This window comes from Psychrobacter okhotskensis (assembly GCF_013248965.1).
Lineage (GTDB): Bacteria > Pseudomonadota > Gammaproteobacteria > Pseudomonadales > Moraxellaceae > Psychrobacter > Psychrobacter okhotskensis.
The window spans coordinates 1-57,671 of sequence record NZ_JABRVQ010000014.1 but is presented as its reverse complement, the minus strand read 5'-3'; the positions used below and the strand labels follow the sequence as shown (position 1 = coordinate 57,671).

Here is a 57,671-nt window from a genome sequence, read left to right as displayed (position 1 = left end):
TGATCAGCTGTTGGTGGCAATATAGGATCATTTTTGCGTTGTAATACCCAATAGTCAAATAGCGCGCGACCAATAGGTGCTGCCACGGCACTACCGCCGCCACCGTTTTCGACCAACACGGCAAGGGCGATTTGTGGGTCTTCTACTGGCGCAAAACCGTTGAACCACGCATGATCCCAGTGGCGCTTGTCTATCGCAGACTTATCATAACGTTTGCCTTGAGCGATGGATTTTACCTGTGCCGTACCAGTCTTACCCGCGATACGATAGCGCGGCGTATAGATACCACGTCCCGTGCCACCTTTCACCACACTTTCCATCGCATCATGCATGCGTAGCCAATCAGAGGGTTTGCCGTTATAGTCGATTTTGCCATCGGGTTTGGTGATGACCTTGACCTCTGCTGCCCCATCGCTGCTTTTCAACAGATGCGGGGTAATGTGATAGCCCTTGTTGGCAGTCATCGCTGTCGCATTGGCGATCTGTAGCGGCGTGGCTAAGAAATACCCTTGACCGATGCTGACTGAGATCGTCTCACCCGGTAGCCAGCCTTTATCGTACGTGTCTTTTTTCCATTTTGGCGATGGCATAATGCCTGACTTTTCATTGGGCAAGTCAATGCCAGTCTCCTCGCCAAAGCCAAAACGTACCATCCAATCATGCAGACGCTGAATGCCCATCTCATAGGCCAGCTTATAATAGTAGGTATCAACCGACATCACGATAGACTTTTTGAGATCGACTGTGCCGTGACCACCACGTTTCCAATCGCGAAAACGGTGGGTATCTCCGGGCAGACTGAAATAACCAGGATCATAAATAGTGGTGTCCCAATCACGCAGACCGTAATGAATCCCGCCCAAACCTTCAAAAGGCTTGATAGTAGAGCCGGGCGGGTAAGTGCCCTGTAATGCCCGATTATATAGTGGCTGATCCAGATCGTCCCGTAGTGAGCCATAGTCTCTAAACGAGATGCCAGAGATAAAAGGGTTGGGGTCATAGCTTGGATTACTGACAAAGGCCAGTACGTCACCGTTTTGCGGGTCTATCGCCACAATAGCGCCGCGACGACCATCGAGCTGCTGCTGAGCGACGGTTTGTAAACCGTAATCTAAGCTCAGGGTAATATCATTACCTGCAATCGGCGGTTTGGTGTCTAGTTGGCGAATAATATTGCCGTGAGCGTCTGTCTCTACCGATTGGTAGCCCGGTTGTCCAAGTAAAATATCTTCATAAAAATCTTCAATACCGATTTTGCCAATGAGATCCGTGCCCGCATAGCGATCTTTGTCAATGCGCTTGCTTTCTTTGTCGTTGATACGGCCGACGTAACCAATGACGTGGGCGAACAGCTCGTCGTAAGGGTATGAGCGTGTCAACTTGCTCTGGATAGTAACACCGCGAAAGAAAGGCTTGCGCTCGCTGAACTGCGCCAATTGTGCTTCGGTTAAATCGATTTTAATGGTCACTGGATCGTTTTTACTTTTGCTCAGACGTGCCAAAATATCCGTGATGTCTTTATCGGTAAGCTCAAAGATGGGCGCGAGCAAATTTAAGGTACGTTCTGGGTTTTCGACCTCATCAGGGCTGAGCATCGCCGTAAATACAGGCTGATTGTCCGCCAGTATCACCCCATTACGATCATAAATATAACCACGGCTTGGCGGTGCAGATATCAGCTTAATGCGATTGTTGTCTGCCTGTGTCGTATATTTATCATGAGCATAGACTTGCAAATAACCATAGCGTAGTAGCAAACCACTCAGACCCAAAAATATTAGTAGCCCAAAGATAATGATCCGGTGCGCAAAAATACGGTTGACCTGTTCGGTGTCGGAAGCTAGCGGTTTATTCATATAAAATCAGTACTCAGGCGGTCGGCGAAACATCAGAAGCGGGATAAAACGGTGGGATAGTCAGTCTAAGCGCGATGAATATAAAGGATAAGATTAATGATTTCAATCAGATACAGTGCTATGCGCAATCATTAACTTGCAATGACTGGTGTGTTGAATTTCGCTGCAAATTAATCACAAATTATAACAGAACAAATGCGAGGGCGCAGTACTCTGCGATTTATTTTATCGTTGGCATCATGAGTGATTGAGATAAATGGGTTTGAGATATTTACGATTATGAGGATGATTCTTTTACGATTACTTTCACAATACCAGTGAGGCAACAGAACTTGTCATCTCTAGTCACAACTTGGCTAGGGTCGACGTGTGCTAATGAATAGCAAGTATGCTAAAATCAGGCGATTTATTTTATATCGTCAATTCTATATAGCATTGACGCGCTGTCAGAGTCGCGCAGGCTATTATAGAGTATTACTTGCATTGATAGGACTTGCACTTATCTGTCTTATATTCAAAAATATTAAATCAATTAAAAATATTTTAAACCAATTAAAGGTACCTTGAACGAATTAACAGGGTCTTGAACCGGTTGGTTATTAGTAGTTATTTTGGGGGAACGTCTTTTGAGCGTTCTTAATTTGCTAAGCATATTTTATTAGCAACGACAATCATCATGTCAGGGACAAACAAAGTCATGGACGCAACTTCATTGTGGCAAACGATAGCTGAGCACCCAGAGTTTTTTGCCATGCTAACCATCCCACCCGTGACGGCATTCGTCACTTGGATACACGTGTGGATGGCGCTCAAAATGCTGTTTTATCCTGTTAAGTTTTGGGGTATTCGTATTCCGAACTTTCCGTTTTTTGGCCTACCGGGTATCGGCTGGCAAGGTATCGTGCCGCGAAAAGCGGGCAAGATATCTGGGGTAATTGTAGATCAAACGCTCTCTAAGCTCGGTTCGCTTGATGAGTTTTTTAAGGCGATGGAGCCGGATCAAATGGCAGTTTTTATCACTGATACCGTGGATAAAAACCTTGAGCCACTGATTGATGAGATTATGCTCGACCATTCGCCAGCCCTCTGGGGCAACTTGCCCTATGCCTTAAAGCGTCGCGTCTACGCCCAAGCACACAAAGAGTTGCCCAGTATCATGCAGTCGCTGGTGACGGATTTGACTTATCATGTCGAAGACTTGGTCGATATGCGTAAAATGATTGTTAATACCATGGAAAACGATCGGCGCTTAATGGTCGATATGTTTTTGAAGGTAGGCCAAAAAGAGATTAACTTTATTTGGCATATCAGTGCGCTGATTGGATTGGTTTTCGGTATTGTGCAAATGTTCATTTTTTTGGTGGTGCCGCAGCATTGGACCGTACCTTTCTTTGCCGCTATTTGGGGGTTTCTCACCAACTGGATCGCCATTTGGATGGTGTTTAATCCAATAGAGCCGCACTTTATACCGTATGTGAAGTTTTTTGCGCTACAAAGTCGCTTCCCGTTCATTAGGCCGCAGCTGCCGCATATTGGCCAGTATCGTTTTCAGGGCGGCTTTATGAAGCGTCAAGAGGAAGTCTCTGAGGTTTTCGCTGAGATTGTGGTAAAAGATTTGGTGACGCTTGAGAACATCATGAATGAGATGATGTATGGTGACCGTGCTGCACAAACGCGTGAGCTCATGAAGTCGCACTTATATAAAGTGTTAGAATCGCCGGTCATTAGTACGACGTTAAGAGTAGGGCTGGGTCGCCGTGAGTATGGGCAGTTAAAAAATACTATTATTGATAAATCCATCGTCGCGACCATGGTGCCACTACGTGATCCTGAGTTGAATGAAAGCCGTGCCAGTAAGATATTTGGGCTGTTCCGAGATCGTATTCGCGCATTATCGCCAGATGAGTTTCAGAACTTATTACGTCCGGCGTTTCGGGAAGATGAGATGACGCTTATCGTCTTGGGTGGACTGACTGGGTTTTTGGCAGGTTGGTTGCATCTGGTGTTGGTGTTTTTCCCAGCGATGCAGTAGGGCAGTAGGGCAGTAAGTAACTTTTTTTACAGACTTAATAAAAGCACAACCAGTGTAAGACAGCTTCTTTGTATTAATAAATCGTATTAGTACATCACGATAATAGTAGCGGGTTTTATGGGCTTCTATAGCGATTAAAACCTCTGTTTGTAACCGTAAACTATGACCGCATTAAGGACTATATAGCGTTCGCCAGTGGCTAATAAATGCCATCGGCGACTCTTAGATAGTATCCAAGGTAAACAAGGTTAGACCATATGTTAATCACAGAATTGGGTTATTTTGCCTTGCTGGCCGCCTTTATATTGGCGATTTTGCAAGTGGTGTTGCCAACTATTGGCGTCATGCGTGATCACGTTGCTTGGCAGCGTTTGGCACCAAGTTTGGCATGGGCACAGTTTGCTGCCATGATTACCTCATTTGGCGCTTTGATGGCCGGCTTTTATTACAATGACTTTAGCTTGGTCTACGTCACCCAGCATTCTAATACCTTGTTGCCTTGGTACTATAAGCTATCAGCAACGTGGGGCGGGCATGAAGGTTCGTTGTTGTTATGGATGACCATCATGGCCACTTGGTGTGCCTTGGTGTCATACTTTAGCCGTGGTCTGCCGCTGTCGATGCGTGCGCGGGTATTGGTGATATTGGCTGGCGTACAGATGATGATGCTGGCGATGTTAATCTTTACCTCGTCGCCGTTTGATCGTACTTTGCCAAACCTGCCTGTCGATGGCGCGGATCTGAACCCTGTTCTACAAGATTTCGGTCTGATTATTCATCCGCCGATGCTATATATGGGCTATGTGGGCATGGTCGTGCCGTTTGCGTTTTGTATGGCAGCATTATGGGAAGGGCGCTTGGATGCCGTTTGGACGCGTTGGTCGCGTCCATGGGCACTCGCTGCTTGGGGTTTCTTAACCATTGGTATCGCGCTGGGTTCTTGGTGGGCCTATTACGAGCTTGGCTGGGGCGGTTGGTGGTTTTGGGATCCAGTAGAGAACGCGTCACTGATGCCATGGCTTGCCGGTTTGGCATTACTACATTCGTTGGCAGTGACCGAAAAGCGTGGTGTCTTTAAGGCATGGACGATTATGCTGGCGATTTTTGCCTTTGCGCTGAGCTTACTTGGCACGTTCCTAGTACGCTCTGGCGTTATCACTTCGGTGCATTCGTTCGCCGCTGATCCAACTCGTGGCTTAGTCATCTTAGCTATCTTAGGGGTTATTATTGGTGGCGGCCTGTTGATGTTCGCAGTGCGCGGTTGGCGTTTGACGGTCGAGAGTCAGTACCAGCTTATCTCGCGTGAGTCATTCTTAGTCATCAATAACGTCATTATTCTGATTGCTACCTTAGTGGTCTTGCTGGGTACGCTATATCCTATCATTGCTGATTCCTTTAATTTGGGTCAAGTATCGGTAGGCCCTCCTTACTTTAATGCGCTATTTGTCCCCTTAACGTGGTTGTTATTGATTGCGATGGGTATGGGCTCTAATATCCGCTGGAAAAAAGACAAGCGCCCATTACTTGGCGTTGGTATGGTCATAGCTGTTAGCAGCTTAGTATTGGCAGCGATTATTGCTTACTTTGTCCACCCGTCTTCTATGCTCAATATTGGTGTCACTTTGGCCGTTAGTTTTTGGGTATTGTTCTGGATGGTCGTCGACTTTAAAGACAAAACCAAAAATGCACCGAGTTTCTTTAAAGGCTTGGGTCAATTGCGTTTGAGCTACTGGGGTCAGCAAACGGCACATATTGGTGTGTTGATAGCGGTTATCGGCATCGCCTTCACTAGTAGCCTAAGCATCGAGCGTGATGTGGCATTGGGCGAAAATGATAGCGTGCATGTGCAAGGTTATGACTTTACTGTAAAGGATTTTCATGAAGTCAGAGGCAGTAACTTCGATGGTATGCAAGCGGAAGTGGAGGTGACCAAAGACGGTCGCGCAGTGACTACCTTGTATCCTGAAAAGCGTACTTACGTGGTGAGTATGATGCCGATGACTGAGGCGGCAATTGATGCCAGTCTCATGCGTGATGTCTATGTCGCACTTGGCGAACCAATTGCTGAAGACAGCAACCAATGGGCGGTACGTATCTATGTGAAGCCGTTGATTCGTTGGATATGGCTTGGTGCTATTATCATGGCTCTAGGTGGATTGCTAAGTATGCTAGACAAGCGTTATCGCATCAAAAAGCCTAAGACTGTCAGCCAAAATGCGATGGATTCAGCAGGCTTTGTGACTGTAGCAGATGTGGAAGCACCGGCAGTAAAGATGGGGGACAATTAGTATGAGTACGTCAAACAACACCTCTAACCAAAATGCTAATAAGACCATCAATAAAAAGCAGCTAAAGATATGGTTTCTGATTCCGCTCATCGTTTTTGCAGGCTTTGTGGTTATGCTCTATATGCGTTTGGGCCAGCCGACTGAAATCGTCACCAATACTGCTCTTGAGCGTCCGGTACCTGCATTTGAGCTGCCGTTATTGTCAGATACCAGTCGTATTATGACCAACGACAATCTGCCTGATCAGCCGTTTTTGATGAATATTTGGGGCTCTTGGTGTCCCACTTGTATTATCGAGCATCCTTTTTTAATGCAGTTAGAAGAGCGCGGCGTCAATTTGGTTGGCGTCAATTACAAAGATGACATCGGGGATGCGCTAGGATATCTTAACCGCGGCGGCGATCCCTTCTCGATGTCTATTCAGGATTTGTCGGGTCAGTTTGCGTTAGATTTAGGTTTGACGGGAGCACCTGAGACTTTCGTGGTCGATGGTGAAGGGGTTATTCGTCAGCATATTATCGGTGAGATTAATGAGAGTAATTGGCAAAGTCGTATCACGCCTTGTCTCATGGTACTCAACGAAGCCAATAAACGCAATGTCAGTCCCGACCCCAATCAGGTCAAGGAGGCGTGCAAATGATAACGATGCCTATAATGACTATGAAGACAATGACTATGCCGACAAAGCACATGAAAACTCTGACCACAGCATTGGCTAGCTTCATATTTGCGTGTTTGCTAAGTATAAGCCTTGGTATAACTATAAACATGGGCATAAGTATGAGCGCTTATGCCGCCATCGATGTTTACGACTTTGACTCTATACAACAAGAAGCTCAGTATCGAGGTCTCATTGAAGAGTTTCGTTGTCCAAAATGCCAAAATCAAAACCTTGCAGGTTCTGATGCGCCTATTGCCCAAGATTTAAAGCAAAAAACCTACAATATGGTCAAAGATGGTCGGAGTGATACCGAGATTCGCAGTTATATGCAGGAGCGTTATGGCGACTTCATCAGTTATAAACCGCCTGTCCGTCCCTCAACGTGGATACTATGGTTTTTTCCACCATTATTACTCGTGCTTTTAATAGTTGGTTGGTTTTGGCGAAGCAAGCGCCATCAGCGTGTTGCTAGTGGTCAAAGCGGCGTGACGGTAAATAATGGCGCTGCTGCATTGACGGTAGCAGAACAAGCTGAACTTGATCGCCTGTTATCACGTGCTGATAGCAAAGATAGCGTCAACAGAACAGATCATGACATCACCAGCATCGAGGACAAAAAATGACCCTATTTTCTACTGTTGGCTTATTTATTGCCCTAAGCTTACTTATCGCTTTAGTTCTTGGTTTTATCACCATAATGCCGTGGTTAAGAGCCTCACGCGCAACAGATAAGCCCGTGGACAATCAGCTACTCGATATTAATATCGCTGTCTTTCGCGCTCGTCTAGCAGAGCTAAAAACTGATAAGGATGCTGGCACGATTGATGATAGTCATTATCAATCCCAAAAGCTTGAGCTTGAACGTCAGCTTTTAGATGCGCAGCGCGTAGTGACGCCGATGATTGCGCCCGGTATCAAAAGCCGGTTAATCATTGTAGTCTGGGTGCCAGTGTTGGCAGCGATGGCGTATCTGATGGTCGGTGATCGCACGCCTGTATTTGAGCTGTGGGCGGCCGAGGATAAAGTCGGTCAAGTTGCTGATGATTTATTGGCAGGTAGGATTGACCAGCCGCCAGCTTGGGCCATCGAAGATGGTCAACAGTTGATTAGCGCTATGCAGACCAACGTCTATCGCCATGCTGATGATTATAATCGCTGGATGCGCTTGTCCGAGCTGTTCTTATCACTAGAAGCGACAGATTCTGCACTAGAGGCTTTGTCGCGTGCCTATCGCTTAGCGCCCGATAATGAAGAGATTGCGACGACCTATGCGCAGATTAGCTTTTTTGCTAATAAAGGGCAATTAGATGCTAATAGCCGCCGCGTTCTAGAAGGAGTGCTGGCCAAAAATCCACAGCATGAAGGCGCGCAAATGCTCATGGCAATGGGTGAGGCACGCAGTAGTAACTTTGATCAAGCACAAGGCTGGATTACGCGTCTGCGCGCTAGCATTGCAGCAAAGCCAGGGGATCATACGCAAGCGCTGGCCAGCTTGGATGAGCTGAGTGCCAATGTGAGCGCTCAGCAACAACAAGCGTCTGAAGGTATTGACGTTACAATAACCATCAATACTAGCTTGTTACCGTTGGTCAAAGCCGATGATGTCTTGTTTGTAGCGATACGCGATGTCAAAGGTGGTCCGCCGTTTGCTGCTAAGCGTTTGCCAATTAGCGTGATTAAGCAAGGTGAGGTTAATATCAGTCTAAGCGATCTCGATGCCATGATGCCGACACGGACACTAAAATCTGCCCGTGCGGACAAGGTACAGCTGGCCGTCATTGCCCGTATTAGTCACAGCGGTAATGCAGTCGCCGAGTCCGGCGATTTATCAGGTAATCCTGTGGTGATTAGCGCTGAGCAAAATCAGGTCAATGTCGACATTAATCAACAGGTTCCTTAATCTTTATTTCTATGTTTTTTACTTTTGATACCAGCGCTGTTGCCCATCCGAGCAGCGCGCAATAGCATTATTTGAACAGCTAAGTCATGGCAACTTATCGCTGTAATACTGAAAATACTTGAGCTTTGTAAAGCCACAAGGTAAGGTAGCTTTGCAATCAACCAATCTCTGAGTTTTATTTGTCCCAAAATCCCAATTATTAAGGAGAGTCGTGTAATGATGCGTATTATTTTGCTAGGTCCACCAGGCGCCGGTAAAGGTACCCAAGCCCAGTTTATCTCTAAAGAATATGATATTCCGCAGATCTCAACGGGTGATATGCTGCGTGCAGCAATCAAAGAAGGTAGTGAGCTTGGCAAACAAGCCAAAGACATTATGAATGCTGGTGGTTTGGTTTCTGACGATCTCATCATTAACCTAGTGAAAGAACGTATCGCTAAGCCTGATTGCGCGAATGGTTGTATCTTGGATGGTTTTCCACGTACGATTCCGCAAGCCCAAGCGCTTGCTGATGCAGACGTCGCGATTGATCATGTGATCGAAATCAGTGTCCCTGATGACGAAATCGTCAAGCGCCTATCTGGTCGCCGCCAACATCCAGGCTCAGGTCGCGTCTATCATGTCGATCACAATCCACCAAAGGTCGAGGGTATCGACGACGTGACTGGCGAAGCGCTTATCCAGCGTGAAGATGACAAAGAGTCGACCATTCGTGATCGCTTAGCGACTTATCATGAGCAAACGTCAACGCTGGTTGGTTTTTACCAAGCCAAAGCTAATGAAGGCGGCGATGTTGGTAGTGCGGCGCCTAACTATGACAAATTCGATGGCACCCAAGGCATTGATGACGTAAAGCAACAGATCTTATCTGCCTTAAAAGGCTAATTGAGCCTAACGCTTGCTTGCTAATTTTATAGAAATAACGTGATTGAAGACCCTGCTGATTGGCGGGGTTTTTTATGGCTAAAAATTAACAATGATAAAACTGGCTGAAAATAATCAAGACCAAGCCATAAAAAAAGCCGCTTACTCATGACGAGTAGACGGCTTTCTTATAACTCATTTTTGCTCAAATACTTACGCGTTACCTTGAGCATCTACTTGTGCTTGCTGTTGGCTCTGTGCGTAAGCTTGGTCAAAGTTGACAGGGGCTAGTAGCAATTGCGGGAAGCTACCACGTGTCACGATGTCACTGATGACTTCACGAGCATATGGGAATAGCACGTTCGGACAGTATGCACCTAGGATTTGACCGATTTGATCTTCTGGAATGTCTTTTAGCAAGAAAATACCCGCTTGATGCACCTCAGCGATAAATGCCGCTTCTTCTACATTTTTTGCAGTAACGCTAACGGTCAAAATCACTTGATAATGATCGTCGTCTAGCTTTTCAGCATTGCTTGATAGATTGATATCAAGCTCAGGGTTCCACTCTTTGGTGAATACGCCTGCGCCTGGTACTTCAAGTGACATGTCTTTGACATAGATGCGCTCTAGTGCCAATTGTGGTTGTGCTTGTTCTTCAGCCATGATAATTCCTCTAAAAGTTAATCAAATGAGTGGGCAAACAATAATTGTAATATAAATCGAGACTATGTTTCGAAGTTATTTTGAAGTTATTTCGATATGATCTCGATGTTTTTTACCAATATTTTTTATTTGCCATTGTCTCTCTTTATGCACGTTATACATGCGGTATTTGCACCTGCGATTCTGACACAGGTGGTTTTCACCAACGTAAAGATAGCACAGGTAAAGAGAGACCGTCAGCAAAGTTAGCAGATTAACCTGCTAATAGCTCGTCAAGTTTGCCCTGTTGATTCATTTGATTCAGCTCATCAAACCCACCGACGAAAGTGTCACCGACGAAAATCTGTGGCACAGTGCGGTAGTTATTGGTTTTTTTCATTAGCGCTTGGCGTTCTTCGCTGCTGATGTCATGCATGCCGACTTCTTCGTAATCAACGCCTTTAGATTTTAGTAGTTGTTTGGCGTTTGAGCAGTAAGGGCAGATAGGGGTGGTATAAACTTTAACAGATACAGTCATGGTAAATCCTTATTTATTGGTTTTTGGCGACAGTTTTATTATAAACACTCATGTTATAAAAAATATTATAATCCGTCACCAACGAGTAAATGGCAAATGTAATTGCGTATGCTCATTATAAAGTGGGGATGGGTAGGATAAATTCAAGCCAATCCAGTCCAAAAGCTGTGACAGTAGCGTAAATGCCACACAAAAAAAGACACCCAATAAAGAAGTGTCTTTTTTCGAATTTTGCGCTACTAGCAGTGAGAACGAGCGCGTAGGCTAAACAAGCTATTTAATTCAGTAATTTTAAGCAAGTTATGCAAACTACTTATGCAAGCTCGGTTTTGCCTTGCCTTTATTTTTAGACTTGGCATCTTTTACACCGACCAATGGCATGCCAGCACTTTGCCAACCGCCCACACCGCCTTCTAAGCGGTAAACACTGTCTTTGCCAATCATTTGGATGGCTGCGCCTGCTTGCACGCCCATATCGCAAATGATGATGACTGGCTGCTCAATTGCACGAATCTCTTCGATGCGGTCTTTGAGGTCAGTAAAAGGTATGTTGCGGCTGCCTTGGATATAACCGGTCTCAAACTTCTTTTTGGCGCGAATATCGATAAGCTGCGCGTTTTGCGAGTTCACCATCATCCCAAGGCTATTGGGCGATATTTTCTTACCGCTACGTTTGTTTTCGATGGCAAAGAACAGTACGGCAAGTACGGCCAATATGCCAAATAAAAACGGGTGGTTGCCCACAAATTCTAGCGCACGATCCAAAACATACCTCCAAAAATAAGTGTTCTATTAAGCTGAGAAGACAGCCTAACGATTGCGAACAAGGCGCTATTATACCGATAAGGCCATCTATAGTAAACGTGTGATGCTCAACCTAGGGTTCAGCGCTTAATAAGACAATGTATGAGTAAGACAATGCTTAATAAGGCTTAGTGTCCGCTTCTTCTCTTAACGTGACCAAGTTCTCAACGCGGCGCTGCAACACTTCACCATCAGCGACCGCTTGCCATAACGCGCAGCCTTTGCTGTTGTGAGTGTGCCGACAATCACGGAACTGGCAATCACCTGCCAGTGGCGCAAGCTCCACAAAGCCTGAAATGATATCATCTGGCGTCAAATGCCAAATGCCATATTCGCGAATACCTGGGGTATCAACGATTCCGCCTTGGGTTAAATCTTCGGGCTGGAAGGGTAACAAGCGGCTCGTAGTGGTGGTATGTTGACCAAGCTTTGAGTTCTCCGAGATGATATTGACGATTTGCCCAGAGGCTGGTAATAGCGCATTGATTAAGCTGCTTTTACCGACACCAGACTGACCCGCAAAAATCACCAATTTTTTATCGATGTAGCGCTTTAGCTCATCTAACCCTTCTTGCTCATCGCTATCAGCAATATTTTCTGGGCAGTCAACAGAGGTCAATACACTTTCATAACCAAGCGCCGCATATTGCGCCAATAATTCACTAGTATCGACGCCGTTTTCTTGCGCCAGTAAATCAGCTTTATTAAGGACGAGTAGAGGTCTTACACCCGCATGATGACAAACGACCAAATAGCGATCAATGAGGGTCGGTGCAGCAGCAGGTAGCGGCGCAAACACAATGGCGAGAATATCGACATTGGCAGCGACGGGTTTGAGCTTATGATAACGGTCAGGACGCGAAACCAGCGAGGTGCGCGGTTTGACGGATTCGATACGTCCAAAGCCAGTGTTAGGGTCGGCGTTCCAGCGTACTTGGTCACCAGCGGCCAACATCGGCAAGTTGGTACGTACGTGACAACGCCAAATATCGCCTAGCCCCAGCTCCTGCCAAAACGGCTCAGGGTCGTCAGGCGCAACCTCCGGCTGCACTGGAATGACAGCGGGCAAGCTGGTCACTTGTACTTCTAATTGCTTACCATAATGCGCCATGACCACGCCATCCATCAAACTGTCATCGATGCTGTCTTGACTGTCCAGCTGTTGTTTGTCGATGCGACGAATCTGTTGTTTAGTCAGCTTGCGTTGCCGGATTAATGCCATGGGAGTGTGACCTATTAAAAAAATATTGCTAAGTGTAGCGTGAAAATTTGCTAACATACAGCCTAAAGCGCTTGTGCCAGACAGTGGTTTTGTAATGTTTGAGTTTTTTTAGGCGTTACGAGCTAATAGGCGCATCGCCATGTCATTTGCACATTGCCAGCTATTGATGATTTATTTAAGTAACATTGCTACAAAATTGTCTCAGCTGCAAAACTGTCTCAAACTTTATTGACCATAGGATATTTTATGACTACCGGCGACCATCCCAATAAAATCAAAATCAAAAATCAAGGTAAAAAAGGGTTGGTATGGATTGACCTAGAAATGACCGGACTTGATACCATCAACGATGAAATCATCGAGATTGCTACCGTGGTGACGGATGAGGATCTCAATGTCCTTGCCGAAGGGCCTGTGTTTGCGATCAAGGTATCGGATCAAGTGTTAAATAAAATGGATGACTGGAATACCAAGCAACATGGCCAATCAGGCTTGGTTGACCGTGTACGCCGTAGTACCGTGACCTTGGCAGAAGCAGAAGCTGAAACCATTAAGTTCCTTAATAAATGGGTCGATAGTGGTAAGTCGCCCATGTGTGGTAACTCAATCTGCCAAGATCGCCGCTTTATGGCGCGTCAAATGCCAGAGCTTGAGCGATTTTTCCACTATCGCAACCTGGATGTCTCATCGATTAAAGAGCTGTGCTTTCGCTGGCGTCCTGATATTCTCAGAAATTTTGAAAAAGGTGGCAGTCATTTAGCCTTAGACGATATTCGCGATTCTATCCGTGAGCTAAAACATTATCGTCAGCATTTCTTTAAACTCATGCCTTAGGATAATGGTGAGCAGAATAACGGTTCGCAGAATGTGAAATGTGAAAAGCTATAAAAAAGGGTCTGTTACTTATGCAACAGACCCTTTTTCTTTTAAATGAAGGGTACTTGATGAGGCGAACTCTACACTGAATATTTAAATTCAAACAAGCCAAATTCAGTATTGTTACCTTTAGAATGGTTGCTTGCTGAATCTTCACCTTCTGTCGTAATTGCGCCAACGACCACCACGACTTTGGGTTGACGTTTGTCTTCGTCGAGCAAGCGCCAATCACCAAGAACGTAACGGATTTTGTCATTAGCCGTCTGATGAATATCTGGACGATGAGTATGTCCGTGTAATAGCGCATCGTGATTATTCACTGCGGCTGCCACTGATTTTTCATTAACGTCCATAATATGCGCCGCTTTATTGGCGTTATTTTTTTGACTTTTTTTACGCATGTTCTCTGCGATAGCCAGGCGTTTTTTTAGCGGTTTATTCAGCAAATACCACTGGATTAACGGGTTACGCATCACTTTGCGAAAAAACTGATATTTCTTATCATCAGTACATAGCGCGTCGCCATGCTCTAAGCGATAATTCTGCTGTCCAACCGCTACAGGGTAAGGCTCGTTAATCAGCTCACCGCCAAATAAATTGCAAAATGGCTGCCCTAATAAAAAGTCACGATTACCATGCATGACTAAAATCTCGCAACCTGCGATCCGTAGTTTTTTTAATTTGACAATTAATGGTGTGAGCCAATGGGTTTGACGCTCGTCTTCTGATAAGGACAAATAAACATCATCACCCAGCCAAACCTCAAACCAATCGCCTAAGATAAACAAACGTTTTAACGCAGGCAGAGCAAGGCAATCATCGAGCAGCGCCAAAAAAGCCTGCACTAAGGCAGGCTCTTCCGGTGATAAATGCAAATCGCTAATCAATACTTGCCGCACGCTATGAGGGCGGGTGGTAATTAGGTGGTCAAAACTTTGCATTTATCCTTGTCCTAATGTAGTAAACCAAATATAAACCTATTATGGCGTCAGACTCGCTTACTGTACTAGTCGTACAATTTTCGCTTGTCTTCCTTGTACTAGATTCATATTTGTTTCACTATAGATTATTAAAAATGTACTCGTTCAAGTTGCTTATTCAGAAACAACTTATTCAGAGACTATAGTCGCTGAATTGATAATGACTGGCTCTTTTGGTACGTCAGCATGCATGCCGAAACGACCCGTTGGTACGCCGCGCATTTTTTCGATGACGTCCATACCGCTGGTTACTTTACCAAATACCGTATAGCCCCAACCCTGCATGTTTTTGCCAGAGTGGTTTAGGAAGTCGTTGTCTTTGACGTTAACGAAAAACTGGCTGGTTGCTGAATGCGGATCTTGCGTACGCGCCATCGCAATCGTACCTTTGTCGTTTTTTAGACCATTGTCCGCTTCGTTTTCAACGGGTGCGTTGGTTGCTTTTTCATTCATTTCGGCGTCCATTCCGCCGCCTTGAATCATAAAGCCATCAATAATGCGATGAAAAATCGTGCCGTCATAATGACCAGACTTTACATAGTTTAAAAAGTTCTCTACCGTTTTTGGTGCTTTTTCTTCGTTGAGTTCGATAACGATCGCACCCATACTGGTGTCAAGTTCTACTACTGGTGGCATGTCTACCATGGGATAATCCTTTTTGATTGCAGCGCCTAAAATGACGCTGTTAAGTGGTGGATAAAAAGTTGGTGGTTAAAAGTTAGCGTTAGTCTAACGGCTTTTTTGTCGTCTGTCATGTATCAGGCTGTTAATGCATTTGCAAAAGCTGATAGAATAACGCAACTTTCCCTTTTTAATGGTTTTTGAACGCCAGTGTCAATACGTTAATTTTGACACCCCAATTTTAATAACTGAGTTTTTGACCATTTATTTTTAATACCTTAATGCTAACTATTTGATTTTATTGGTTAGTCTTAACAGCTTGGTTTAATTTTTCATGGGGCGTGATGGCACGCGGCATGAATGGACAATTTGCGTTAGGAGCAATGCCCGATGAGTGAGCACTCAAACAACAATGTACAGAAAGATGAACAAAAAAACGACTTTATTCGTAATATCATTCGTGACGATGTCAATGCGCAAAAATACCAGCAGATTGTAACCCGTTTTCCGCCTGAGCCAAACGGCTACTTGCACTTGGGTCACGTTAAATCTATCTGTCTAAACTTTGGCGTCGCTAAAGAGTTTGGTGGCATCTGTCATTTGCGCTACGACGACACCAATCCAACCGCAGAAAAACAAGATTACATCGACAATATCAAAAACGATGTGCAGTGGTTGGGCTTTGACTGGGCAGGCGAGGCGCTACATGCTTCTAGCTACTTTGACCAGTTGTATGCGTGGGCGGTACAATTGATTGAGCAGGGTGATGCGTATGTCGACTTACAAACTCCAGAGCAAATCCGCGATAATCGTGGCTCATTTAATGAAGCCGGCAAACCGTCACCACAGCGTGATGCCAGTGTCGCAGACAACTTAAAGTTGTTCGAAGACATGAAAAACGGTAAGTTCGAAGACGGCAAAGCGGTATTGCGTGCCAAAATTGACATGTCTGATGCCAATATGAACATGCGCGACCCCATTATCTATCGTGTGATGCATCAAGAACATCATCAGACCGGTGATAAATGGTGCATCTATCCTATGTATGATTTTGCCCATCCGTTGTCAGATGCGCTAGAAGGCATTACCCATTCGTTATGTACGCTAGAGTTTGAAGATCATCGTCCGTTTTATGATTGGATCGTCAATAAAATCGGCTTCGAGCAACCACCGCATCAGTATGAGTTCTCACGCCTCAATGTCGACCATACCTTGACCAGTAAGCGTAAGCTCAAGCAATTGGTCGATGAGGGTATTGTCGATGGCTGGGATGATCCGCGTATGCCGACCGTCGCTGGTATGCGTCGCCGTGGCTATACGCCTGAAGGCTTACGTGACTTTTGTGATCGAGTTGGTATCTCTAAAGCGGATGGTGTGACCGATATGCGTCTGCTAGAGTTTAGTATTCGTCAGTCGTTAGACAATACCACGGCACGTGGCATGGCAGTACTTAAGCCGTTAAAAGTCACAATTACAAACTTTAGCGATGCGGTCAGCCAGTGGGAAACGCTCAAAGCAGATAGCGTCAATGCGCGTTTTGACGCTGAGACGCAAACCTTATGGTTGACGCAGCCAAACCATCCTAATGTTGATATGGGTGAGCGTGAGATTCCGTTTACCGAGACGCTTTATATCGATCAAGGCGACTACGAGATTGAGCCGCCAGCAGGTTATAAGCGTCTATCACCGGAAAAACCAGAAATCCGTCTGCGTAATACCTATGTCTTGGCTGTGACTGAGCATGTGCTAGATGATGCAGGCAATGTCGTTGAGCTAAAAGCAACGATTGATCCGGCAACGCTAGGCAATAACCCTGAAGGTCGTAAGGTCAAAGGTGTGATTCATTGGGTATCGGCCAGCCAAGGGGTTCCAGCCACCGTGCGCTTATACGAGCAGCTATTCAGTGTCGAAGATCCGAGTAGCGTCGCTGACGTGCATCAAGCATTGAATCCTAACTCGTTGACCAAGCTAAATGCCGTGGTTGAGCCATCATTGGTCAATGCGGATGCTGGCACACGCTTTCAGTTTGAGCGTGAAGGCTATTTTATCTCTGATAGCGAAGAGCACAGCAGTGACCAGCCTGTCTTTAATCAAATCGTCAGCTTACGTGACAGCTATAAACCGGCTTAATTTATTGCGATTAGCGCTACTAGCGTTTATTTGAGACAATACTAAACAAAAGTAGTTTGCAAGCTGGCCCATTTCTAGTACGCTAGGGATGGGCTTTTTTGTGGATAATACCAAACCCAAAAAATACGATTAGTTTTGTCAAACTTGCTTAGTCTAATAAATATAGTACTGGCATGCGTTTTCCTTACTACTCAAGTTTTTGTGAATGGTATAAGTGTAAATTTTAATCGTAAGGTGTGAGGGTGCAATCATGGCAAAATTTTTAAATAGCAGCGGGACGACGTATCATCTAGAAGAATTGATTAAAAATGCGTCTGACAGATTGATTATTATTAGCCCCTACTTAAAGTTAAATGAGCGTATTAAAGAGCTGTTAGAAGACCGTAATCGTCTCAAAATCGATATCCGTATTGTCTATGGCAAAAATGATTTACATCCAGAAGAGATTAATTGGCTAAAAAACCTGACCTTTATTCGTACTAGCTTTTGCAAAAACTTGCATGCCAAATGCTACCTTAATGAAAATGAATGCATCATTACCAGCCTCAATCTCTATGAGTTTAGCCAAGTGAATAATAATGAGATGGGGGTGCTTATTTATCGTAATGAAGATGCCAAATTATATGCTGATACTTATGAGGAAGCGCAGCGCATTATTCGTATCAGTGATGAAGTGCGCATGTCACTTGAAAAAGTACATGATAGCGATAACAAGAGCGCCCTTAACAACGGCTCTAATAATGGCGCTAATAAAGATTCTAAGAATGGGTCGAGAAATACGTCCAGTATGCTATCTAGTGCTGGCAAGGTAAGCACAGACTCAGTTGCCAGTAACGCTACAGAAGCGGCAACGCCTAATTATTCTAAGCTGACGACGGCGAAGCTGGCGAAAGAGTTGGGCTTTAAGACGCAAGAGTTAAACGATAAGCTCCTTGCCGCAGGCTATCTAATAGAGCAAGAAGGCGAGTTGGTATTGACGGATACTGGCCGTGCGGCTGGTGGTACCAGCAAACGTGGTAAATTTGGCGAGTTTTGTTTATGGGACTCTGGGATGGTGGTATAGATGCAGGTTTCATCGGAGCTTATGCGTTTAGACCTAAATGGCATAAGCGCATTACAATCCGTCACAAGACATTCATAACCAGTTTGTTAAGATGAAATAGGATTTCCTGACGGGTACTCCGTTATTTTTATAGCGCTACACGTCAATGATAATAATAGAGCGCATGACCTTCTTTAGATGCTAACCTTTTAATATTAGCTTTTAGATACTAGCGCTCATCACTAACGATAGTTAAGGAATTAAGCATGGCACATTTACGTTTAGGTGACAGCGCACCGAATTTTGACGCCACAACCACAGAAGGCGATATCAATTTTTACGATTGGGCAGGCGACAGCTGGGTCGTTTTCTTTTCGCATCCTGCAGACTATACACCAGTATGTACCACTGAGCTTGGTCGTACTGCGGCATTAGGCGGCGAGTTTCAAAAGCGCAATGTAAAGGCGATCGCTTTATCAGTTGATGGCTTAGAAGATCACAAAGGCTGGGTTAGCGATATTGAAGAGACTCAAGGAACTGCTGTCAACTTTCCTATCATTGCAGACTCTGAGCGCACAGTAGCCAATCTTTATGACATGATTCACCCCAATGCGGATAATACAGCGACGGTTAGAAGTGTCTTTATCATCGACCCTAACAAAAAGGTACGCTTGACCTTAACCTATCCAGCCAGCTGTGGCCGTAACTTTGACGAGATTGTACGAGTCATTGACGCCATGCAGTTGTCTGATAAATATAACGTCGCTACGCCGGTCGATTGGAAGGACGGCGATGATGTTATCATTCCACCAAGCGTAAAGAATGAAGACATCGCAGCCAATTATCCTAAAGGTCATACAGAAATTAAGCCTTATTTGCGCACCACGCCAGCACCTAATAAATAAAGTGAGCGTTTTTGCAATTGCTTAAAAAATAAAAACCCTATAACTTACTGTTATGGGGTTTTTTACCATTCATATCACAAGCAGCGACAAGGTTTTGCTATGATAAAAACCAATAGTCACTGTGCTAAGCGAGCAATAACAAGCTTCTGCGCTTTGATGATACAACGATAGTCATAAAAATTTACCGTTATCGTTCTTTTCGGAAATAATACTTAAAAGGAATTTACCATGAAAAAACTATATATAACTCGTACTGCACCCAACCCTCGAAAAGCCCTTATATTACTTGCCTCAAAAGGTATCGATGTCGATGATATGGATGATATCGATGTGGTCGACATTGATTTTGCTGCCAAAGAACAGATGTCAGAGGCTTTTACTAAGATAAATCCCATGCAGACAGTGCCAGTTTTAACCCTAGATGATGGCACAGTGCTCAATGATTCGCAGGCGGTTTGTGAATACCTTGACCGCGTTTATGGTGAGCGCTCAGTGATGGGCAATGATGTGGTTCAGCGTGCACAAGTCTGTTCGATGCGCCGTATTGCGGAGTTTGAAGTGCTTTATAACTTGATGTTGGCCTTTCAACACAGCCATCCATCAAAGGCACAACGTGTTGAGCAAGTCCCTGAATTTGTAGCACCATCCATCGCTCGTGCGGTCAAAGCTTTGGCATACTTTGAAACCAGCCTAGAAGGTCATGACTATTTGGTCGGGGATCAACTGAGCTTTGCAGATATCGTGCTATATCTAGGCTTGGACTTTGGCAAAGCATTAAAAGTAGATCCTACTGCCCATGGCGAAAACCTTGCGCAGTTTTATGCGAGAATGCATGAGCGCTTTAGCATTAAAAAAATGGCAAAAGCGAAGCCTACGGAAGCTAATGAATAGTGAACATTTAATCCTTATCTGCTAAAGCCCTAAATATTTTGTGCTGTGTACTGAACGTCCAAATAGGGATGGTTAACAAAATCTGTTGATCATCCCTATTTTTTTTGGACTTACTATGTCCATTTAGAAGGCGGACTTAAAAAACAATTAATAAAACGAAACGTTTCATTACATAAGACAATAGGATCGAGGTTATAGTAGTTAAATTGTACCGGATTGCTGCTATTAGTTTTATCGATATAAATAAAGATAAAAATCTTTATAAGTTAATACAGTAAAAGTAGATATTAGATATAGTCGATCAATATATAGTTTGGAGACAAGGAAAGCGAGCCAAAGTACTACAGCTAGTAGGCTAAGCAAGGCGGACAGCGTATCCAATTTATATAAGATTGACTATAACCTTAGTAAGAGGGATGTAATATGGTAGGTATGAAGACACAACCCACCACAAAATTACTGTTATTGCCCAGTGTATTGGCAGTAATCCTGACATTGGGAGCGTGTCAGAAGAACGCGCCACCTGCCGAAAATGAGGCGTCAGACACTACGCAAAGTGCAGAGGTCATCGGTAGTGCAGCGGAGATTGAGAATGGCGCTGATATTAATGAGTCTGATATTGACGAGACAGTAGACGCGTCTAAGGTCGCCGAACTTAGCCCAGAACAACAAATGATTGCCAACCTCGCTCGCTATCGTTGGACACTCTTGACTGCCAAGGATGCGAGCGCTCAAGCATTAGCACCACTAATGAATATTAACGACCAGGTGACGCTATTATTCAATCAACATCAAGGTCAAAACACCTTAAGTTATAGCGTTGGTTGCAATACGATGAGTGCTGGCTACGAGTTACAAGCCCAGACACTGACGACCGAAGACAGTATGAGTACCAAGATGTCTTGTGGCGATCTTGATAGTGCAGAAAATCTGTTGAATACGTTGATGCAAGGTAATAGTGAGCTGTCTGTGTCTGCAGGTGAGCCTCCACTATTGACGCAAGTGACCAATGATTCGATGACTTTGGTTTGGACGGGTAGGCTTACGGCACAAGCAAAGTACAGTGGTAAAGGCAAGACCGTATTTTGGGCCGTGAATAGTGAAAAAGTGGCTTGTGGCGATGGTGATTCGAGTATGTGCCTGCAAGTCAAGCCTGTCACTTATGATGATCAAGGCCTGAAAACCAGCGAAGGTGAGTGGACGGCATTCAACGGTGATATTGATGGCTACCAGCACGACGGCATGCACGAAGAAGTACTACGCCTACAACGCTATCAAGTCAATGACATCGAAAATCCTGATAATGAGTCAACCGAAGCGTACGCCTATGTATTGGATGCGGTGATTGAAAGTTCTGTGGTAGAGTAAGTTGGTCAACAGCTTTATTTAGATGCTGGTTTTCAAAAACTATTAACAGCATTGGTTTAAACCAAAAACACGCATCATTTGATCGCGTGTTTTTTTATGGAGATTTTCTTTATTTTATTATATTTTGGCTTCTTATCTTATCGTAAGTTACCTAAGTCTTCTTCGGTTAAACGCCAGCGTCCTTTTTTCTTAGAGGCCCCGCGTCCACGCATGGCGCTATTTAGGAGCAATTTGTTCATTGAATGGCTTGAGTGCGCATGACAAATGGCGCAGGCAAGACCATCAGCGGCATCTTGTTGTGGCACGACATCTAAAGACAGTATGCGGCAGACCATCTCCTGTACTTGTTCTTTGGCTGCGGCACCATAACCGCAAACCGCCTGTTTAATCTGGCGTGCGGTATACTCTGATACTTCCAAATCCAGTGCCACCATCGCGGCGATGGCTGCGCCTCTTGCTTGCCCAAGTTTCAGCGCAGAGTCTGGGTTTTCTGCCATGAATACTTGTTCAATTGCCGTATAGATAGGCTCTTCTGCATATTTTAAATGGTGCTGAGTAATACGCGTCAAGCCATTAAAAATACGCTTTAGGCGTTCAGGCATCTCTTTGGTATCCGTACGAATAGTACCCGCATCAATATACGTCAGCTTATCGCCCGTTTGTTGCACGATACCATAACCCGTCATACGTGAGCCTGGGTCAATCCCGATAATAATTGCCATAATCTTCCGTCTTGCTCTCATTTTGTTTAATGGCTTAAAAATAGGCCTTAAGTTTGATAGTATAGCAATCAATCCCCATATACATCATATGTTAGCCATCTTAATTTGCATGGCGCTCAATTTATTGGTTTTTATTTTATAGGACGACACTTTATGGGTCAGATAGTTGGTATTGCCATCGTTTGGTTTATTATCGAGATGCTACTGTGGTATTTAATTGCTCAGTTTATGAGCGGTTGGTGGGTATTCATGTGGTTCATTATCGCCGCTGTCATCGGTATCACCTTTATTCGTAAAGGTATGGCAGCGCTAAATCCGATGGCTCAGCAAATGAAAGCGGGCGGCATGATGAACCCAGCGATGCGTCCACAAGAATCAACCATGCTTAAAAGTGTGGCCATGGCAGCGGCTGGCATTTTGCTACTTATTCCAGGTGTGCTTAGTGATTTGCTCGCGTTATTGGTGGTACTACCGCCGGTGCAAAAGAAGCTCAAAGACTTTGCTAATAATTACGTCATGAACAACCAACAAAAAATGATGGAGATGATGGCCAAACAGATGGGCGGCGGTCAAAACCCGTTCGGCGGTGCAGGTGGTATGGGTGGACAAAATCCATTTGGTGGCGGTATTAATGGTCAAAACCCATTCGGTCAACAACAACAACAAAATCCGTTTGGGGATGTGTTCAAGCAGCATACAACTGTTGACGGCACGGCAAAAAATATACCTAAAGATGTCAAAAAGATTACCAAATCTGCTAATGATGAATAAAAGTTAGTGAAAAATCGAACATAAAAAAGCCCCTTACGTCAGTGACGAGAGGGGCTTTTTGGTGGTTGTTATCAGCTTTTTACAAACTTATAGGTATTAATAAACCTAGTGAATATAAATAGAGAGACAACTAACCGAATATAACAACCGAAGTGCCGCCGTAAGATGGTGACCCATGAACCGTGAAGTTCAGGGCGGATGCGTCATTGCCTCTGCAGGTTTCCTGATACACCGCAAGCGGTGCAGGCATACACAATGAAGCAATAGGTACCACATCCTGGTAAAGCATTATCGGCTCAGGGAATAAACATCTACTAGCCAACACTTCAGAATAGATTTATCTTAACCAATGGCATAGCTGATTGCAAGCGCGGTTTACAGATTTATACGTCTCTTTAGAAATGCGCAGCAATCATAGCAGCGGTATTTTATACAATAACTAATAGAAGAAAAGGCTTGAAAGCGTTGAAACAGCAGGATAAACGCGCAGTTTTTCAGCAATTTCAAGATGTATGCTAATATAGACAACTTTCGACATCCTAATATAGCAGTATAGGCGTTCATTCACTTGAGGAGCGGTAATCTATGACCAGTACCCAGCAACAATCTGAATCTATTGACGACAATCAGGCGCAGCTTGATAGCAAGCAAGAAAGCGCACAGCATAAAAAAACACCGCATGTCTTAATGATATTGGACGGCTTTGGTCATCGTGAAGAAGACAAGGATAACGCCATTGCTGCGGCTAATATGCCGAATCTAGATAAGATCTACCAACAATATCCGCATGGATTGATTTCGGCGTCAGGTGAAGATGTTGGTTTGCCAGATGGTCAGTTTGGTAACTCTGAAGTGGGACATATGAACCTAGGTGCTGGTCGTGTGCTATATCAAGACTCAACGCGTATCTCAAGTGAGCTTGCCAATCGCGAGTTCTATAAAAACGAAGCCTTGGTCGATGCCGTAAAAGCGGCGAACGAGCTTGGCGGCAATGTGCATATCATGGGCTTACTGTCTGATGGTGGCGTGCATTCGCATCAAGACCATATCGAAGGAATGTGTCATTCGGCGTTGGTACACGGTGCCAAAAACGTTTTTGTCCATTGTTTTTTAGATGGTCGTGATACGCCGCCTAAGTCTGCTGATAAGTATATCAATCGTCTGCGTGAGTATTTGAACAAGCTCAATGCCCATTATGAAGGTCGCGTACAGATTGCCAGTATCATCGGTCGCTACTATGCGATGGATCGTGACAATCACTGGGATCGAGTACAGAAGGCCTATGAGCTTATTACGGAAGGTAAAGCTGATCGTCTATCTACCCGTGCTGATGGTGCTGTCCAAGCTGCCTACAAAGCCCGCGAAACTGATGAGTTTATCAATCCGACTACCGTGATCGAGAGCGGCGACACGCCTTATACTGTCGATGATAATGATGCACTTATCTTTATGAATTTCCGTGCTGACCGCGCCCGTGAGCTAGCGCAAGCGTTTGTGCTGCCAGATCATGAGTTTTCAGGTTTTGCCCGTCATAAGCAACCAAAGTTGGCGGCGTTTGTCATGTTGACCAAGTACTCAGACATTTTAGCTGATAGCCCGAAGACCAGTATTGCTTATTACCCAACCTCTCTGACCAATACGCTGGGTGAATATTTGCAAGAGCAAGGTAAAACGCAACTGCGCATAGCCGAAACTGAAAAATACGCGCACGTGACGTTTTTCTTTAGTGGTGGTCGCGAAGCAGAGTATAAAGGCGAGACACGTATTCTTGTGCCGTCGCCAGATGTCGCCACTTATGACTTGCAGCCAGAAATGAGCGCTCCTGAAGTGACCGATAAGTTGGTAGCAGCAATTGAGTCGGGCAAATATGATGTATTGATTGTCAATTATGCCAATGGTGATATGGTAGGGCATACCGGTATCTTTGAAGCAGCCGTGCAAGCGGTAGAGGCGTTAGATGTCTGTGTTGGCCGTATTGAGTCAGCAGTACGAGCAGCTGGCGGCGATATGCTCATTACCGCTGACCATGGCAATGTTGAGCAAATGCAAGACTACGAAAGTGGGCAGGTGCATACCCAACATACCACCGAGCATGTGCCTCTGATTTATATTGGTGAGCAAAAAGTACAAGTACGTAGTGGCGGTAAGCTTAGCGATATCGCACCGACCATCTTGTCATTGATGAATATCACTGCGCCAGAAGAAATGACGGGTGAAAACCTATTGATTCCAGTATCGTGATTCAGTCCTTCTGAGCTTTTCGTCTGTTAACTACTATGATGTTATCAGGGCAGATGAAGCGGTTAGTGCATGAAGAAAAAGGATAAAGAGCAAGGAAGGAAAGGGGAAGGGTATCTACGATCCTTCCCTTTTTTAGGATAGATTTTTAATCTATTTGCTCTAATCTTCGCTGCCTTCTTAATGCTACATTACAAGATATTATTCATCAATTGCCATATAATAACGTTGCATATTTTCTTTTTATTTAGGTGAGTTTTTTATGCATTCTATCTGCCTTAAGCGCTCATCAGCGTCTGAACGACTAAAAAAATCATCAATGATGACCGCATTGATAACGTCGACCGTCTTGAAACCCGTACTCATAGCCAGTTTCATAGGGTTGAATATCGCTGGCATGCAAGCACAGGCTGCTATAGATGACGAGAGCAGCCCGACGGCCAGTCTGCAGCTTATCAGTCTCAATGCTGATGAGTTATCGGTAGAAAATGATGCAGATGATTTGTCTGATATTGCCGATATGTTAGATGCTGCTGACGCGTCTGATGATGCAATAGATAGCGTTGCAGATGAAAGCGCTTTGACTGATGAAGCAGACGATATCAACACGGATATCCCCGCTGAAGTGGAACAAGTGTCACTGAATGCCATCTCTCCTGAGACTTTAAAGACGTTTGTGGCGGTCGTAGATTTGGTACGCCGTGAATATGTGGATACCGTCAATGACGAAGAGTTATTTAACAATGCGATGAGTGGTATGTTGACCAAACTAGACAGCCACGCTGAATTTTTGGATGCTGAGGCCTACGAAAACCTGCGCGCTTTTACCGAAGGGGATGTCGGCGACGTCGGCATCAAAGTGATGTATCGACCAAAGGCTGGCTATTGGGTGGTCACCGAGGTGCTTAATGACTCACCCGCAGATAAAAAAGGCATAGCAGTCGGTGATTACTTGCATCAGGTTGATGAGTTTAAGCTGGATGACGACAGACAAAGCAATGATGTCGAGCAGATTTTGACCGGCATTGCAGGCACACAAGTGGATATTGTCACGTCTAAAGCGGGTCGCCGTAAGCATACTACGACGTTACAGCGTAACAATAATCATCCGCAAGTGATTGAGACACGTCTTGTAGACGGTCTGGCGGTGATTAAACTGCCTGCTTTTCAGAACAACAGTCGTGAAAAGTTGCTGCAAGGTCTCATTAGCCTAGAGTCTCCGGTCTCTGGCATTTTATTAGACATGCGTGATAATCCGGGTGGTGTTCTAACCTCTGCGGTGAGTGTGGCCAGCTTATTTATGGCGGACACCGATGTGGTACAAGTGAGAGGTCGCCAAGATGATTCTCGGGTTTTATCGACACAAGGCGCTGCGATACTCAAGCCATTGCCCGTAGTGGTGTTACAAAACCGCTATTCTGCCTCCGCTGCAGAAGTATTAGCAAGCAGCTTACAAGCACAAAAACGCGCCACTATTGTTGGTGAGGTGAGCTATGGCAAAGGTTCGGTACAGTCGGTGATACCTTTGAATGACGAGCAGGCTGTTAAGCTAACCGTGGCCAATTATGTGACGGCGGCTGGTAATAAGATAGATGGTATCGGAGTCGAGCCTGATGTCGCTTTATTAGGCAATGAGAATACTTGGGAGCAGCAGGCTCTTGATTTACTCAGGGCACAAGCACTGGCGTCAGGTATTCGCTTTGTGAGAAATTCAGCTGTAGAGGATAATACGCTCGAAGATCGGACAAATAAAAAATAAGTAGCTAACGATAGCTCTAAATATAATTGATACCACTCAAAAAAATTACAGCAGCAAAGGGAAAGGGTGCAAGTACTATGCATTGCAGGCTAAGCGATTTTGACACGGCCAATCGTATTTTTGACGTTTGATATTACTTGTTGACCATCATATCGTTACGCTCAAAGCTGCTTATTATCTGCAAAAGCTAATCGGACTGATCTTCATCAATATCGAGCTTTTTCATACGATAGCGTAAAGAGCGAAACGTCGTTCCTAACAGTTCTGCGGCTTGCGTCTTGTTCCAGCCTGTCTGCTTAAGAGCAGTAATAATCAGATTTTTCTCTTGTTCTTGCAGGTAATGCTCTAGCCCTTTGGCAGGTAACTGACCTTCAAAACCGTCTTTAATTTCCTTTAAGCCATTTTGCAAACTGTCTTGTTCATCAAGCGCCGCGTGATTGCTCGTTAATTGCTGCTCTGTAGAATTGGCGACACTACGATTAGGTTCTGCGTTATTAGCCCTCGAACGCTGAATGGTTGAGGGATAATGCTGAGTAATGGTGCGATAAGGATGTAGATTGGTCTTTGTTTGCTCAGCACTATGCGCTGTTGAAGCTTGGCTGACTTTTTCTTTACTGCTGACAGATGTCATTGTTGGCTGGTCAGCTGATTTATGGTTAGATGTTGGCGTTGTATTATCGACTGCATTGGTATTTTGACTTTGCTGAGTATGAATCTCTTGATGAGTATCAAGTTCCGCTAGACCCAAATGGCTGACGTCAATGGTGCAGGTTTCTGCCAATGTCACAGCGCGCTCAAGTAAATTGCGTAGCTCACGGACATTACCAGCGAAATCATGGTGCTGCAAGCGCTCGCAAGCGGCCGCTGTCAATGAGGGCGGGGTGTCTAATTGCCATTCTTCTGCGATCATTGCCAAAAAATGCTTGGCTAAGAGGGGAATATCATCACGGCGCGCATTAAGCGTGGGCAGCTTTAGTTCAATCACATTGATACGGTAGTACAAGTCTTGCCGAAACAGTCCATCTTGTACCAGTTGGTTCAAGTCTTTATGGGTCGCAGATAAGATACGGATATCGACGGGTACTTCTTTAGTATCACCGATGGCGCGCACGGTTTTTTCTTGGATGGCGCGTAGTAGTTTGACTTGCATTGCTAAGGGCAAATCTGCCACTTCATCTAAAAATAACGTGCCACCATTTGCTTGTTGGAACAGGCCTTGCTTATCAGCAACGGCTCCGGTAAAGCTGCCTTTTTTATGACCAAAAAACTCTGACTCCATGAGCTCTGAAGGAATCGCACCGCAGTTTACGGGTACAAAACTGCCATCTCGACGTGGGCTTAAATCATGGATCAGTTTGGCAACCACTTCTTTGCCTGTGCCCGAAGCTCCCGATAAAAATACTGGCGCTTGTGAGCGTGCCAATTTTAAAATAGTGTTTTTGAGTGGGTGCATGACAGCAGAGTCACCGATCAAACGGCTATCCAACATTTGCTGCTCGGGTGAGCATTCAGGTGTGGTTTCTGCTTCGTTATTTTGGTGAATGACCTTGAGCGCATTTTCGACCAACTGGCGTAAGCGTGGCAGCTCAAGCGGTTTATTGACGAAATCAAAAGCCCCTAACTTCAACGCTTCTATAGCCAAATCCATACTACCATGGGCAGTAATCACGGCTATTGGTGTACTAGAGTTATTGCTGATGTCCTTGACCAACTCTAGTCCTGAGCCATCCGGTAATTTGAGATCGGTCAAACAAAAGTCATAGTTGTTTTGCTGCCAGTAGGCGCGTGCCTGCGATAAGGTATAAGCCACATCGCTTTTGATCCCCATCTTGGTTAAGGTGATTTGCATCAAGCGGCACAAATCCACTTCATCATCAACGACTAGCGCGGTTACTGTCATACTTCATCTCATTTTATTATCGGCATCATTATCGACATCGATAGCAGGGGCAATCAAGCGAAAGCAGGTTTTTTGGAGTTCAGGAATATAGAGTAAACGAGCCTGATTGGCTTCACAGAACGCCTGCGATAAATACAATCCCAAACCTGTTCCGGCTTTGTCAGTAGTGAAAAACGGATTGAATAAATGCTGTAAATCACTGGCATTAACGCCCATACCACCATCTAAAATATCGATTATAACATCGTTATCGGCACAATAAATTTCGATTTCCACAAAAGCATGAGGGTGAGCGTAGCTACTGTGACGTAGACCGTTGTTGATTAAATTGATTAATACTTGTTCTAACTGGTGCGTATCGAATGAGATAGTGGGTTGACTATGGACACGCAAAAACACGTCATGATCTCGAAAATAATTGTCCAAAAACACCGGCAACCACTCAGCCAGTATAATCGATTGCTGATTAGCGGTCTGTTGGCGCGACAGTTTTAAGATGTCTTCAATAATACGGTTGACGCGTTTGGTTTGCGCAAAGATCATTTTATAAAGCTCGTGATTGCCTGTCATATCGCTGTCGGTAGCAGCTGTCGGCGCTACTGAGGGCTCAAGAGTAGAGCTGATAGTATTGTTATTATGATCGGCGGCCTTCTTCTCACCTTCTTCGACATCTTCCATCAGTAGCTGACTGGCCTGTGAAATAGCGGCGAGCGGGTTTCTGATTTCATGGGCGATACTGGCAGTCAGTTGCCCAAGCGAGGCAAGCTTTAACTGTTGAGCGCTGGCTTGCTCACGGCGCAAGTCTTCTAGCAGGATAAGCTTGCTGTTATCTTTTAGCGGGATAATCTGTACGCGCAGCTTACCGACGACGGAGGCATTTGCGACAGCAGGCAATTCATAAACAAAGCTACGTGATTGCCCTTCAGCTACCGATAAACAAGCATCAAGAAGTTGCAGATGCTGTTCTCTGAGCTGCTGCTGAAAGTCAGCAAGAAGGGCGGCTTCGAGGTTGTTTTGCTCATAACTTAAATGACTGGGCGTATCAATCAGAGACGCCAGCGGAGGATTGGGGATACTGAGTAGCTGATGGGCGGCTAGGTTTGCCAATACAATCTGCTGTCTATCAATCACTATGACCCCATTGACCATTTGGGTGATGACTTCTTGATTGATTACATTCAGTCGTTCGACCTCTTTGGCATGATGCGCGGCGACTTGTTCGACTTGTACCAAGCGCTGGGAAATAGACCAGCTCAAAATTCCTACTGCCAAAAAGCTTGCTGACATCAGCAAGGCATCGCCCAAATTTTCCAAGCTCATGCTATTGGCAATGGCATAAAAAAACTGCTGGTAAATAACAAAAATAATGGCGAGTAAGGTAATGATGAGCGCTTGCGAGCCATGCAGTAGCATGAAGCTGGCGGCAACAACGACCATATAAAGCATGGTGAGCTGTAAATCAGGAGCGCCATTGGTATACAGCAAAAGGCTCAAAATAATGACGTCTAATACCAGTCCAAAACCCAGCTGACGCCGTAAATGCTTGGTGACTACATAAAATAAGCCAAGCAAAATCAGACTAATAATGACATAAAAACTCAGCGCCGTTTGCTGCAATAGACTTGGCAGTAATAAGCCATTATCAGCTTTGACCGTCACATACACCATCAGCATAAAAAACAGGCTAACGATAAATCGATAACTGCTATAGATCAGTCCCAATCGACGTAACTGCGGCAGTGGCAGCGTTTCATCTTGCTGAAGATAATGGGTAATGACAGAAACGGCTCTGAGCGCAAATTTCATAAATTGGCCGTAATAAAAAGAGTATTAAGGGGTCTACGGTTGAATGAGACCATGACGAATAGCGAGATGGGTCAACTTCACATCACTATCAACGCCGACTTTTTCATAAATGCGATAGCGATAGGTATTGATGGTTTTGACACTCACAAACAACTGGTCGGCAATTTGCTGAGGACTTTGGCAATTAACCACCATCATCGCCACTTGTTTTTCGCGGTCACTCAACAAGTCAAAAGGTGAGTTGGCATTATCTGATAATAGAACGTCAGCCAACTGTTCGGCGACATCTTGGCTAAAATAACGCCCGCCTTGATATATTTTTTTGACCGCGCGTATCATCTCATCAAGCGGTGTGCCTTTAGTGATGTAACCATTGACGCCCGCTTTAATCAACATAGATGGATATGGTTGCGCCGACATACTACTAACGGCCAAAATCTTGATGCCCAAATCCAGCTGAATTAAGCGCTTAGTTGCTTCAAGCCCGCCGATATTGGGCATATTAACGTCGAGCAAAATTACATCGGGGTGCAGCTGTTTGGCCAGTTTAATCGCCATATCACCGCTGTCAGCTTCACCAACGACCTCGATATCAGCACTGTCTGCTAGCATACGGCTAATACCCATCCGCACTAAATCATGATCATCTACTACTAATACTCGTATCATAGTTGTACTCTTTGCTGTCTATCAAAATGAAGGTTGCATGGTGAACGTTAAACCATCTGAAGCAATCTGTATATCTGTAAGAACAATCGAGATTTTTATTATTTTATAATAGGATTGGCAGAGCAATTATTTCTATCCTCTACTATCATCATATATTGCTCTAGTGTTAATTAATATTGCTAGAATCTAATTTGAATGTAGCAAAATTTCAAGTAAGTTAAAAAATACTCATCTAATTGATTTAGTAGATTAAACTTAAATGCAAACCATGATACACTAAAAATACAAAAACTCTATGTGAGTACCTACAAACATAACCACAAACGCTACGTACGTTGTTGCTATTAGTTAGTCTGTAACTGACTATCTATTGAATAGCAGCGCGACAGCAGGGGGAAGAATGAAGCTCTTACCATTAACCAAACAGCAGCTAGTTGTTGCTATGATTTCATTGAGTCTGGGCAGTATTGCGCAAGCTGCACTTACGATTAATGGTAGCGCTGATACTGGCTCTAGTGCTCGTATGAGTTGGGGCGGTGCTGATAGCTTGTCTGAAGCACGTAATATCATGTATAAGTCTAATGATTCGACCATTAAAAAAGTCGATAATGGCTATGGCACGACCAATATTACGAACAGTAAGACCAGTAGTTTCGGTAGCAGCAACAACAGCTATAATAACGCCAATAGCTATAACACCACTTATCGCGGTAGCTTTGGCAGCAGCAGTATGATTCCGATTAGCACTGACTCGCGCAGTGTGGCGGTGATCGATGCCGAAACTGGTGAATCTATTTACGAAAAAAATGCCGACGTCGCCCGCCCTATGGCGAGTATCACCAAGCTAATGACGGCGATGGTGGTGTTAGATGCTGGTCTTGATATGCGTGAAGAGATTACCCTAGATCCTGAAGATTTCGTCGGTCCAAAACGCGCCAGCTCAAACCTTAAATCTGGCGATCGTTTGAATCGTGCTGAAATGCTATTAATGGCATTGATGAAATCAGAAAACCCTGCTGCCAAAAGTCTCTCGCGTAACTATCCAGGCGGCTATGATGCCTTTATACGAGCGATGAACCGTAAAGCGCAAGAGCTTGGCATGACGACGGCTTATTTTGGTGATCCAACGGGTCTCGATAAACGTAATGTGGCTTCGTCAAATGACTTGGTAAAAATGGTACGTGCTGCTGGTAACTATGATGTAATCCGTCGCTTCTCTACGACTAAGAGTTATGACTTTTACGTGGCCAATTACTCAAATGGTAACCGTACTTATAAAGCCAACAATACCAGCTCTCTAGTCCGTTCAGGCGATTATCCAATTGGTATCTCAAAAACCGGCTTTATTAATGAGGCAGGTCGTTGTGTGGTAATGGAAACCCGTGTGAATAACCGTCCTGCTATTATTGTCATTTTGGGCGCAAACAGCTCAGCGACGCGTTGGGGTGATGCCAAAAATATCCTAAACAGTTTGGTGACTCGCCGTACAGTGTAAGCGGATTGGTTTAGTGGGTATAAAGAGGCTGTTATGTAATGTAACGGCCTTTTTATTGTGTTAAATTTAGGACGTGTCCTAGGAAAATTATATGACTCAAGCATCGATTATCACACCAGCACCAAAGCTATACTTATTGACCAATGATGATGAGTTTGCGCTGCTGTATCGCAAGTTAGAAGCAGCACTAGCGACAGGGTTTATCGGGCTGTTACAAATTCGTCGTAAGCAAGTCCTGTCATTGCCTGATGGTGACGCACATTTATACGAAGAGGCTAGACAGATAGCTGAGTTGGCTAAAGCATACAATGTGCCAGTCGTCATCAATGATGATATCAAGCTGGCTGCCAAGCTTGGCGTTGGGGTTCACTTAGGGCAAGAAGATGGTGAAATTAAAGATGCCAAGCAAGATCTATTAGCAGATCAAATTATTGGTCGCACCTGTCATGGCAATGTAGAGCTGGTAAAAGGAGCGCACGCTGCTGGCGCCAGTTATGCTGCAATGGGTGCAGTATTTGCCTCTACGACCAAACCTAAGGCAGCCGTTATTTCGCGTCAGCAGCTGGTCGATGGATGTCAGCAGGGTATTGCACTATGCGTCATAGGCGGCTTGACTGCAGAAAATATCGTTGAGCTGGCAGGTTTGCCGATTGCTTATGTGGCAGTAGTAGGGGATATTATGGATTTGCCAGAACATAAAATAGCTAAACGTTGTCAACAGTGGCAGCAGGCGCTCAACGAGTGGAGTACACCTGCTTAATAATAGATATAATGCTCGAATAAACGATGAGATGCTCTAGCGAGATTTATCAAAAAATACGTTATTTAGCATGATCCATACATAAGGTGGCATAAGGTAATGCTTGTAAACGTTGCTCTTCAATTTGCTTGCCGCATACCTCACACTCGCCATAAGTGCCATTTTCGATACGGCTCAAGGCATTTTCGACATAGACTAAATTTTGGCGCGCTTCATCTCTCAGACTTTGGCGCATATCGTTCTGACGATAGGAGATGGCTTGATCTTCCCAATGCTCGTTAAGGTCATCTTGTGGGTTTTGGATATGATCTTCTATTTTATCAATCCTTGTTTCATATTCTTTTTTAAGCTTTAACAAGTTTTGCTTGGCATTATTGACATCAATAGTCATTTTATTCTCCTGAGGTTATTGTTATTGTCGAGCGCAATTATTATAAAATTGTTATAAATAGGCACTTTATTATAAAGCGTCTTTCTATCATAAACAGCCTGACTATTGAGTACCACCACGAAATGTTACTGACTTTTAAAGTACTTAAAACGAACTTCAGGTAGCAAGCGCACGATATGGCTGCCGCAGTGCCCCGTTAAGGTAAGCACTATCCCAATCTTGATGTCGTCACAGTTTTTATGTCGCTACAGTCGCCAAAATTTATAGCAGTTCCTTGTGAGCAATCGTTAGAAAACTGGTAGAATACACCGCTTTTGAAGATTGTCAGACCTATTTTATAAACTAACATGAGCAAAGCCAGCCGATAGAAGAGATACGATTATAAGAAATGGCTGGTCATACCCCTTTTCGAAAAATCATTGAATGAAAAACCATTGAATAAAGCCATAAAACGATTGATTAACAGACAGACTGATGCATAGGAGCAGGTAATGAATTTTTTGCGTATGAGTGAGCTTGATTTAAAAGAGAAGGTTGTATTGATTCGAGAGGATCTCAATGTGCCTATTAAAGACGGCAAGGTTACGAGTGCAGCTCGCTTGCAAGCAAGTTTACCTACGATTAAAATGGCGTTAGAAAAAGGCGCGGCGGTGATTGTCTGCTCACATCTCGGTCGGCCAACCGAAGGAAGTTTTGAATCGATCTACTCTCTAGCACCTGTTGCTGACTATTTAAGCGACAAATTGGCCGCGCCCGTTAGTTTAAACACAGACTATCTGACTCAGGGTGTTTCAATCAAAGCAGGTGAAGTGGTACTACTAGAAAACGTGCGCTTTAATAAAGGCGAGAAGAAAAACGATGCCGATTTGGCGCACACTTATGCAGATTTGTGCGATGTGTTTGTGATGGATGCTTTTGGTACTGCTCACCGTGCACAAGCGTCAACGGAGGGTGTGACCCAAGCGATGCATCAAGCCGACAAGACAGTCTGTGCAGGACCATTATTGGCCGCTGAGCTTGATGCCTTGAGCTTAGCGCTTGAAACGCCAGCGCAACCGATGCTAGCCATTGTTGGTGGCTCAAAAGTATCTACCAAGCTAGAAGTACTACACAGCTTGGCAGAAGTGTGCGCCCAAATTATCGTTGGTGGCGGTATTGCCAATACTTTCTTAGCAGCACAAGGTCATAGTGTTGGTGCGTCTTTATATGAAGCAGATTTGCTCGATACCGCTCGTGACATTATGACTAAAACTGAGATTTTATTGCCTGAGTATGTTGTTGTCGCTGATAAAAATGAGATCGATTTTGCTGACTTTACTGGCTCATTACAACAAGCCACTGCTACCATCAAGTCAGTTGATGCGATTGGCGACAATGATATGATATTAGATATCGCTCCAGAAAGCGCCAAGCAATTGGCTGAGGCTATTACTAATGCAAAGACCATTTTGTGGAATGGTCCAGTGGGGGTTTTTGAGGTGGATGCTTTCGGTCATGGGACGCAAATAGTGGCAGATGCAGTCAAAAATAGTCAAGGTTTTTCAATCGCTGGCGGCGGTGATACTTTAGCTGCTATCGATAAATATCAAGTAGCCGATGGCGTGAGCTATATGTCAACGGGTGGTGGTGCCTTCTTAGAGTTCGTAGAAGGCAAGGTATTACCTGCCGTTGCTGCATTACAAATTAGAGCATAACTGCTTAACGATACTTCAGCAATTGAGTAACATTAGATGTACAACCTATGATGAGCATCTAAGTTACTCTATAAAAAGTTAGGCTATAAAAATAATAGGGTGACTGTGGTATTTGTCTTATCATTCTTGTTTAACTTGCTAGTATGAAAGCACTAAGTACGAACAGGCACGGATTATTATTAAGTAGTAATTATTTGTTTCTATACTGAAAATTATTATTGCATGTCTAATTTGCACTCTATAAAATAGCGCAAATCATGTATTTGACATGCTTTATTTACGAGAGGTTTATTATGTTAAAACGCCATTTATTACTTGCTAGCGTACTTGCTGGTACTTTTGCAATCACTGCATGTAGCCAAGAAACGCAAGAGAAAACTGAAGCTGCTGCTGAGTCAGCGGGTGATGACGCTGCTGCTAACACTGACGCTGCCGCTGCTGAAACAGAAGCCGCTGCTGCTGAAGCTGAAGCTGCTGCACAAAATGCTGGTGCTGAAGTCGCCGAAGGCGCTGATAATGCTGGTGCCGCTGCTACTGATGCACTAGCAAATACTGGTGAAGCGGTTGTGGTAGGCGCAAATGAAGCCGTATCTGCTACTGCTGGCGCGGTTGCTGATGGTGCAGCTGCTGTTGAAGATAAAGCTAGTGAAAATGCCGTAGAAGCAGAACAACAGTACTAATTAGTAGTTTTGATTTTAAGCATCGGTTATAAATACCAGTTGCTATATAAGCCCTCAAAATATTTAGAAAGCTTTGGTAATCGCCAAGGCTTTTTGCGTTGTATCGATTAATAAATTTAAACATCCAATACCGTGAATAATTCGTGAACCCAAACCTGTCATCTCAATAAATAGTCGTGCAACCGCTACGAAGCACGATCAAAATTTGCTATAATCGGCGCGTGCTAATTGCTAATCAAAATCCTGCATTTTTTCCCACCCGTTCTATAGTGCTGCTTGTCGATTTAACGACCTTGCAGCGAGGATAGAACACTTGTAATCACCACATAGTTACAAGTATTTATTTTAAAATCTAATCAGAGAGCGTTTTATGTCCTTAATATCTTTACGTCAACTTTTGGATCATGCTGCTGAGCATAGCTATGGTGTTCCTGCTTTTAACGTCAACAACTTAGAGCAGATGCGTGCAATTATGATGGCGGCCGACGCCTGTGACTCACCTGTCATCGTCCAAGCCAGTGCTGGAGCACGTAGTTATGCAGGGTCGGCGTTTTTACGTCATTTGATTATCGCAGCTATCGAAGAGTGGCCACATATCCCAGTAGTGATGCATCAGGATCATGGTATGTCACCTGCTATTTGCCAGCGCTCAATTCAGCTTGGCTTCTCATCAGTGATGATGGACGGCTCGCTCGGTGAAGATGGCAAAACGCCAATGGACTATGATTATAATGCCAGCGTGACTCGCGAAGTCGTCAAGATGGCACACGCATGTGGCGTGTCGGTAGAAGGCGAAATTGGTTGCTTAGGTAGCCTTGAGACCGGTATGGCAGGCGAAGAAGACGGCTCTGGAGCAGAAGGTATATTAGATCACGAGCAGCTATTGACCAGTGCTGATGAAGCTGAGCAGTTCGTTAAAGACACCAACGTTGATGCGCTAGCCATTGCCATTGGTACCAGTCACGGTGCGTATAAATTCACGCGTCCACCGACGGGCGATATCTTATCCATTGAGCGCGTAAAAGAGATTCATGCCCGTATCCCTAACACCCATTTGGTCATGCATGGTTCGTCGTCAGTGCCGCAAGAGTGGCTTAAAGTCATCAATGAAAATGGCGGTGATATTGGTGAGACTTATGGTGTACCGGTTGAGCAAATCGTTGAAGCGATTAAGCATGGTGTCCGTAAAGTCAATATCGATACCGATTTACGTTTGGCATCAACAGGTGCAATCCGTAAATTCTTAGTAGAAAACCCAAGCGAGTTTGATCCCCGTAAATACTTTAAAGCGTCTATGGTTGCGATGTCAGATATCTGTACCAATCGTTTTGAAGCTTTTGGTTCTGCTGGTCAAGCACATAAGATTCGCCCTATTAGTCTTGAAGGTATGGTCGATTTTTATTAGTAGATTTGACGTTAAAAAGTACTTATCGAATAAATGATTATTGAGATATTTCGTTCTGCAGCTGGCTGAATTTTATGATAATTCTTATAAGAGATAGTGGGTTATGATTGGATTGATTAGCGGACAAGTGCAGTATTTGATGGCACCGACTGCCTGTGTCATGACCACCTCTGGTGTCGGCTATGATATTGAGCTACCGCTACCGTCATTTTGCCAGTTGCGTCTCAACGAGCAGGCGAGCATTTGGACGCATTTTCATGTGCGTGAAGATGCGCAGCTGCTTTATGGTTTTATCGATCGTAAAGAGCGCGATGTCTTTCGTCAATTGATTAAAATAAATGGCGTTGGCGCAAAAATGGCATTAGCCATGCTATCGGCAATGTCAGCTGCTGAGCTAAAAATGCACGTCGAGCAAGAGTCAGAGACGGCATTAACCCGTATCCCGGGTATTGGTAAAAAGACAGCACAGCGCCTATTGATTGAGCTAAAAGATAAGCTGAAAAATATTGAAGTCGATAGCGGTCATTTAGAGTTTGCTATGCAACCTGCTGAGGTGTCTCACGAGGGCAACATCATCGCTGAGGTTGAAGGCGCTTTGATCAGTCTTGGCTATAAAGAAAGAGAAGCTCAGCAAGCGATTAAAGCTGCTAAAAGTAATGGCGATACCTTTGCCGATACCCAAGGTTTGCTAAAAGCCACGTTGCAACAGCTCTCTGGCTTTTAATCATTCGACTTACGAGTAGCAACAACATCTCTTAATATTAAACAGATAAGCGACATTCATTGTCGCTTATTTTTGTTTTAGACTGTGTTTTATTGACTCTCTGCTTTATGATGTTTTGCATGACTTATGCGTAGCGTTTGGTTATGCTATTTATACCTAATTTTTTAATATAATGATAAAACATATGATGCAAGATCGTTTGATTAATCCATTCGAGGGGGCAGGTGATGCGCCTGACTCCAATATTCGACCGGCATTATTGGCTGAATACATTGGTCAGCCGGTGGTGCGTGAGCAGATGGAAGTTTTTATTGGTGCGGCACGTGGTCGTGGTGAGCCATTGGATCATACACTGATTTTTGGTCCACCAGGTTTGGGTAAAACCACGCTTGCCAATATTATTGCTCGTGAGATGGGTGGTAATCTGCGTTCTACCTCAGGGCCAGTGCTTGAGCGTCCAGGTGATTTGGCAGCGATGCTGACCAATTTAGAAGAAGGTGATGTCCTATTTATCGATGAAATCCATCGTTTGAGTTCGGTCATTGAAGAGATACTGTATCCAGCGATGGAAGATTTTCAGCTAGATATTATGATTGGCGAAGGGCCGGCGGCGCGTTCTATCAAGCTTGATTTGCCGCCCTTTACTCTAGTTGCGGCAACCACCCGAGCAGGTCTGCTGACGTCGCCATTGCGTGATCGTTTTGGGATTGTGCAGCGCTTAGAGTTTTACAATATAGCTGACTTGACGACGATTGTGAGTCGTGCCGCCCGCTTGATGCGTGTACCGATGAGTGAAGACGGGGCGGTAGAGATCGCGCGCCGTGCACGTGGGACGCCAAGGATTGCCAATCGTTTACTGCGCCGTGTGCGTGATTATGCTGAAGTGAGAGGCGACGGTAGTATCAATGGTGCGATTGCGGGTAGTGCACTCGATATGCTGGCCGTTGATAGACGTGGTCTTGACCATCTGGACAGACGTTATATTGAGATATTACACGAGCGTTTTGATGGTGGTCCAGCTGGCGTTGAAGCAGTCGCAGCGGCTATGGCTGAGGATCGCGGTACGCTTGAGGATGTGATTGAGCCATACCTCATTCAGCAAGGTTATGTATTACGTACGGCGCGTGGTCGGGTATTAACGCAGATGGCGATTGATCAAATGCTTTAATAATGAAAACAAAATGCGCCTACTTTTAATTTAAATCATTAAAAGTAGGCGCATTTTTTATGAAGGATATAAAGCTCAAAAATATGCTTAAGCTAGAACCCGCCAAATAACGACAATCATAGCCAATAAATAAAAGATAGGCGCAAACCAACCGACTTGTGTAGCGATGGCAATAAACACGGCAAAACCTGACAGCGCTAGCCAATCACGGCGACGATCATTAAGCATGTCAGCGCGTATCTGCTGTATTTCTCGCAGCTGACTGTCTTGGCGCGACCCTTGTGAGGCAAGGCTTTGTAGACCTTGATCTAGTAGCTTAGGAATATCAGTCGTTGATAATAAAATCTCTGGCAACTGCTGGCGTAAGTGTTGCAAGTTACGCATCGGATCGAGCTGCTCTTTAATCCAGCTACTTAAAATGGGCTTGGCGAGCGACCAGATATCAAGGTCAGGATATAAATCACGACCAAGTCCTTCGACATGCACCAAGGTTTTAAGTAGCAGCATTAATTGCGGCGGAATACTCATATGGTGGCGACGGGCGATATCTAAAATCTGCATTAACACACCAGCAAAGTCGATATCATTAATAGATTTTTGCAGCATCGGGCCGACAGTACGTTTCATATCGCGCATTAAAGCATGCTTATCGGTATTGGGCGGTATCCAACCAGCACGGCTGACGATATCAACCATCGCCGTAAAGTTGTTATTCATTACCGCCAACAGCATACGCGCGACGATAAGCTGATCGTCTTTTGATAGCGTACCCATTATGGCGCAATCAAGACCAATATAGCGTGGCTCATGACCCAAATCTACCGCTGCCATATCTGCAGTGAGTGTTTTGACTGGCGGCGTTTCTACAAAGACATTACCCGGATGCATATCGGCATGAAAAAAGTTATCGCGAAATACTTGGGTAAAAAATATCGTTAAGCCTTTCTTTGCCAATGCTGCTCGGTCATAACCAAGCTTATCAAACACCTCAACTTGCGAGATAGGAACGCCTTGGATACGCTCCATCACCATGACGTTTTTGGCCGCATCATAAACTTCAGGCACATACATCAGTGCTGAACCCAAGAAGTTATTACGCATCTGCGTGGTATTGTCCGCCTCTAACGTTAAATCCAATTCATTCAGCATCACTTGGCGATAGTCTTCGACAATATCAACGATATGGATGGCACGCGCCGCTTCGATACGCGCCGATGCCCAATTGGCAAGCTCACGCAGTAGCTCAAAGTCAGAGATAATGGTAGTACGAATATCAGGACGAACCACCTTTACCACTACTTCACGACCATCATGTAGAGCCGCCGTATGTACTTGAGCGATAGAAGCTGCTGCTAACGGCTTAACATCAAAGCGGGCAAATAGCGTGGCGATAGATTGACCCAAACCATTTTTTGGGTCTTGAATTTGGGCAATAGCAACGTCCGAGTCGAAAGGCTTGACTTTGTCTTGTAGCTGCACCAATTGCTCGATAATCTCAGGCGGCACCAAATCGCGGCGCGTCGAAAGCAGTTGACCCAGTTTTAAAAATAACGTACCCATGTCTTCAAGCGCATACTTAATCGCATTGGGTTGATGTTTTTTACCCCACGCTGCCGGATGCAAGCGAATTAAACGCGCCAAAGGTTGCAACTGCGGTGCTTCTTCAACTGAAAAATGAGTATCAATACGGTAGCTGGCAGCGATACGCCAAAGCTCAAGCAGTCGAGCGTGGTGAGATAATAACATGGGCAAGATTACTCTAAAGAAAGTCAAAAATAGGGTGGGCGCTGTGTTTGTCGATAGATAATGCTGTCAATAATAGGTTTTAGCTATCATCGACGGCATAAATTATTGATGAAACGAGTTGTTGAGGAAACTGGCTTGTTCCTCTTTAATAGCAGCAAGTTTGGCCTCCTCACGCTCAACATCAGCACGCAGCTTCAGTAATTGCTGCTTTAAGTCATTAACTTGGGCGGCTTCCATCGGGTCAGGAGCGACATTACCCGCCACGTCATTGGCCCAGTCGCTGACATCATCAAAAGCGCGTTTGGCACTATGACGCCAGCTGCCTTTGAGTTGTGAGATGAGCAGATGCAACTGACTGGCCATTGGCTTACCGATAAATGGCTCGAGCTGTCCTGCGACATCTGGGTCAAAGCCTGCGACCAGTTGTTTAAGCTGCATGAGCACTTTGTAATCACCCGCGATAGGCAGGTTGCCCTCAGTGCCGCGCATCAGATTCAGCAATTGCGCTGGATTGTCTACGGTAATGGTACAGTCTGGACGACTATGACCGATCCGAGCGCGCTCCATACTGGCTTGTTGGCGCTCGTTCATACGGCCGCTCGTCTCAAACACGCTGTCTGTCGTCACCGGCTCAAAACGCAAACGCTCATGGGTGAATAGAATATCCAAACGAATCTCAGGCATTGCCATATTCAGTCGCAACACTTTGCCAGCAAGCGGTGCCAATCCTGATTTGGTAATCTCATCACTCGCAATGGCTAGGTTAATCAGCTTTTCGGCACCTGCCAAAAGTAAAACAGTCAGCATAAGGCTCTCACATGTTTGGTTGAGCGCCATAAGCCTGGCGCATATTTCAATATTGGCTGTTATGACTATGATCAAACGCCTACCTAATGACGGACGTTTTTACATTATGAAGAAGCTTGTTTGTATAAGCAGCTTTTAAAACTACGCTCTAAAACTATTCTTTTCTAAAACTACGCTTTAAAACCGCGATGCACAGCAACGATACCAGCGGTCAAGTTGTGATAATCACAATTCTCAAAGCCCGCTTGCTGCATCATTTGCTTTAGCGTCTGCTGATCAGGGTGCATACGAATCGATTCAGCCAAGTATTGATAGCTTTCTGCATCATTGGCAATCAGCTTGCCCATCATTGGTAATGCGGTAAATGAGTATAAATCATAGGCTTTTGATAATGGCTCAAACACAGGTTTTGAGAATTCTAAAATCAATAAACGACCGCCCGGTTTCAGTACGCGATACATAGATTTTAACGCAGCGTCTTTGTCCGTGACATTCCGCAGACCAAAGCTGATGGTAAGCAAATCAAAGCTATTGTCATCAAATGGCGCTAATGTTTCAGCATTGGCAAGTACAAAATCGACATTATTGCAGCCAGCATTAATCAAGCGCTCACGACCAACTTCTAACATGGCCGCATTAATATCAGATAACACGACTTTACCGTTGCGACCGACTTCACGACTAAATACTTTGGCCAAATCACCCGTACCACCAGCGATATCGAGTACATGCTGACCCGCACGTACGCCTGACAAGCTAATCGCATAACGTTTCCATAAGCGATGAATACCAAATGACATTAAGTCATTCATAATGTCGTATTTTTTGGCGACTGAGGTAAAGACATCAGCAACGCGCGCTTGCTTTTCTGCTTTATTGACCGTTTTATAACCAAAATGCGTTTGCTCATTACCATCAGTATCAGGCGTATGCGGATTATTGATGTCATCACGCTGGTTAAAAAGTGTTTGTTTGGCAGTTTGTGCTTGCGCTGAAGTGTTGCTTGCGCTGTCATTCAACGTATTATTAGCGTTGGTGGTATGGTTTGGCATAGTCGTTTGTTGACCTTGTGGGGTTCCGGTTGGTAAGTTTTGCACTTGCGTAAAGTCATTACTTTTACTTTTTTTGACGCTAGCATCAATACTCGTATCAGTCGTTGCATTAGGCACAGGACTTTGACGTGCTTTTACTTGAGCGGTGATGTTTTGACTGTGAGTGATGCTGTCTCTGACCAATTTATCTTGCAGCTGACCATTAATCGTGGTGTTGAGCGCTGGCTTTTGGTCAGAGGGAGTAGTGTTATCATTGGTATTATCGGTCATAGCATTATCCTGTTATTCACTTTTATGATTATTTTTTGAGATACTTTTTCGACTATATATTGTGTCTGTTAACGAATTTCACCAGTTAACTGAGTCTCTAATTAGCCCTATAATACACCAAACGCCAAGGGCTTATTGCCATTATCCGTATCATGAACTTCGTCAATAATTTCAAGCTCACGTTCACAAAACGGTTCGATAAAGCTGCTTACGCTTTTAAGGGGTTTCATGGCTTTAAAACCGGTATCGATAAAGTCATACAGTGGTTGAAAGTTGTAGCGATAAGCGGTGCCTTTTGCTAACGCGAACGCTTGTTTGAGCATAAATGAGTTCAAATGCTTGTCAGTGCGGTAGCAAACATCCTTAAGATTGGTAATCTGAATGCGGCGCTTATTCGCTTCATCGACAGTACGATAGGCGGCTAGCATATTGTCTTCGGTAATTGGTAAGTCTTGGGCAAGTAGCCACTGAGCCAAATGTAAATCTAGCTCAATCGCTAGAATTGCTGCTTGGATACCCATACTGCCAGCTTCTAAAGCTGATTCTTTTGCAAGGCGTTCAAGCTTTTTGGCTTTTGGCAAAATCCGCTCTAACTGCTTGGCCAATAACTTAAACTCATCACCGCCGTATAGTTGCGTCAGAAAATAGTCTGCCATCAGTTGGTTTTTTGGCTGTTCGAATAGTTCACTATGCGTACGTTGGAGTCGCGCTTGTTGCCATACTTGCACTTCATTGAGTTTGGTGTTTAATTCAGCATCTTGATGATGTGGTAGCGCCCAAAAATGTGTGAGGTGCTGTTGTAAATCGGTTAAGGCAGACATAGCAAAAATCCTATATAAAGGTAAAAATTATGTGTAGATTGAGAATGAAGTGGTCAAAGTTATGCTGAGTTTTGATGCCTATTTTGAGCCTTTTTTTATTATTTTATGATCCTATTAAAGCATGCTCTCAAGATTGTGTTCACCTTAAAAGAAAATAAAGCAGAATACAAATGTCAAACTGTTACATAGCAGCGTTATTTACCGAATTGGTCAAATGCTATGATTAAGCAGATGTGCTTTCAATCATAGGACGATGACCATTATGAGCAAAAATGACAATACGACTGAACCCAACGCAGCACAAGCGGTCAGTGCCCAATTTAGTGAGCAAGTGATAGAGGAGCGCTTAACCCCTAATCCACTGAATCAGTTTTCTATGGATAAAGATGCACTACGGTTGGCACTGGTCACCGCTCAATATGCCCTACGAGCAACGCGGCAACAGACGCCGCCAACCCTCAACAAACCAACAGGGCTTTTGGTGTTGGTCAATGGTATGGAGCAGGCAGGCAAAGGCACTGCTGTGAAGCAATTGCGCCAGTGGGTAGATCCTCGGCTACTCAAGGTTGAGGCAACCATCGGTGATTGTCCCTTAGCGTATCAGCCGATTTGGCAAGCACATACCAAAGCGCTGCCGCGTCATGGCGATGTGATGGTTTATTTTGGTAATTGGTATGCCGATTTGCTCTATAACGTTATGCGTATGGCAACATCAGACCATGATGATAAACCATCGAAAAATCAAAAACCAGAAGGTACCAAGTCTGACAATGACAAATCTGACAATGAAAAGGCGTTACCGATTGCGCAATGGCAAGCGTATCTACAGCAGCAACTTATTAAGCTGCAAGCGTTCGAACAAGATTTAGCCGCCAATCAAACCCGACTGCTTAAATGTTGGTTCCATGTCAATATCGAAACGTTACAAGAGCGATTAAATGACGCTGAAGCCGACCCGCAGTTTTTGTATCAAATTGATTGGAATAGTACAGAGATAGTTGCGCAGTTTAATGAGGTAGCCGCGACACTGCTCCGCCAGCAAGATGATTGGATCATTATTGATGGTGATGATAAGTCAGATGCCGCCGATCGCTTCTGTCATGAAGTACTACAAGCGATGCAAACCGCGCTAGTAAGCAGCAAAATAAATACGGCAACAACCTCAGAGACTGACAAGCAAGCTCAGCAAGCAATTAAATCAGCGAAATTTAAACCTGTAAAAATCCCTAAATTTTTAGAAGACATCGATGATGCCGATATCGATAAGTCTGACTACCGTGATGCGTTGGCAGAAAAACAAGCACGTCTTGCTGAGTTGCTACGTGCGCGCAAAGGTCGGCATATCGTTTTCGCCTTTGAAGGGATGGACGCTGCTGGTAAAGGCGGGGCGATCAAAAGATTGGTGGCACCCCTCGACCCACGCGAGTATCAAATTTATAATATCGGCGCGCCAATGCTGTATGAGTTACAACACCCTTATCTATGGCGATTTTGGACCAAACTGCCAAACGAGCAAACGGATCGTATTAGTCGTATCGCCATCTTTGATCGTACTTGGTATGGTCGCGTCTTGGTTGAGCGTATTGAAGGATTTGCCACAGATGATGAATGGCAGCGTGCATATGATGAAATTAATCGCTTCGAGGCGGACTTGGCCACCGCAGGGACGTTGGTCATCAAATACTGGTTGGCTATTGATAAAAAAGAACAGCTTAAGCGTTTTGAAGCGCGTGAAGAGACGCCGCATAAGCAGTTTAAATTAACCGATGATGATTGGCGTAATCGCGATAAGTGGTCAGATTATGTGCAATCTGCGGCTGATATGCTGGCACATACCGACACAGCGTATGCACCTTGGTGCGTCATCGCCACCAATGAGAAGCGTCAGGCGCGTTTGGATGTGTTAGATCACGCTATTAAACAGCTGTTCGCGCTCTCAGACAGTTAACGGTTATAACCAGCCATAGTAAGGTTGGTTATTTCTCAAATGCCTAATAATATATAACTAAATAAAGAGGTTAGCAGGTTCGCACACTAGCAGTTACAAATCTTGCAATATCATCATGCATTATGTGCCTAGATTTAATATAATAGGCACGTAATGATTTCTGCCTTCTACTAAATGAGATGTGTGGACAAAGCATTCGTTTTATTTAATATAAATATTTTAAATATTTTGATGAAGTCGATTACAATGGAAGCTATAAGCCGCAAGATGCTTTAATCAAATGATTTGGCATTATCACTTGCGGCTTTGTGACATGTTGAATGATGTATCTATGGTCCTGGATATTGCATGGTACTGACGCCCTGTATTAATGATAGCTAAATTAATGATAGCTAAGGGTTAAGGTAAATACGTGCGCTAGGGCAGTAGATCGAAGCTGTAATTTGACCAGCACATTGCGCATACGCTCTTAAGTTTTGCATACTGGAAACGGTATCATTATTGGCGTCGCAATGTTAATAACCGCAGATAATTTCAATCACCTTACGCAGGGCGTATCAACGTATGGGTATTACCAACAGTTCTACTGAGCCAGCCAAATCAGTTGGCTCTATGAGAATAAATCTATTTTTTGGCATTTTACTGATTGCGATGACCGCCTACTTTTTGTGGTGGGGTCTAGATTACACCATGCGTCAGCAGACGACGCTATTTATCGTAGCTACCGCTTTTGGTGTCTTTATGGCATTCAATATTGGTGGTAACGATGTCGCCAACTCCTTTGGTACCTCGGTGGGTGCGGGGACGTTGACCATTCCACAAGCGCTGGGTATCGCAGCGATATTTGAAGTGTCTGGAGCTGTGCTGGCAGGTGGTGAAGTCACCGATACCATTCGCAGCGGCATTGTCGATCTGGATGGTCTTTCAGTAACGCCTAACCAGTTCATCTATGTCATGCTGTCAGCGCTTATCGCTGCCGCATTTTGGCTGTTGTTTGCCACCAAAAAAGGGTTACCCGTTTCGACCACTCACGCCATTATCGGCGGTGTTGTTGGTAGCTCCATTGTATTGGGTATCACGTTAGGTGGTACCGAAATGGCATTATCAACCGTGAATTGGGGAACGATTGGAACGATTGCGATCTCTTGGGTAATATCACCGCTACTAGGCGGCGTTTTCTCCTACCTTTTATATGGACAGATTAAGAAAAATATCATTGAGTATAATGATAAAACAGAGGCGCACATCGCGACTTTGAAAGGCAATAAGAAAACCTTAAAACAAAATCATAAAGAGTTTTTAGAGGCGCTCTCAGAGTCGGAACAACTGGCTTATACCTCAGCGATGTTGCGTGATCAAGAAATCTATAAAGATGATGATTGTGACGTTGAAGATTTAGAGACTGACTATTACAAACAGCTTTATGAAATTGAGAACGAGCGCAGCAACCTTGATACCCTAAAAGCTTTGAAACAATGGGTACCTATCATTGCTGCTGCAGGCGGGGCAGTCATGGCCTCTTTGGTCATCTTTAAGGGTCTAAAGAATGTCAATAATGGCATGACGACGCTGCAAGGCTTCTTAATCATGGGTATGATAGCGGCGCTGGTGTGGCTTGCGACCTATATATATACCAAGAGTATCCGTGGTAAGCATAAAGAGGATTTGACCAAGGCGACGTTTATTATGTTTAGCTGGATGCAAGTCTTTACGGCATCGGCCTTTGCCTTTAGTCATGGCTCAAACGATATTGCCAACGCCGTCGGTCCTTTTGCGGCCATTATGGATGTTATCCGCACCAATAGTATTGCTACCGAAGCGGCAGTACCACCTGCGGTAATGTTGACCTTTGGTGTGGCGCTTATTGTTGGTCTTTGGTTTATCGGTAAAGAGGTTATTCAAACCGTCGGTACCAATTTGGCAAAAATGCATCCTGCTTCTGGTTTTTCAGCTGAACTGGCTGCTGCTGCTGTCGTTATGGGTGCGTCAACCATGGGGCTACCAGTTTCTAGTACGCATACCTTAGTTGGGGCAGTACTTGGCATCGGTGTCGTGAATAGAGACACCAATTGGGCATTAATGAAGCCCATTGGTTTGGCATGGATTATCACCTTACCAGCCGCTGCTTCAATGTCAGCCTTGAGCTTTGTCATTTTGATGTACGTTTTCTAAAATAGAAACGTCATAGCTTAGATTTTACTCATAAAGTAACAACAAAAAAACGCTTATCGACATCATGCCGATAAGCGTTTTTTTGTACCTTTCTAATCTTTCTAATAGTTATTGACTCTTTAATCCGTACCAAATTGCTTACGTTTTTTGGCAAAGAAGCGATCTAAGCGATCCATGGCATCTTCTAAGTCGTGCAAATTAGGCAAAAATACCAGACGGAAATGATCGGGGGTGTCCCAGTTAAAGCCAGTACCTTGAACCATTAAGACATTTTCTTCAACCAATAAGTCCATCATAAACTCCATATCATCTTTGATAGGATAAATCTCAGGATCCATTTTAGGAAAGCAATAGAACGCGCCTTGCGGCATAGTGCAAGAGATGCCTTTAATCGCATTAAGTCGTGACACCGCCATTTCGCGCTGCTTATAGAGACGGCCTTTTTTTGAGGTCAGATCTTTCATACTCTGATAGCCGCCCATCGCTGTCTGAATCGCATACTGCCCTTGGACATTAGAGCATAGGCGCATAGACGCCAGCATGTCTAACCCTTCGATGAAGTCTGCCGCGTGGTGTTTTTTACCAGAAACCATCATCCAGCCAGCACGAAATCCTGCGATACGGTGCGATTTTGATAAGCCATTATATGATAAGACCAGCACCTCGTCCGTCAGGGTGCTTACTGGGGTGTGTACCATATCATCATAAAGAATACGGTCGTAAATCTCGTCGGCCATGATGATTAAGTCATGCTCTTTAGCGACTTGGATAATTTGTTTCAGCAGGTCATCACTATAAAGTGAACCCGTTGGGTTATTGGGATTAATAACCACAATGCCCTTGGTCTTGCTCGTAATCTTAGACTTAATGTCTTCAATGTCAGGGTGCCAGTTATCTTCTTCATTACAGCGATAATGTACCGCTGTGCCACCAGCCAAGTTCGCCGCCGCTGTCCAAAGCGGGTAGTCTGGCATCGGGATAAGCACTTCATCACCGTCGTTCATTAACGCCTGCATAGTCATCACAATCAGCTCAGAAACCCCATTGCCCAAATAGACATCACGAACATCGACTGCTGATAGTAATCCCTTTGCTTGATAGTACTGCAAGACAGCTTTACGAGCAGAAAAAATCCCTTGCGAGTCGGAATACCCTGTCGCGTCTGGCAAATTCATGGCCACATCGCGCAAAATCTCATGCGGTGCTTCCAGACCAAAAGGCGCTGGATTACCGACGTTTAGCTTTAGTATGCGCTTGCCTTCGGCTTCCATTTTATTGGCTGTTTGTAGTAGGGGACCACGAATGTCATAACAGACGTTTTGCAATTTATCGGATTTTTTTATTGGATTCATAGAGTGACCACTCATAGGGTTGTTTTGTGAGTTTTTACGGGCATTAGGGGTTGTTGTATCAGTTTGGACATTGTCACGAACATCAAGCCTCTCGTCCTTGGTGTGAACACGATTAGGTGAGTCTGCATCAGTGGCTGTCTCATGAGGCAACTCACCGCGCAACAGATACCCTTCGCTGCAGCCCAGTATTCGTGCCAATGTTGGTAGCTTAGACGACACAATACCGTTGGTACCACGCTCCCAGTTCGAGATAGCACCGCGACTGACCTTTGCACCCGCTGCTGTCATAGCTTGTGACAATTGCTCAGCAGTGAGTCCCTTGTCGCGGCGTAGCTGTACCAACCGTTCGGCTTGTGTGCCTTTGCTCTTATCATCAGCCATAATCATCTAAGCCTTTATTAATCGATTTGTCATAAAGAGTAAAAGTAAGAAGTTGGTTAAATTTAGTGTTATCGAATGAACTTCTACTTAATCCAAAACCACTTAATCCAGTGCTAATGCAAGATATTATTGCATAAGGTAGGCTGATGCAAGTATTTTTTAATACACGAATGCAAGAATAACTTGCATTAATCGTTTGATAATGCTCCATCCTCACTACTCATGGGCGTTAGCATAAATTTACCAGTAAAATTTTAATAAAATAATTGTGTATAACGTTGGTAAAAATAGACAGCTGCTACCGATGTGATTAAAGTGGCTGATTACAGCATCATTGTCTGTGACGCTATACAAGGTCTATGATGGGATAGATAGTTATTACTCATCTCTATCAAGCTTGTCATCATATACCCCTTGAATATCATGCTGACTAGCAGCAGATAAAGGCTATCGTTATCCTAATAAGGTGATGATAAATCCCTAGTAATCGATTATATAATACAATCAGCTTAAGGTGATTTGGCTACAAAGCAGACAAGTAGAACTACGACAAATAGTAGACTAAGCGAGCTTTAACCGTAGCCGATTTATATAAGACTGACTATACATACTCAAGTAAGGATCAATCATGCAAGACAATCAACTTAGCAAAGAAGAAATCAGCCAACTGACCGAAGCAGATTGGAAAGAGCGCCTTAGTGCTGATGAATATCATGTAATGCGTGAAAAGGGTACAGAGCGTCCATTTACTGGCGTTTATAATGATGCAACTGATGACGGTGTTTACCGCTGTAAAGGTTGCGGCGCCAGCTTATTCGATTCTGCTAGTAAGTTTGATGCCAGTTGCGGTTGGCCGAGTTTTGACCAAGGCATCGATAACAGTGCTATCGAAGAGCATGTGGATAATTCGCTGGGCATGACTCGAACAGAAGTCACCTGTAGCAACTGCGGTGCACATTTGGGCCACGTATTCCCAGATGGGCCAAGTGAGACGACAGGTATGCGCTATTGCATCAATTCAGTCTCTATTGATTTAGACAAATCTGAAAAGTAGTTTCAGATATAACCAGTAGATTATTTTTCTCTAAAGGTATAAAAAGGAAGCACGTGTTGCTTCCTTTTTAATTATTGGCGCTGTATATTAATATTATTAAAAAGGCAGGCGCACCCAAAAATATCAAAAAAATCAATCAATTTAAGGATAGATGATGAGTACTGTTTACGACTTTACTGCAGAGCGTATGGACGGCAGCCCGCAAGCCTTTTCTGACTATCAAGACAAGGTGTTATTGATTGTCAATACTGCGAGCAAATGCGGCTTTACCCCGCAGTTTGAGGGGTTAGAGGCGCTACATGAACAATATAAAGATAAAGGTTTGGTCGTTGTGGGCTTCCCTTGCAATCAATTCGGTAGCCAAGACCCTGGTAGTAATGAAGAGATCGGGGCGTTTTGTCAAAAGAATTACGGCGTAAGCTTTCCAATGATGGCAAAGGTCGACGTCAACGGCAAAGATGCTCATCCTATTTTTGATTGGCTTAAAGAACAAAAAGGCGGCTTACTGACAGACGGTATTAAGTGGAATTTCACCAAGTTCTTAGTTGGTAGTGATGGTCAGGTGATCGATCGTTATGCGCCAACGACCAAACCTGAAGCCATGACCGCTGATATTGAAAAAGCTTTGGCCAAATAATCCGTTATTTCTTAATAAAATAAAAGAATATTGGCTTTATCGTTAAATATAAAGCCAATAAAAACATGGGCTTGTCATTATGCTTATAAAATCGTTAAAAAATAGCGAATAAAAAGGCAAATAATATTTGACAGGCAGGTGTAAATCTATATAATACACACCCACAGCAAGGGGCTTTAATTAAGTTCTATGTTGTTGAAATTATCGTCAAGATATTTCAGTATTAACTAGAGAGTGACTACTTTAGTTAATCAAAGCTTTAGAAAATTCTATTTAAAGAATTTTCTCTTGCGGATAAATACCTACTTTATGTAGGTGCTGAGTTTTTAGAATTTACGACAATGTAAATTCTCTTGCGCTCGGACGAAGCAGTGCTTCGTTATATCCTCGCTCAGGGTGATTAGCTCAGTTGGTAGAGCGTCTGCCTTACACGCAGAATGTCGGCGGTTCGAATCCGTCATCACCCACCACTCTTTTTAGCGAGTGTCTCTGTAATAAGAGAAGATGCTAAAAACGACCTAAGCAGCGGTAGTTCAGTTGGTTAGAATACCGGCCTGTCACGCCGGGGGTCGCGGGTTCGAGTCCCGTCCGCTGCGCCATATTTAAAACTTAGTTTTAATACAAAAGTTTCAACCTCAAACATTAGATTGTTTGAGGTTTTTTTGTGTCTGAATTCTGATGTAAGTATCTGGTTTAGACGCAAAACGGCATAGCTATTATTAACGAGGACGTATTGATCACTATTTTAAAATAATGGTTCAATTCTTTTTAGCGAAAATTTCTATCTTATTAACGAGTAACTTGGGCAGATAATAGTCATTGAGGTGCGCTTTTGGATATTGCTCGTTGATCCAAGTGACGTAATTATCAGCAGTCAACTGTCCTTGATATATCAGATACAAAGCGTGCAGGGCGACGCTACGGGATAATCCCATCACGCATTGGAAGTTAATCAGTACCATATTGTCAGGCAGCTGTTTATGCGTGATATTAGTCGCTATACCAATGTTTGCTAAGGCATCGTTTGCTAAGGTATCTATCTGTTTAAACAGATGAATAAAATCCTGAGCAGCAACCTCTCTTAAAGACTGTAAATCCAACAGTGGAAAATAAAGATATTTAATTTTAATAGCGGTAAATGATAGGTAAGTATTGCAGAGTGATGAGCTGTTATTATTAACGTCTAATTTGTGTACTTCCACCTGAGTATTTAGCGCTTTTTTTAAGCTCAAATTATGGCTATTGGTTTCAACAGCGGAGTCAATCACAATAATTGTCGAAAATTTTGAAAAATACAAATAGTGTCTATTATTCATTTGCGACAAGCCAAATAATTTTGGCGTAGCGATCGCATATATAGAGTCCGCTATTTTATAGTTCGAGCCCATATCAGTATGACTCAATAAGCCAGAATTTGACTGTTTATGTTGAGTGAATTGATAGCGTTGTCCGACATACCACATCAGTCGGTAGCCCAATAATAATGGCGCAAATATCAACCAAGTAGACAGTCGTAAGCGCCCTTGCTTATCCTTTGCAAACCAACGTTTATCACGAGTTTGGTTGGGGTGTTGATACGCACATGCCAAACCCAAAAAACTTAACGCCCAGTACGTGGCGACTACAGAATACAACCCTGCAAAAGTGCCAGAGGCAACGCTTCTATTGAGCATGAATCCTGCTATCGATAGAATTAAAAATCCTGATATCGCCACCACTAAATACTTTAAAACTAAATTATTACGCAGCTTATTGATCATGATCAGTACAAGCGCCGCCAGTAATAAGCCACCGGCAATATCTAAAAGATGATGTTGATAAGTCAGGACGGTGGAGACGATGATGAGACTACAGATACAACAAAGTGCTAGGCGATATAGAGCGGATTTTGAAAGTTGCCATAAAGACGTCCCCAGTAATACAGCATATGCCACATGCAGGGAAGGAAACTGGTTAAAAGGTTTGTCGGTTATATGCAAAAACTGATAGCCATAATGCGCCCAGCCTAATACAGTAGGGCGCTCAAAAGTAAATTTGGCGGGGAATATATAAAAGATAAAACAGGCGAAAAGCGTGGCTAAGATTAATTTTCCTGTTAATAAGGAAAGTTGTGCTGGTGTTTTTACCATAAAAAAGCCGGCACAAAACAGCATGATTGACCAGCTATAAGGCACAATCATCGGTGGGATGAAAGGAATCGCTACATCAATCGGTGTGGCGAGGTTATAAACTTTCTTAGGCCATACAGAGTTAATGCTACTTAATTCAGAAAATTGGATATCATAAAACAGCGCTTGCGCATAGAGATTAGTCAAAGAGTACAGCATAGCAAAGACGCCAAAAGCGCAGGCTAAGGAGATCCATCTAGATATCATGGAAAGAGGTGAATTACTGGTCATAGGGTTTGTCTAATCATTGCCATAATGCAAGTGCTATAAATAGCATAAAACAGCAGATTTTGACACAAAGTAGGTTTAGACTAATCGCAATGTTTGGATATTTTCATGGTTAGATGTGCTCAAAAATTGAAAAAATACGACCGTCACGATGGTAATGAAGGAAAGTAATAATTATGAATCAAATCAGCGAATGGGTACTCAGTATTATGGCAAAGTTTGGCTACTTTGGTATTGTATTTGCCATGTTTGCCGAAAACGTTTTTCCACCTATCCCTTCTGAAGTCATTATGCCAGCAGCTGGTTTCGCCGCGTCGAGAGGTGATTTAAATTTAATCTTAGTCATCCTTGCTGGCACGTTAGGTGCTTCACTTGGTGCGTTACCGTTATATTATTTAGGTCGTATATTCGATAAAGAACGTTTGATCGCGGTTACCGAAAAATATGGTAAATACGTGCTCGTTAAACCTGATGACGTTGCCTCTGCAAATGAGTGGTTCAATAAACATGGTAAAACAGCCGTGTTCTTTGGCCGTATGGTGCCTGGCGTTCGTTCGCTCATTTCTATCCCTGCTGGCATGAACAATATGCCGCTGCTGCCTTTTTTAGCATTGACGGCTTTAGGCTCGAGTATATGGACGGCGGCATTGACGTTGGCGGGATATTATCTCGGACAGAACTATGAGGTCATCGAAGGCGTGTTAGCCCCTTATTCCAAAGGATTTGGCATACTGGTTGTCGTGATTATCATCGGTTGGCTTATTAAGCGCCGTCGGCAACCGTAAATGATGTCCGTTTTATTCGAGACATATTTAGGGCGTGTCCTCAACCTGAACAAAAGCGACTAAATGGGCTAAAAATAGCTAACTCTTGCCAAACTACGTCAAATAGCTAGTCAATATCTCGATATTATCTGCACTATTTTCCTTGTTTGGCTACCATTTATCTTATTTTTATCACCATTTTCAGATTGAGGACACGCTCTAGTAGCCGCTATTTTTATTATATGGTCAAAGCTCAATAGCATCATGTGAGCTATGCTGAAAAAACCGTACACCTAAACTTGGTAAACTAAGCGTATTAATCGGAGTTTATCATGACCAAGAAAATAATAAGCTACAGTGACGAATTTAAAGCCGAGGCCGTCAAGAAGATAGCAGACAATAATGGCAATATCTCAGCGACCGCAAAGCAGCTTGGCATCGCCATGCAGACCTTATCTAATTGGCATAATAAAGCCAATCAAGGCAAGCTTATCGGCACAGAACAATATGATCCTGATCTTATGACGGCTCTTCAGGAAATAAAGCAGCTCAAACGACAGCTTAAAGTAGCCGAAGAGGAACGAGAGATATTAAAAAAGGCGACGGCGTACTTTGCCAATGAGGAACGTTAAGAAACAGTCTAGTAGACTGTTTTAGTGACGCAAGACGTAGGGCTATGCCCGCAGTGACAGTTAGTGAAGTAGGCCTTTATCAAAAACAACGATCTCTTCTTTAGTATCACTACTATGTGTCGTGTACTAAAGGTTAAGCATTCTAGCTACTATTATGACTGGCTGAGTCGTGATATCAGTGAGCAACAGATACACCGTAACCAGTCTGAGCTACTTGTCAGAGCGGCACATAGTGAAACAAAAGCATGTTATGGTGCTGATCGACTGCACGCAAAGCTGATAGAGCAAGGGCACGATATTAGCCTATATATGGTCAGAAGCATTAAAGAAGAACATGAAATCAAATGCCGTCGTCACAAACGCTTTAAAATCACCACTGATTCCAACCATAACAAGCTTGTCTATCCAAACATACTAAATCAGCAATTTGATGCTAAGCATCCTAATGAATCGTGGGTCAGTGATATTACTTATATCTGGACCAATGAGGGTTGGTTGTATTTAGCTGGAGTCAAAGATTTATACACCAAAGAGCTGGTCGGGTATGCTATCAATAAGCGAATGACCGCAGATTTAGTATGTCGTGCACTCAATATGGCAATCAAAAATAAACGTCCAAGCCAAGGATTGATTGTGCACTCTAACAGAGGCAGCCAGTATTGTAGTCATGCCTATCACAAAATCATCAAGTAGCATAATTTCAAAGGCTCAATGAGTGGTAAAGGCAATTGTTTCGACAACGCACCCATAGAAAGCTTTTGGGCCACATTAAAGAATGAGCTAGTGTATCACCAAGACTATAAAACAAGGTTTGTAGCAATCAATGATATCATCGGCTATATCGAGCTGTACTACAACCAAGCGAGGATTCAAAAGAGTTTAGGCTATAAGTCGCCAAGACAGGTGTGGTTTGACTATTATCGTAAAGCTGCTTGATTCAAATCTCCCAAGTTTAACTGTACGGATTTGACGGCAGGGGTCATATCGTCAATTCCTCTCATACCTGTTTGAGGATGAAAGTAGTGGAGCCAATCAGCTGATCGCTAATAAAAAACCACCCGAAGGTGGCTTAAATAATTAATTATACTAAGTCATCTAAATCAGGTAGATTTGATGAATCTTCAACACCGAATGCCATTTGTCCTAATTTCTTAAAGTCGATGTATTGGATTTCAATCAAGTCGGGTAAAAGATTGAGATGTACAAAGATATTCATCTTATCCACATTTTTAATAGACGCATTGTCACTAATCACAAGGGCAGGGACGAAGCCGAACATTTCATCATAGTCAAGTGCGCCAAACTTTTTGACACAACGGTCGAATAGGGGTTTACCGTTATTGTCTTCCATATCTGTATATTTAATCTGTTTAAACCCAAAAAACATAGCTAATTCTTGATTGGATTTTCCATACGCTATTTCTTTTGCATTACCTTTCTTTTGGTATATCCAACCTAGAGTAGGAGTGATTTCAAATGTGAATCCTGATTTTTCACCCCAAACGTATAATTCGCCAAAGCCACTTCGAGCGATCACATAATAGTTATCTTGCCTCATAACCTCATCGCCGAGCCATGTAGTCAGATCTTCTTCGTAGTCAGCTGGATTAACTATCCAAAATAAGCCTTTTTTAAAGCGACAAAACCCTAAACGCTCCCAATAGAATAGTAGTTTATCAGGCAATCTACCACGATAACGATTAAAAATAGCTTGTGCAACTGGCTGACCCCTGCCGTCAAATCCGTACAGTTAAACTTGGGAGATTTTAGTTACGCCGCTTGACGATAATAGTCAAACCACACCTGTCTTGGCGATTTATAGCCTAAACCCTTT

General features: G+C 44.0%; 46 protein-coding genes, 2 tRNA genes, 1 other RNA gene and 2 pseudogenes (1 of these 51 running past the window's edge). 30 read left to right on the top strand and 21 right to left on the bottom strand.

Annotation, left to right across the window (positions count from 1 at the left end; all coding sequences use genetic code 11):
* Positions 1-1,856, bottom strand: the 5' portion of a protein-coding gene (mrdA, locus tag HQR03_RS08415; protein WP_173239860.1) for a penicillin-binding protein 2. The gene continues 112 nt to the left of window position 1, outside the view; only the first 1,856 of its 1,968 coding nucleotides appear in the window; it begins with the start codon at positions 1,854-1,856; its stop codon lies off the left edge, out of view.
* Positions 1,857-2,553: 697 nt separating this feature from the next.
* Between mrdA and HQR03_RS08410 the strand changes: the two genes are divergently transcribed.
* From HQR03_RS08410 to adk, 6 genes are all read left to right on the top strand, one after another.
* On the top strand, positions 2,554-3,888 hold the full coding sequence (locus HQR03_RS08410) for a DUF445 domain-containing protein (protein WP_173239876.1): 1,335 nt from the start codon (positions 2,554-2,556) through the stop codon (positions 3,886-3,888).
* Between the two features lie 257 nt (positions 3,889-4,145).
* Positions 4,146-6,176: a heme lyase CcmF/NrfE family subunit gene (locus tag HQR03_RS08405; protein ID WP_173239859.1), complete on the top strand. Its 2,031-nt coding sequence runs from the start codon at positions 4,146-4,148 to the stop codon at positions 6,174-6,176.
* A gap of 1 nt (position 6,177) precedes the next feature.
* A complete protein-coding gene (locus HQR03_RS08400; RefSeq protein WP_173239858.1) occupies positions 6,178-6,816 on the top strand; it encodes a DsbE family thiol:disulfide interchange protein in 639 nt (212 codons plus the stop codon).
* Positions 6,817-6,956: 140 nt separating this feature from the next.
* Positions 6,957-7,460, top strand: a complete 504-nt coding sequence (locus HQR03_RS08395; RefSeq protein WP_374190022.1) for a cytochrome c-type biogenesis protein — start codon at positions 6,957-6,959, stop codon at positions 7,458-7,460.
* Positions 7,457-8,737 (top strand): c-type cytochrome biogenesis protein CcmI, encoded by a 1,281-nt coding sequence (gene ccmI, locus HQR03_RS08390; RefSeq protein WP_173239857.1) that lies wholly within the window; start codon positions 7,457-7,459, stop codon positions 8,735-8,737. Before HQR03_RS08395 ends, ccmI begins: the two co-directional genes overlap by 4 nt.
* 216 nt (positions 8,738-8,953) lie before the next feature.
* Positions 8,954-9,622: an adenylate kinase gene (gene adk, locus HQR03_RS08385; RefSeq protein WP_173239856.1), complete on the top strand. Its 669-nt coding sequence runs from the start codon at positions 8,954-8,956 to the stop codon at positions 9,620-9,622.
* A gap of 192 nt (positions 9,623-9,814) precedes the next feature.
* Here adk and secB read toward each other — a convergent pair whose 3' ends face one another.
* The 4 genes from secB to rsgA form a co-directional block, all read right to left on the bottom strand.
* Positions 9,815-10,267: a protein-export chaperone SecB gene (gene secB, locus HQR03_RS08380; protein ID WP_173239855.1), complete on the bottom strand. Its 453-nt coding sequence runs from the start codon at positions 10,265-10,267 to the stop codon at positions 9,815-9,817.
* Positions 10,268-10,520: 253 nt separating this feature from the next.
* The gene (gene grxC / locus HQR03_RS08375; RefSeq protein WP_025652812.1) at positions 10,521-10,784 is read right to left on the bottom strand and encodes a glutaredoxin 3; all 264 of its coding nucleotides are present in this window, start codon (positions 10,782-10,784) and stop codon (positions 10,521-10,523) included.
* A 309-nt stretch (positions 10,785-11,093) separates the two neighbouring features.
* Positions 11,094-11,549: a rhodanese-like domain-containing protein gene (locus tag HQR03_RS08370; protein ID WP_025652813.1), complete on the bottom strand. Its 456-nt coding sequence runs from the start codon at positions 11,547-11,549 to the stop codon at positions 11,094-11,096.
* A 157-nt stretch (positions 11,550-11,706) separates the two neighbouring features.
* Positions 11,707-12,810 carry a ribosome small subunit-dependent GTPase A gene (gene rsgA, locus HQR03_RS08365; RefSeq protein ID WP_173239854.1) on the bottom strand — a complete coding sequence of 368 codons (1,104 nt, stop codon included), beginning with the start codon at positions 12,808-12,810 and terminating at the stop codon, positions 11,707-11,709.
* Positions 12,811-13,056: 246 nt separating this feature from the next.
* Here rsgA and orn point away from each other — a divergent pair, with 246 nt between their 5' ends.
* Complete coding sequence (gene orn, locus HQR03_RS08360; RefSeq protein WP_025652815.1) at positions 13,057-13,644, top strand: oligoribonuclease; 588 nt, start codon at positions 13,057-13,059, stop codon at positions 13,642-13,644.
* A 122-nt stretch (positions 13,645-13,766) separates the two neighbouring features.
* On the opposite strand, the gene HQR03_RS08355 is transcribed toward orn, so the two are convergent.
* Entirely contained in the window at positions 13,767-14,627 is an 861-nt protein-coding gene (locus tag HQR03_RS08355) for a UDP-2,3-diacylglucosamine diphosphatase (protein ID WP_173239853.1), read from the bottom strand.
* 168 nt (positions 14,628-14,795) lie between these two features.
* Positions 14,796-15,311: a peptidylprolyl isomerase gene (locus HQR03_RS08350; RefSeq protein WP_025652817.1), complete on the bottom strand. Its 516-nt coding sequence runs from the start codon at positions 15,309-15,311 to the stop codon at positions 14,796-14,798.
* 366 nt (positions 15,312-15,677) lie between these two features.
* Here HQR03_RS08350 and HQR03_RS08345 point away from each other — a divergent pair, with 366 nt between their 5' ends.
* The 5 genes from HQR03_RS08345 to HQR03_RS08325 all read left to right on the top strand — a co-directional run bounded on the left by HQR03_RS08345 (position 15,678) and on the right by HQR03_RS08325 (position 21,623).
* Positions 15,678-17,417 carry a glutamine--tRNA ligase/YqeY domain fusion protein gene (locus HQR03_RS08345; RefSeq protein ID WP_173239852.1) on the top strand — a complete coding sequence of 580 codons (1,740 nt, stop codon included), beginning with the start codon at positions 15,678-15,680 and terminating at the stop codon, positions 17,415-17,417.
* A gap of 250 nt (positions 17,418-17,667) precedes the next feature.
* Positions 17,668-18,480 carry a phospholipase D family protein gene (locus tag HQR03_RS08340; protein ID WP_173239851.1) on the top strand — a complete coding sequence of 271 codons (813 nt, stop codon included), beginning with the start codon at positions 17,668-17,670 and terminating at the stop codon, positions 18,478-18,480.
* Positions 18,481-18,725: 245 nt separating this feature from the next.
* A complete protein-coding gene (locus HQR03_RS08335; protein WP_025652820.1) occupies positions 18,726-19,364 on the top strand; it encodes a peroxiredoxin in 639 nt (212 codons plus the stop codon).
* A gap of 228 nt (positions 19,365-19,592) precedes the next feature.
* Positions 19,593-20,255 carry a glutathione S-transferase family protein gene (locus HQR03_RS08330; protein WP_025652821.1) on the top strand — a complete coding sequence of 221 codons (663 nt, stop codon included), beginning with the start codon at positions 19,593-19,595 and terminating at the stop codon, positions 20,253-20,255.
* Positions 20,256-20,678: 423 nt separating this feature from the next.
* The gene (locus HQR03_RS08325) at positions 20,679-21,623 is read left to right on the top strand and encodes an META domain-containing protein (RefSeq protein ID WP_173239850.1); all 945 of its coding nucleotides are present in this window, start codon (positions 20,679-20,681) and stop codon (positions 21,621-21,623) included.
* A 137-nt stretch (positions 21,624-21,760) separates the two neighbouring features.
* On the opposite strand, the gene ruvC is transcribed toward HQR03_RS08325, so the two are convergent.
* The gene (ruvC, locus tag HQR03_RS08320) at positions 21,761-22,345 is read right to left on the bottom strand and encodes a crossover junction endodeoxyribonuclease RuvC (protein WP_010199263.1); all 585 of its coding nucleotides are present in this window, start codon (positions 22,343-22,345) and stop codon (positions 21,761-21,763) included.
* A 153-nt stretch (positions 22,346-22,498) separates the two neighbouring features.
* Between ruvC and HQR03_RS08315 the strand changes: the two genes are divergently transcribed.
* Entirely contained in the window at positions 22,499-23,116 is a 618-nt protein-coding gene (locus HQR03_RS08315) for an FxsA family protein (RefSeq protein WP_173239849.1), read from the top strand.
* Positions 23,117-23,256: 140 nt separating this feature from the next.
* On the opposite strand, the gene ssrS is transcribed toward HQR03_RS08315, so the two are convergent.
* Positions 23,257-23,452, bottom strand: a non-coding RNA gene (gene ssrS, locus HQR03_RS08310) — 6S RNA.
* Positions 23,453-23,701: 249 nt separating this feature from the next.
* Here ssrS and gpmI point away from each other — a divergent pair.
* Both gpmI and HQR03_RS08300 read left to right on the top strand, forming a co-directional pair.
* Positions 23,702-25,357, top strand: coding sequence for a 2,3-bisphosphoglycerate-independent phosphoglycerate mutase (gene gpmI / locus HQR03_RS08305; RefSeq protein ID WP_173239848.1), 1,656 nt, complete (start codon positions 23,702-23,704; stop codon positions 25,355-25,357).
* Positions 25,358-25,616: 259 nt separating this feature from the next.
* On the top strand, positions 25,617-27,113 hold the full coding sequence (locus tag HQR03_RS08300; RefSeq protein WP_173239847.1) for a S41 family peptidase: 1,497 nt from the start codon (positions 25,617-25,619) through the stop codon (positions 27,111-27,113).
* A 187-nt stretch (positions 27,114-27,300) separates the two neighbouring features.
* On the opposite strand, the gene HQR03_RS08295 is transcribed toward HQR03_RS08300, so the two are convergent.
* Genes HQR03_RS08295 through HQR03_RS08285 form a run of 3 tightly spaced genes read right to left on the bottom strand, consistent with a single transcriptional unit; the run spans position 27,301 to position 31,488 of the window.
* The gene (locus tag HQR03_RS08295; RefSeq protein ID WP_173239846.1) at positions 27,301-29,013 is read right to left on the bottom strand and encodes a sigma-54-dependent transcriptional regulator; all 1,713 of its coding nucleotides are present in this window, start codon (positions 29,011-29,013) and stop codon (positions 27,301-27,303) included.
* 3 nt (positions 29,014-29,016) lie between these two features.
* Positions 29,017-30,819 (bottom strand): sensor histidine kinase, encoded by a 1,803-nt coding sequence (locus HQR03_RS08290; RefSeq protein WP_173239845.1) that lies wholly within the window; start codon positions 30,817-30,819, stop codon positions 29,017-29,019.
* Positions 30,820-30,852: 33 nt separating this feature from the next.
* Positions 30,853-31,488 carry a response regulator gene (locus HQR03_RS08285; RefSeq protein WP_025652828.1) on the bottom strand — a complete coding sequence of 212 codons (636 nt, stop codon included), beginning with the start codon at positions 31,486-31,488 and terminating at the stop codon, positions 30,853-30,855.
* A 400-nt stretch (positions 31,489-31,888) separates the two neighbouring features.
* Between HQR03_RS08285 and HQR03_RS08280 the strand changes: the two genes are divergently transcribed.
* On the top strand, positions 31,889-32,983 hold the full coding sequence (locus HQR03_RS08280; protein ID WP_173239844.1) for a serine hydrolase: 1,095 nt from the start codon (positions 31,889-31,891) through the stop codon (positions 32,981-32,983).
* Positions 32,984-33,074: 91 nt separating this feature from the next.
* Positions 33,075-33,743, top strand: coding sequence for a thiamine phosphate synthase (locus HQR03_RS08275; protein WP_173239843.1), 669 nt, complete (start codon positions 33,075-33,077; stop codon positions 33,741-33,743).
* Positions 33,744-33,804: 61 nt separating this feature from the next.
* On the opposite strand, the gene HQR03_RS08270 is transcribed toward HQR03_RS08275, so the two are convergent.
* Positions 33,805-34,134 carry a TraR/DksA family transcriptional regulator gene (locus tag HQR03_RS08270; protein WP_173239842.1) on the bottom strand — a complete coding sequence of 110 codons (330 nt, stop codon included), beginning with the start codon at positions 34,132-34,134 and terminating at the stop codon, positions 33,805-33,807.
* Between the two features lie 491 nt (positions 34,135-34,625).
* Between HQR03_RS08270 and HQR03_RS08265 the strand changes: the two genes are divergently transcribed.
* From HQR03_RS08265 to ruvB, 5 genes are all read left to right on the top strand, one after another.
* The gene (locus tag HQR03_RS08265; protein ID WP_025652832.1) at positions 34,626-35,828 is read left to right on the top strand and encodes a phosphoglycerate kinase; all 1,203 of its coding nucleotides are present in this window, start codon (positions 34,626-34,628) and stop codon (positions 35,826-35,828) included.
* Between the two features lie 293 nt (positions 35,829-36,121).
* Complete coding sequence (locus HQR03_RS08260; RefSeq protein WP_173239841.1) at positions 36,122-36,508, top strand: hypothetical protein; 387 nt, start codon at positions 36,122-36,124, stop codon at positions 36,506-36,508.
* A gap of 370 nt (positions 36,509-36,878) precedes the next feature.
* Entirely contained in the window at positions 36,879-37,913 is a 1,035-nt protein-coding gene (gene fba / locus HQR03_RS08255; protein WP_173239840.1) for a class II fructose-bisphosphate aldolase, read from the top strand.
* A gap of 103 nt (positions 37,914-38,016) precedes the next feature.
* Positions 38,017-38,637, top strand: coding sequence for a Holliday junction branch migration protein RuvA (gene ruvA, locus HQR03_RS08250; protein WP_025652835.1), 621 nt, complete (start codon positions 38,017-38,019; stop codon positions 38,635-38,637).
* A gap of 187 nt (positions 38,638-38,824) precedes the next feature.
* A complete protein-coding gene (gene ruvB / locus HQR03_RS08245; protein WP_025652836.1) occupies positions 38,825-39,805 on the top strand; it encodes a Holliday junction branch migration DNA helicase RuvB in 981 nt (326 codons plus the stop codon).
* 87 nt (positions 39,806-39,892) lie between these two features.
* Here ruvB and HQR03_RS08240 read toward each other — a convergent pair whose 3' ends face one another.
* The 4 genes from HQR03_RS08240 to HQR03_RS08225 all read right to left on the bottom strand — a co-directional run bounded on the left by HQR03_RS08240 (position 39,893) and on the right by HQR03_RS08225 (position 44,501).
* Complete coding sequence (locus HQR03_RS08240) at positions 39,893-41,551, bottom strand: ABC1 kinase family protein (RefSeq protein ID WP_173239839.1); 1,659 nt, start codon at positions 41,549-41,551, stop codon at positions 39,893-39,895.
* Between the two features lie 102 nt (positions 41,552-41,653).
* The gene (locus tag HQR03_RS08235) at positions 41,654-42,358 is read right to left on the bottom strand and encodes a ubiquinone biosynthesis accessory factor UbiJ (RefSeq protein ID WP_173239838.1); all 705 of its coding nucleotides are present in this window, start codon (positions 42,356-42,358) and stop codon (positions 41,654-41,656) included.
* A 170-nt stretch (positions 42,359-42,528) separates the two neighbouring features.
* Positions 42,529-43,680, bottom strand: coding sequence for a bifunctional demethylmenaquinone methyltransferase/2-methoxy-6-polyprenyl-1,4-benzoquinol methylase UbiE (ubiE, locus tag HQR03_RS08230; protein ID WP_025652841.1), 1,152 nt, complete (start codon positions 43,678-43,680; stop codon positions 42,529-42,531).
* Positions 43,681-43,787: 107 nt separating this feature from the next.
* Entirely contained in the window at positions 43,788-44,501 is a 714-nt protein-coding gene (locus HQR03_RS08225) for an FFLEELY motif protein (RefSeq protein ID WP_173239837.1), read from the bottom strand.
* A gap of 262 nt (positions 44,502-44,763) precedes the next feature.
* Here HQR03_RS08225 and HQR03_RS08220 point away from each other — a divergent pair, with 262 nt between their 5' ends.
* Together HQR03_RS08220 and HQR03_RS08215 are read left to right on the top strand one after the other, a co-directional pair.
* Positions 44,764-46,449 carry an ATPase gene (locus tag HQR03_RS08220; RefSeq protein ID WP_101211463.1) on the top strand — a complete coding sequence of 562 codons (1,686 nt, stop codon included), beginning with the start codon at positions 44,764-44,766 and terminating at the stop codon, positions 46,447-46,449.
* A 564-nt stretch (positions 46,450-47,013) separates the two neighbouring features.
* Positions 47,014-48,621, top strand: a complete 1,608-nt coding sequence (locus tag HQR03_RS08215) for an inorganic phosphate transporter (RefSeq protein WP_025652844.1) — start codon at positions 47,014-47,016, stop codon at positions 48,619-48,621.
* Positions 48,622-48,740: 119 nt separating this feature from the next.
* On the opposite strand, the gene HQR03_RS08210 is transcribed toward HQR03_RS08215, so the two are convergent.
* Both HQR03_RS08210 and HQR03_RS14385 read right to left on the bottom strand, forming a co-directional pair.
* Positions 48,741-50,138 (bottom strand): aminotransferase class I/II-fold pyridoxal phosphate-dependent enzyme, encoded by a 1,398-nt coding sequence (locus HQR03_RS08210; protein WP_413771504.1) that lies wholly within the window; start codon positions 50,136-50,138, stop codon positions 48,741-48,743.
* Positions 50,117-50,360: pseudogene (locus HQR03_RS14385) on the bottom strand (helix-turn-helix domain-containing protein); the annotation flags it as partial. The gene HQR03_RS08210 and the pseudogene HQR03_RS14385, both read right to left, overlap by 22 nt.
* Before the next feature lie 622 nt (positions 50,361-50,982).
* On the opposite strand from HQR03_RS14385, the gene msrB reads away from it, so the two are divergent.
* The 4 genes from msrB to HQR03_RS08190 all read left to right on the top strand — a co-directional run bounded on the left by msrB (position 50,983) and on the right by HQR03_RS08190 (position 52,644).
* Positions 50,983-51,408 (top strand): peptide-methionine (R)-S-oxide reductase MsrB, encoded by a 426-nt coding sequence (gene msrB, locus HQR03_RS08205; RefSeq protein WP_025652846.1) that lies wholly within the window; start codon positions 50,983-50,985, stop codon positions 51,406-51,408.
* Positions 51,409-51,562: 154 nt separating this feature from the next.
* Positions 51,563-52,045 (top strand): glutathione peroxidase, encoded by a 483-nt coding sequence (locus HQR03_RS08200; protein WP_025652847.1) that lies wholly within the window; start codon positions 51,563-51,565, stop codon positions 52,043-52,045.
* A gap of 394 nt (positions 52,046-52,439) precedes the next feature.
* Positions 52,440-52,515: transfer RNA gene (locus HQR03_RS08195), tRNA-Val, on the top strand.
* A 52-nt stretch (positions 52,516-52,567) separates the two neighbouring features.
* A tRNA-Asp gene (locus tag HQR03_RS08190) sits at positions 52,568-52,644 on the top strand.
* A gap of 159 nt (positions 52,645-52,803) precedes the next feature.
* Here the strand turns inward: HQR03_RS08190 and HQR03_RS08185 are convergent.
* Positions 52,804-54,372, bottom strand: coding sequence for a phosphatase PAP2 family protein (locus tag HQR03_RS08185; protein WP_173239836.1), 1,569 nt, complete (start codon positions 54,370-54,372; stop codon positions 52,804-52,806).
* 245 nt (positions 54,373-54,617) lie between these two features.
* On the opposite strand from HQR03_RS08185, the gene HQR03_RS08180 reads away from it, so the two are divergent.
* Both HQR03_RS08180 and HQR03_RS08175 read left to right on the top strand, forming a co-directional pair.
* Positions 54,618-55,226, top strand: a complete 609-nt coding sequence (locus HQR03_RS08180; RefSeq protein WP_173239835.1) for a DedA family protein — start codon at positions 54,618-54,620, stop codon at positions 55,224-55,226.
* A 311-nt stretch (positions 55,227-55,537) separates the two neighbouring features.
* Positions 55,538-56,773, top strand: a pseudogene (locus HQR03_RS08175) (IS3 family transposase).
* A gap of 145 nt (positions 56,774-56,918) precedes the next feature.
* On the opposite strand, the gene HQR03_RS08170 reads toward HQR03_RS08175, so the two are convergent.
* A complete protein-coding gene (locus HQR03_RS08170; protein WP_272487615.1) occupies positions 56,919-57,587 on the bottom strand; it encodes a GAD-like domain-containing protein in 669 nt (222 codons plus the stop codon).
* Positions 57,588-57,671: the final 84 nt, after the last annotated feature.

What these genes read in the sequence shown, in the direction of transcription:
- HQR03_RS08405 (WP_173239859.1), top strand. Translation starts at nt 4,146, where the DNA reads ATGTTAATCACAGAATTGGGTTATTTTGCCTTGCTGGCCGCCTTTATA.
- HQR03_RS08330 (WP_025652821.1), top strand. Translation starts at nt 19,593, where the DNA reads ATGAAAAAACTATATATAACTCGTACTGCACCCAACCCTCGAAAAGCC.
- rsgA (WP_173239854.1), bottom strand. Translation starts at nt 12,810, where the DNA reads ATGGCATTAATCCGGCAACGCAAGCTGACTAAACAACAGATTCGTCGC.
- ruvA (WP_025652835.1), top strand. Translation starts at nt 38,017, where the DNA reads ATGATTGGATTGATTAGCGGACAAGTGCAGTATTTGATGGCACCGACT.
- HQR03_RS08280 (WP_173239844.1), top strand. Translation starts at nt 31,889, where the DNA reads ATGAAGCTCTTACCATTAACCAAACAGCAGCTAGTTGTTGCTATGATT.
- ccmI (WP_173239857.1), top strand. Translation starts at nt 7,457, where the DNA reads ATGACCCTATTTTCTACTGTTGGCTTATTTATTGCCCTAAGCTTACTT.
- gpmI (WP_173239848.1), top strand. Translation starts at nt 23,702, where the DNA reads ATGACCAGTACCCAGCAACAATCTGAATCTATTGACGACAATCAGGCG.
- HQR03_RS08240 (WP_173239839.1), bottom strand. Translation starts at nt 41,551, where the DNA reads ATGTTATTATCTCACCACGCTCGACTGCTTGAGCTTTGGCGTATCGCT.
- HQR03_RS08200 (WP_025652847.1), top strand. Translation starts at nt 51,563, where the DNA reads ATGAGTACTGTTTACGACTTTACTGCAGAGCGTATGGACGGCAGCCCG.
- HQR03_RS08220 (WP_101211463.1), top strand. Translation starts at nt 44,764, where the DNA reads ATGAGCAAAAATGACAATACGACTGAACCCAACGCAGCACAAGCGGTC.
- ubiE (WP_025652841.1), bottom strand. Translation starts at nt 43,680, where the DNA reads ATGACCGATAATACCAATGATAACACTACTCCCTCTGACCAAAAGCCA.
- HQR03_RS08260 (WP_173239841.1), top strand. Translation starts at nt 36,122, where the DNA reads ATGTTAAAACGCCATTTATTACTTGCTAGCGTACTTGCTGGTACTTTT.
- HQR03_RS08410 (WP_173239876.1), top strand. Translation starts at nt 2,554, where the DNA reads ATGGACGCAACTTCATTGTGGCAAACGATAGCTGAGCACCCAGAGTTT.
- HQR03_RS08340 (WP_173239851.1), top strand. Translation starts at nt 17,668, where the DNA reads ATGGCAAAATTTTTAAATAGCAGCGGGACGACGTATCATCTAGAAGAA.
- HQR03_RS08285 (WP_025652828.1), bottom strand. Translation starts at nt 31,488, where the DNA reads ATGATACGAGTATTAGTAGTAGATGATCATGATTTAGTGCGGATGGGT.
- adk (WP_173239856.1), top strand. Translation starts at nt 8,954, where the DNA reads ATGATGCGTATTATTTTGCTAGGTCCACCAGGCGCCGGTAAAGGTACC.
- orn (WP_025652815.1), top strand. Translation starts at nt 13,057, where the DNA reads ATGACTACCGGCGACCATCCCAATAAAATCAAAATCAAAAATCAAGGT.
- HQR03_RS08235 (WP_173239838.1), bottom strand. Translation starts at nt 42,358, where the DNA reads ATGCTGACTGTTTTACTTTTGGCAGGTGCCGAAAAGCTGATTAACCTA.
- HQR03_RS08350 (WP_025652817.1), bottom strand. Translation starts at nt 15,311, where the DNA reads ATGGTAGACATGCCACCAGTAGTAGAACTTGACACCAGTATGGGTGCG.
- HQR03_RS08185 (WP_173239836.1), bottom strand. Translation starts at nt 54,372, where the DNA reads ATGCTGTACTCTTTGACTAATCTCTATGCGCAAGCGCTGTTTTATGAT.
- HQR03_RS08400 (WP_173239858.1), top strand. Translation starts at nt 6,178, where the DNA reads ATGAGTACGTCAAACAACACCTCTAACCAAAATGCTAATAAGACCATC.
- ruvC (WP_010199263.1), bottom strand. Translation starts at nt 22,345, where the DNA reads ATGGCAATTATTATCGGGATTGACCCAGGCTCACGTATGACGGGTTAT.
- HQR03_RS08325 (WP_173239850.1), top strand. Translation starts at nt 20,679, where the DNA reads ATGGTAGGTATGAAGACACAACCCACCACAAAATTACTGTTATTGCCC.
- HQR03_RS08180 (WP_173239835.1), top strand. Translation starts at nt 54,618, where the DNA reads ATGAATCAAATCAGCGAATGGGTACTCAGTATTATGGCAAAGTTTGGC.
- HQR03_RS08295 (WP_173239846.1), bottom strand. Translation starts at nt 29,013, where the DNA reads ATGACAGTAACCGCGCTAGTCGTTGATGATGAAGTGGATTTGTGCCGC.
- HQR03_RS08355 (WP_173239853.1), bottom strand. Translation starts at nt 14,627, where the DNA reads ATGCAAAGTTTTGACCACCTAATTACCACCCGCCCTCATAGCGTGCGG.
- msrB (WP_025652846.1), top strand. Translation starts at nt 50,983, where the DNA reads ATGCAAGACAATCAACTTAGCAAAGAAGAAATCAGCCAACTGACCGAA.
- HQR03_RS08300 (WP_173239847.1), top strand. Translation starts at nt 25,617, where the DNA reads ATGCATTCTATCTGCCTTAAGCGCTCATCAGCGTCTGAACGACTAAAA.
- HQR03_RS08265 (WP_025652832.1), top strand. Translation starts at nt 34,626, where the DNA reads ATGAATTTTTTGCGTATGAGTGAGCTTGATTTAAAAGAGAAGGTTGTA.
- ruvB (WP_025652836.1), top strand. Translation starts at nt 38,825, where the DNA reads ATGCAAGATCGTTTGATTAATCCATTCGAGGGGGCAGGTGATGCGCCT.
- HQR03_RS08215 (WP_025652844.1), top strand. Translation starts at nt 47,014, where the DNA reads ATGGGTATTACCAACAGTTCTACTGAGCCAGCCAAATCAGTTGGCTCT.
- HQR03_RS08270 (WP_173239842.1), bottom strand. Translation starts at nt 34,134, where the DNA reads ATGACTATTGATGTCAATAATGCCAAGCAAAACTTGTTAAAGCTTAAA.
- HQR03_RS08395 (WP_374190022.1), top strand. Translation starts at nt 6,957, where the DNA reads ATGAGCGCTTATGCCGCCATCGATGTTTACGACTTTGACTCTATACAA.
- HQR03_RS08335 (WP_025652820.1), top strand. Translation starts at nt 18,726, where the DNA reads ATGGCACATTTACGTTTAGGTGACAGCGCACCGAATTTTGACGCCACA.
- HQR03_RS08345 (WP_173239852.1), top strand. Translation starts at nt 15,678, where the DNA reads ATGAGTGAGCACTCAAACAACAATGTACAGAAAGATGAACAAAAAAAC.
- HQR03_RS08275 (WP_173239843.1), top strand. Translation starts at nt 33,075, where the DNA reads ATGACTCAAGCATCGATTATCACACCAGCACCAAAGCTATACTTATTG.
- HQR03_RS08225 (WP_173239837.1), bottom strand. Translation starts at nt 44,501, where the DNA reads ATGTCTGCCTTAACCGATTTACAACAGCACCTCACACATTTTTGGGCG.
- HQR03_RS08315 (WP_173239849.1), top strand. Translation starts at nt 22,499, where the DNA reads ATGGGTCAGATAGTTGGTATTGCCATCGTTTGGTTTATTATCGAGATG.
- HQR03_RS08290 (WP_173239845.1), bottom strand. Translation starts at nt 30,819, where the DNA reads ATGAAATTTGCGCTCAGAGCCGTTTCTGTCATTACCCATTATCTTCAG.
- grxC (WP_025652812.1), bottom strand. Translation starts at nt 10,784, where the DNA reads ATGACTGTATCTGTTAAAGTTTATACCACCCCTATCTGCCCTTACTGC.
- fba (WP_173239840.1), top strand. Translation starts at nt 36,879, where the DNA reads ATGTCCTTAATATCTTTACGTCAACTTTTGGATCATGCTGCTGAGCAT.
- secB (WP_173239855.1), bottom strand. Translation starts at nt 10,267, where the DNA reads ATGGCTGAAGAACAAGCACAACCACAATTGGCACTAGAGCGCATCTAT.